Raw genomic sequence first — 52,679 nt, forward strand, 5'->3', positions numbered from 1 at the left:
ATATCTCTAAAGCTCCATAAGTTTCCTCATTTTGTCCATAGTTTTTAATATTATTGCCTAGGGATGTAACTATACATCTATATTTTTTATTAAATGTTAACAGAAAATCTCCATCCCTATTGTATAGCATTGCTGGAAGCTCAGTATAATAGTTAAAGGTGCTATCTAAAAGATCATTTCCCTTATCATCTACTATTTTAAAGTTTTGAAGAAGAAGATTTTTAAGTCCTTCTTTATTTCCCTTACCATTCAAAGTGTAGAAAACAAACAAATTCTTATCATCTGCTACTATGCTATTTATGGTAACCTTTATATTTTTATCTGTTTTAGATTCATTTATATTTTGCGCCAGCCCTTCTTTTACTATAGTTCCTACATTTTTATCATAGTGATACTGCAATTCTCTAGTTATGGATGGCCCCATAGTAACACTACTTAATACTTGAGCAAATACTGGCATAAATTTAATACTAGTAATAAATAAAATAAATATAGATGCCACAGCTATACTTATTTTATTGATCTTTGATTTTTTTATTAGTTTCTTTTTCTTGTCTTTTATTGCTCTATTAATTGCTTTTTCGACTACATCATCTAGTTTGTCCGAAACTTTTATCTGTTCAAATCCGTTCCCAGGTTTAAAATCCATTTATATAAACTCCTCCTTTAACTCAACTTTTAATTTCTTCAAAGCTCTATGTAAATATGCTTTTGTGGTTCCCTCTGGAATCTTCAGAACTTCTGATATTTCTGAAATAGTCATATCTTGAAAATACCTTAAAATAATTATACTTTTTGACTTTACATTTAACTTATCAATGGCATTATAAAGATCTATGCAGCTAGGTATATCAAATTCTATGTCTGAAATATTTAGATTAAAGCTTTCGACTTTTTCATATTCATCTATTAAAACTATTCTTTTATTCTTTTTTAATCTATTTATTGCGCTATTTATAAGTATTCTTGTAATCCAAGTATTAAAATACTGTGGATTTTTCAATTTATTTATATCCATATAAGCTTTGTATATAGTATCACTTACAATATCTAAAGCCTCTTCTTCGTTTTTCAAATAAGCAAAGGCTATCTTATAAAGCTTTTCTTTACAAGAGTTTATTAATTCACTAAAGGCAACATTATCTCCTTTTTGAGCCTTAGTTACTATACTAATATCATTCATCTTCCCACCTCTTTACCCAATGAAAAATGCCAACATTTTTCTCTTGTTACACAAATTAGACAAACTTATTATACAAAAGGTTACACTAAAAAATAAATTTTATAATAAAAAACAAAATAGATGCAGCGAGACCACTGCACCTATACCTTAAAAATCACATTTTTCTATTTTAGTGTCTTAAACTCATATCCTTGACTTTTTAAATATTCTATAATTTGCGGTAATGCCTTAGCAGTTTCTTCTTTGCCATAAGTATCGTGCATTAATATAATAACCTTTTCCTTGCCTGCAGTAGTTGCTTTTACCTCATCTAATAGCTGTGAAGCATTTTTCCATTTACCTTCTGCATCTGCATTAAAGGCATTCCAATCTACACTACACAAATTTTTTTCCTTTAGTTTAGCGTTAAAAGCAGGTAAATTAGGATCTTTGTAGTATTCCCTAGACATATATCCACCAGGCATCCTTATAATTCTTGTGTTAAAATCTTGTCCAAGAATACCTTTTAATGCATTATTAGTCTTGTCCACTTCTTGCATGAAATAATTTATATTAACTCTTTTATTAGGGTACAACTTTGATAAATTATGAGTATAACTATGATTCCCTATTGCATTACCCTCTTCAAAAATTCTCTTTATCATTTCTTTACTTCCTTCACCTTGTTCTATATTTGATCCAAGTACAAAGAAAGTCCCCTTAATATTATACTGTTTTAATACATCCAGCACTTTTGGTGTTACTGTAGTGGAAGGTCCGTCATCAAAAGTTAAATAAGCAATTTTTTTGCCATCATTAACAAGTGCTTGTTCAGCGTTGACACCTTCATTGCTACCTTCATTCTTTTCTTGCGCAACGGCTTGGCTACTATTGGAATTGTTTGCTTCAGTATCTGGACTTGTATTTTTCGCTGAAGTTGTTTCTTTTGCTGTGTTTTCTTTACTTTTAACTTGTTCATCTATCGTTTTATCACTACCTACGCTAACTTGATTCTGTTTAGCTTTGTTAACAGAAGTTACAACGTTATTTTTAGCATTATGCAATGCCTTAAATTTAGATACTATGGTAATAGAAGATATTATTAAAATTATAATAAAAATGCCTGCCCTTATTCTTTTTTTTCTAATTCTTCTTTTTCGTAATTTAATATTTCTTCTTCTGATTATATCTTGCATTTTTTTACTCTCCAGTTCTAAATTAACTTTTTATTATGGCAAATGTTTGTCCAAAATAATATTTATATTACATATATATTCTACCAAATTATAGAATACAAGAAGTTACAAAAACAATAAAAATTATTACAAATTAGTTACAAAAATCCTAAATATCAGATATTAAGTCTTAATAAACAAACTATTTCTACATAATTATAACACTGAAATATTTTAATAGCTTTCTTTTAAATTATAATTTAAAAGAAAGCTTAAGGCACCTTCAAAAAAATAACTAGTCAATCTGCTAGTCTATTTTGCGTCATACTGCGTCGGCAGAACCCTTAGATAGGGTCGGCTATCTGTGGAACCTGTCTCCTTGTCTGACACAAAATATCCGTCACATCTTTGACTTGTTATTTTCTTTCAGATGCCTAAGTTGTTACAATTTTTGCTTTTGTTTTTATAGGTACATTCTCCATCTCTTCTGCTCTATTACACTTAATATAAATTATTGAAACTATAAATGAAACGATATCTGCAATAGGATAAGCTATCCATGCTCCCACTACTCCAAGCTTAAATCCATAAACCATAATATGAAGGAGAGGAATGAGAACTAGTAGTTCTCTAAATATTGAAAGCAATAATGATGATCTTGCCATGCCCATTGCTTGATAGTAGTAGATTGCAACAAAATATGCCCCTACACAAGGAAATACTGCAATTACTATTCTAAAAGCACTAACAGTGTAGCCTATAATATTCTGATCATTGACAAATAATCCAATAATCTGTTTTGTAAATATCATTGTTACTAACCATAAGAAAATTGATGTTATGGTTGCCGATTTTATTGAAAGCCTTACTATTTTCTTCACTCTATCATAATTTTCTGCCCCATAATTATAGGCTGCTATTGGCTGCATAGCTGAGCTTATACCTATAACAGTAATAAATAGTATCATTGATACTCTGGTTACAAGACCTACTGCAACTATTGCTGTATCTCCCCCTATCTGAGCAAGTATCTTATTTAATACTACAGCCAGTATTGCATCTGATATTTCTACTATAAATGTAGAAAAACCAACGAATATTATTCCTTTAGCTATACCTTTATCTAATTTACTTTCAAAGGATAAGCCCATTTGCTTTTTATTTTGCATGAACTTAATAAGAGCATATATAAAAGCAACTATTTGTGAACTAACTGTAGCAATTGCTGCTCCTTCAACTCCAAAATTAAATTTAACTACCAAAATGTAATTCATTATAACATTGCATATTGCACCAATAGAAGTGCTTAATAAAACAATTTTTGTATTTCCAAAAGCAGTTAGAATATATGCCATTAAAAGCATTAGCCCTTGGAATAATGAACCTATTAGAATAATTAATATATATGTTTTTGCATATGGAAATATATTTTCGCTGCTTCCTAGTTTTATAATCAAGCTATCACTAAATATAAATATTGCAATTACTAAAAATAGAATTATTGAAGTTAATATAATAAATGCATTTGGAATTATTCTTTTAACTTTTGAATAGTCGTTCTCACCACAACTTCTTGAAACTGCACTAGAAGCTCCTATTGCAACAAGCATTGATACAGCAAGAAATAGTCTTTGCACTGGAAATGCAATTGTTAATGCTCCTATTCCTACTGCTCCTACAACTTGACCTAGGAATAATGAGTCAACCATATTATACATTTCAGATACTAATAATGAGAGTATAGCGGGAATGGAGAACTTTAATAGCAATTTTCCTATATCTTCTGTCAAGAATTTGTTCTTTTCATTTCTCCTATCTCCATCTACTAACATAACCTTTCACCTCAAAACTTTTTTATTATACTTCTATTATAAAGTTTTCCTAGAGTTCCAACATTCACTGAGTTGCTGAACAAAAAGTACAAAGTTGCACAAGTTAAAATATTTATGATTTGTGAAATAACAAAAAAACACCCTAAAATAGGTGTTTTTGTACTTTTTGAAGAGTAATTAGGACAGCTCCGTACCCTTCTATCTTTGATATTAAGTTATATACAGGTTTCTTTTTTGCAAAATTTAAAGATATCCTTGGCTGAGATATATTATACAAAACATCCATTTCCTCATAAGTAAGCCTTTTTGGTCTCCCCATAAGAGTCCAGTTATTAAAAGCAGATCCTATTTCTTCTCCAATTTCATATACAGTTACCTTATAATCATATTGAAGATTCTTAAGGGACAAGGATATTTCCCTTTCAGTAACTTGCTTTTTCCTTTTTTGTTTTATTAACTTTTCATTTTCTATAGTCTCATTTAGATCTTCACTAAAACTATAAATAAGAATTTGGTAATTATCTTCATAACTAGTTACAATATAGCCATCTTCCTTTTTAATTAAAAGATCCCCCAACTTTGATAAAAAATAATATGCATAATAAGATGATTTTCTTATACCATTAAGCGTTGTTATTCCTGGTGAACCAAAGAATAATTCATTGCTCATAACAGAGCTTTCTTCTACAGTATCATAAGCTTTCAAGAATAACATATTATTTTTTTCATTTATGAAGTTATGAATTATGTAAGGAATCATGTATGACGTATCAAAAATAGAGTTTACTGTGTTATCCTCTTCAAAAGCTTCCTCTATTATATCTCCCAATTCATACTTATCAAATATTTTCTGGGCAGCTTCAATGTAATCTTGTGGAAGATCCTTTGCTGTTCTAAACCTCCAGTTTTGAATTTCCCCTATACCATATAGATCTAGAAAATATAGAATAAAGCTTTCTAAAAGCCTTAAAAACAAGTCTATTTCATCAAATATTTTATCTAAGATTATCATAGGAATAAGTTTAATATCTACCATAAACTCCATAAGCTTTTCAACCTCATTCCAATTAAGAAAATCTAAGTTTTTATTAAAATAAATTCTCATATCCTTATGAAATAAATACTGAACTATACCATATTTAAAGCCTATATTTTTTTGAATATCCGCTGCAAAGCTTTGCTCTCTCTCTTTTAAAAGTTCTATTCCATCTCCTAAATTTATTACTTCCTTCCAATAATCATTTACTTCCCCCATTACCTCAGAAACATCTACATTTATCTTGATTATCTCTTTTTCATAATTAAATCTATCATAATCCTCAAGATATGTAGAAAGGTACTCAATTGCCTCTTCAATATTAAGCTCTTCATATTTTTTAATTTTTTCATATTTTTTTTCTGAGATATAATTCTTCTTTCTGTACTGGAGAGGGGTCATATTATAATACATCTTAAAATATTTATTGTAATAGCGAGTGTGTGAAAAGCCTACATCCTCGGAAATTTCTGATATAGTTTTTTCTGTGTCCAATAAAAGCTTCACCGATTCATGAACTCTGGTAGAATTTAAAAACTCTTTAAAATTAATGCCTGCCATATTTTTTATTTCATGGGATAGATAATAAGAGCTTAAAAATTCACGCTCAGCTATGTCTTGCAAGCTTATCTTATTCATGTAATTGTTATATATAAATTTAGATATTCTGTGATATCGCTCAAATTGTATATCATTTTCCTTTAAATCTTCTTCATCATATAGTAAATAATGAAAGTTATTTAATAAATGAAATAACAGCTTTACCATATATTTTTCTATTTCTTCATCGAAATCATCACTTTTTTGAATGACTTCACAAGTAAGTATAGATAAAAATCTTCTTAAAACTTGATACTTTTCTTCTTCCTGTGCCCACTCTACTGTTGAGTTAGTATAAAAGTATATATTTTTTACATCGTTATAGTATTTTTCAAAAAATTCTATATCCATTTTAAATACTAATATTTTGTTATATTCATCATTAGAATATATTCTGTGGGGCTCATCTGCATTAACTATTTCAATTTCTCTTTCAAGCACTTCATATGTCTCAGACTCTATCTGAACATATATGCTTCCTTTTAAAACAAATATTATTTCCACACAGTTATGCCAATGAAGTGGATACTCCTTAATTGTGTTTAAGCTAATATTGACAGGAAGATGTTCCGTGAAAGTTACATATTCCCTTCTCATAAACCTTTCTCCATTTCTTTATTTAGTAATATTATTATTTTAATTTTATCATATATAATTGATAACATTTGTTAACATATAGTTACACTTAATGAGAAATTCAAAAGTTATTTTATGTTAATTAATAAAAATATATTGTTTTTAAGTATACTTTTATTGAATAACGATAAACTTAGTGTTATTATATACCTAAGAAATATATGTTATCGGAGGAACAAAAATGAAAATGAACTTTATTGGAGAAAAATCTTTATCATCTTTTATCTATAAACTTTTAAAAATTTGTCTTATAGTTCTAGTTGTATGTATTCCTTTAGTAATTGTAGGAATAGCTGTTGATTATTCAAAAGGAGTAAAAGATTTTTATGATATAACATCATCGGGCTTGATGCTATCATTTATGCCACAAGTCAATAATGAATTTATTGCTAATTATAATATTAGATCTCTATTGTACAATATACCTGCAATAATTACATTTATATATATACTTTATTCTTTAATGAAATTATTTAAAGACTTTTCAAAAAATAAAATTTTTGAAATAGAAAATTTTAAAAGAACAAGAACTATTGGTGTATTAATAGTTTTGCTAGGAATATTTGAAAACATAGCAAACTACATTTCTGCACTAACAATAAACAACTTGACAATCAACGGTATAACTTTTCATACTGATCTTATATCAATAATAATAGATTCAAGATATGTGGGAGGTTTAATAATTATAATTATTGGAGAAATATTTAAAAGAGCTATTGAACTAAAAAAAGATCAAGATCTTACAATATAAATTATAACTAACTTTTGGATGGAGATGATATGATGTCAATAATCATAAGATTAGATAGAGTTATGGCTGATAGGAAGATATCTCTTGGAGATCTAGCTGATAAAGTTGGTATAACCTTATCAAATCTCTCAATTTTAAAAACTGGAAAAGCTAAAGCTATAAGATTTTCAACTCTTGAGGCAATATGCCGTGAGTTAAATTGTCAGCCTGGCGATATATTGGAGTATGATTCAAGTGTACAGGAAGATGAATTATAAAATGCAATGGTTTTTACTCGTAGTTAATTAGAAAAACCAAGACTATAATTTTGTGTAAATCGTGAAAAATATTATATAAATTTTAAGGGGATGACTCTATGAATTTAAGTTTGTTTAAGGAAATTAAAACAAGACACTTGTTTTTAAAAATGTTTTATATAACAATTTTATCTATAGTAATACTTATATTATATAAAAAAGTTTTTAACGGAACTTTAAGAGATGACCATATTGAGTTTTTTGCTGCTGTAATTACTTCATTATTCTTTATATTAGTACTTCAGTTTATGAAGCAAAATAAAATAACACTTAATCAACTTATAGGAAAGCCATCTAGCAAAAAATTTATATTGGAAGTTCCTCTAACTTGGATTATAACTACAATAGGCGGTATAGGAGCAATGTTATCAGTAATTTTTATGGTATATTCTGCAAATCCTAATTTATTAAATTCAGTAAACTCAAATTTTGCTTCAAAACCTGCCATTTATACTACACCTTTTACTGTTATCATAGGCTTCATATACGGAGTGATAATAGCTCCTATAACGGAAGAACTTACATTTAGAGGAATATTGTTAAATAGATTTCACAATAAATATGGAGTAACTAAAGCAGTCATATATTCTTCATTAATATTTATGATAGTACACACAAAAGTAAATCCATTATTGTTTTTTCTTGGAGTAAGTTGTTCTATTCTTGCTTTTAAATATAACTCCTTAATTCCTTCTATTTTACTACATGCTGTAAATAATTTTATTGTACATTTACGCGATTTAATGACACCCTCAAACAGTTCTTCTACAGGTACTTTTGATCCAAACTTGGGCATTTTCATATTAGGAGTTGTTTTGTTATCTATATATTTATTGTATATCTACAAAAATCGTCCTAAAAGAAAATTATTCAATACAAGTAACAACTGTATTAAAATTTAAACATAAATATGGTTTCAAATAAGAAAAGCACTCCTGAGTTTCTTTTTCTTATTTAACTTCTTATGTACTTTTGGTTGTTGTTCTTTTATTACTTGCTCTATTTTCATTGCCCATCACTTCCTTTTTTAAATTTTGTAACCTTATTCTGCATTCTGCATATTATATACTGTGTGTAAAAATTTTATGGAGGATTATTAATGTACAGAAATGAAAATCTAGATCCTAAACAAAATCTTAATCAGGACCCAAATGATACTTACCTTGACTATCGCGAGGACCTTGACGATGACCCTCACATGGGAATGTGCTGTCCTATGATGCACTGTTGTCCTATGATGTATGGACCTCATATGATGTCAAATCAAATGATGTTAAATCAAATGATGCCAAGTCAAATGATGCCAAGTCAAATGATGTCAAATCAAATGATGTCAAATCAAATGATGCCAAATCAAATGATGCCAACACAGGTTTCTCCTGCCCAAATGATGCCTAGTGATGGAGATGATGATCCTGATCCTCGTCGCCCATTTTTCCATGAGAGACCATTTTTCTTCCATCAAAGACCATTTTTCTTCCCTTTCGGACCATTCTTCCCTTTCAGACCATGGTGGATGTAGCATAGATAAAATTAATAATAACTCTATACCTAGATTAATTAAATATAACTGCGGCTTAGGCTGCAGTTTATTTTTTATTTAATTTTTTCAAAATAATAAGTACTGGCATCTCTGCCAGTACTACAAACGGAGGCTATATTAATGTACTTTACTGTAGTTAATTCCATTATATGATTAATTCATTATAGTGTTACTTAAATTTAAATAAGTATCAGTATTTCTACCAGTGCTCTTTGTACTAACCCAGCATTTTTTTTTAGTTGTAACCTTATTTTGAATCCTGCATATTATATATTGTGTGTAAAAATTTTATGGAGGATTATTAATGTATAGAAACGAAAATCAGAACATTGACCAGAACTTTGATCAGGATCTTAATGAAAATTCAAATTTAGATGATACTCGTTGTAAGAACAAAGGACATCACCAGGGGCATCACCAGGAACATCACCAGGGGCATCATTTGATTTGGCATCATCAGGGGCATCATCATGGACATCATCATTTTGGAATGTGCTGTCCTATGATGTACTGTTGTCCTATGATGTATGGACCTCAAATGATATCAAATCAAATGATGCTAAATCAGATGATGCCAAATCAAATGATGCCAAATCAAATGATGTCAAATCAAATGATGTCAAATCAAATGATGCCAAATCAAATGATGTCAAATCAAATGATGTCAAATCAAATGATGCCTAGTGATGGAGATGATGATCCTGATCCTCGCCGCCCATTTTTCCATGAGAGACCATTTTTCCATGAGAGACCATTTTTCTTCCATCAAAGACCATTTTTCTTCCCTTTCGGACCATTCTTCTTCCATCAAAGACCATTTTTCCCTGGAGGACCTTTTTTCCCTGGGAGATAGATGGAATATAAAACTTTAATTATAATTTAAAATATAACTGCAGTCTAGGCTGCAGTTATATCTATTTTGACTATTTTCAAAAAATCATAAGTACTGACATCTCTGCCAGTACTACAACTTGGAGGTAATTAATGTATTTCATTCTAATCAATTTCATTATATGATTGATTTATTGTAATGTTACAAAATTGAAACCATATAGTTTTACTCAACTAATCCACTTTCCTTAAATTGATGAACAAATTTTTTGCCTATCTTATTCACCTTTTCTTTTAAGAAAATTCCAATCAATATCGATGCAATAAAATATAAGGATAAAATGGTCATATTGTGAATTAGTACATTTCTTAAAATACCTCCAACTGCCTCTCTCATTCCTCCTATAGCATAGGTAAAAGGTAATAGAGGATTTATATATCGGAAAAAGGATGGTGTCAATTCTATTGGAAATGTTCCTCCTGAAGCTGAAACCTGCAGTACCAAACCTATCATCACTAAGGCCTTTCCTACATTTCCAAAAACAGATACTAAAGTGTATATAATCATACTAAATATAATACTTACATATATTCCGTACAGCACATATATAAAAGGAGCCGAAACATAAGTTTTTAAGAGAAATAAGTTACCCATTGTTACTACAAAAGCCTGCATAATTCCAATAGTTACAAAAGTAAGATATCTCCCAAAAAATTGATCTCCTGCCTTTATCTCCAATCCATCATCAAAGCTTTTAACTTCTACTGATAGCAATGAAAGTAGTATAAAAGCTCCTACCCAAAGAGCAAGTATAGTATAAAAAGGAGCCATAGCTGAACCATAGTTTGGGATTGGAAAAATTCTATCCTGCTTTATCTCCACTGGATCTGATAGAAAATCACTTTCTGCTTTTGCATCCCTTTTTAATATCCTTACAATCTCATCAAATTTTTTATCACCACTTAAACTTCTTAACTTATCAGCATTTGAATGTATATCATTTTGAACTGTAGGAAATTTATCCTTAACTTCCTTTAATCCTTTTACTCCTATATCAGTTCCAGTTTTGACTCCTTGGAGCAAACTATCAACTAACGGAATGTTCTGCTGAGCATTTTGTAAAAGCTGTAATGTATTATTTGAGATTCCTGCAAAATTTTTCATTGTACTTTCAATTGCTGGAGCTGTTACTGAATCAAAATTGTTAATCATATTACCTGTTAAATCTGAAACTTTATTAGCTCCGTCTATTGCAGCATCTATATTTTCAGGTAAAACTTGTTTCCCATAATCTATACTACTAATCATAGAATCAACGTAGGCTTTTTGGTTTGTCATCTGATTTTTAGTACTCTGGAGCTGACCAATAAAGTTTGCTATAACATTATTATTTAAAGTTTTATTAATGGATTGAAGCAAACTTATACCACGGCTAAGTCTTTCTATTCCATCGCTATACCTACTGCTAACTGTAGCCAAAACCTCTCTAATCTTACCACTGTCAGATGCTTCAAAGGACTTAGCGCCATTTAAAAGAGCCTTAGCTGTATCCGTTGAGCTTTTTATAAGTGCTAAATCTGCTTTTATAACTGGCGATATAGTCTGCAATGAATTAGTTGCTTTTCCTATTACTTCATTACTTGTTTTAGCAATATCTGTTGTTTTGTTCAGTGTGTCAGATATAACAGGTACATTTTTTTGTACATTTTGCACATATTGCTGAAGTACTAAAGATCCTGCATAGGCATTGTCTATATCTCTCCCAACTTCAGGCATCTTATTATCTATGTCAAGGATAATATCAATAATCCCCTGAAGCTGTGGCTTAATGTGTTCTAAGTCAACCCCAAATTGATTAATATAAGAAAGAACTGTATCACTACAGGTTTGAATAAATGATCTTGTTATCTCCTCTTGAAGGCTAGTTATTCCTTTTTGAGTAATTTTAGGAGCTATGGCATTTATCTTTTCATTAACAGCATAAATTAGCTCTGCTTTTTTTGGTGTATCTTTCTTTGCAATAGAAATAAGATTTTCCGAGAAATCCTTCGTTATTGTAATACTAGCATAGTATTTACCTGTCTTTACTCCATTTTGAGCCTCGCTTTGACTGACAAATTTCCAGCCTATGCTTTGATTATCCTTTAACTTTTTTATCATATCATTTCCTACATTAATTTTAACATTTCTAAATTCTGAGCCTTCATCTAAGTTAACTACTGCTACTGAAAGATTTTTAGTATTTCCATAAGGATCCCATGAAGCTTTGATGTTAAACCATGCGTAAAGTGATGGCAAAATAGTTAGGGCTAATATTATTATCAGCGCTACATAGTTTGTATATATGTTTCTTATATCTCTTTTATAAATTTTAAAAATACTTTTCATATCTTTTTTTAAATTCTGAAAGACATTTTTCATAAATCTCGCCCCCATTTCGCTGAACGTTGTAAAATATTCACTAATGTTATTTACTATTTTATCATAATTATGCTAAACCATCATCATAGCCAAGCAAGTTTATTCTTAAGTCAGCTATTAAATAATTATAGAATAAAAAAGCTTAGAATAGTAATATTCTAAGCTTTTTATGTTTTGTCTCATAGCTCTCTCACCTAACATTCCAGTCTTATATAAAACTATTCTTAAATAATCATTAAAGTGATAGATATTGTAGAAATATATTTATTGAAGCTTTTTTCTCTCATAAATAACTTCCCCATTTATAATTGTTATTACAACTTTTGTATTTATCATATCCAGTGGATCGCCATTTAATATAATTATATCTGCATCGTATCCTACTTCTAATTTTCCAATTCTATCATCACACTCAAGCATTTGTGCTGCATTGATTGTTATCGATTTTAACGCATCTAGAGGTTTTAAACCTTCCGAAACTGCAAGCAAAGCCACTGATCTTAGCTGATCTATAGAATTATATGGATGATCTGTTATAAGCGCTATTTTAACACCTGCCTCTACTAAATGAAGTGCAGAACTGTAGTTTCGTTTTCTAAGCTCCATCTTTATTCTCGGTGTTAATATCGGTCCAAAGGCTATAGGTATATTTTTCTCTATTAAATAATCACTGATGAGATGAGCTTCAGTGCCATGTTCAATAACAAGCTTTTTTATGTTAAATTCCTCTGCTATTCTTATAACTGAAACTATATCATCAGCACGGTGAGCGTGGGCTCTTAAAGTCAATTCCCCCTTTAGCAATGGAACAACAGCCTCAAGTCTAATGTCTCTTTCTCTAAGCTTACCCTGTTCCTTTTCAACCATGTAATCCTGCGCTCTCATAAACAACTCTCGTATTAAAGAGGTTACCCCCATTCTGGTTACAGGACACTTTCCACTATTGCCATAACACGACATAGGGTCTTCTCCTAAGGCTATTTTAAGTCCATATGGATTTTTAACTATCATTTTATCAATTATTCTTCCATATGTCTTTAATACTGTATTTAAACCTCCAACAGCATTGTTACTTCCTGGCCCACTCATAACACAAGTAACACCGGCTCTCACTGCATCTTTAAATGAAATGTCGAGAGGGTTTATACCGTCTATTGCTCTTAGGTGCGGAGTTACTGGGTTTGAGGTTTCATTGTTATCTATACCTAACTTCCCAGTAGCCTCCTCTATTATACCCATATGCGTATGACAGTCTATGAATCCAGGTAGTGCGTAATGTTCTTTAACATCAATAACTCTTAATTTATCTGATTCAAAATTTATATTAACAGCTATCTGTTCTATTTTCCCATTTCTCAACAAGATATCTTTTTTCGATTTGCTGTAGTTATCAAAATTTATTAATACACAATTTTTTAGCAATATAGGCTGCATGCTTTCACCTCATAATTTGCTGTAATGATTTCTTCGATCATATAGACTTCTAAAGTCTATTATTTACTTAAAATGTTTCATTATACATATAATATACTCGTAACTGAACTCTATTCTGAAAATAGCAAATGAGAGGCTACTTAAGAGGTGAAATCTATTTAAACTAAGATACTTTTACCTTCTTTTTCTCTAAATAATTTAAAAATAGTTTATCTATACAAATACCCAAAGTTACTAAAACAACACCCAAAAACTTAACACATGAAAACTTTCCACTAATTATTATATCTACTACAAATCCAGTAGCTAATTGACCGATTAAAATTAAAATTGTTGAGTACGTCACTGGAATCTTTGGCAGCGAAATAATTGTCAACACTAATGCTGCCAATCCAAAAACTCCACCTAAGTATACCCATGTCGGAACTGACTTCATAATGCTTAAGCTAAAGATATTATTACTCCTTATTATAAGGACAACTAGTATTGAAATAACTGATGCCACAACATAATTTACTAAAGTTCCATTAAGTAATCCTATTCTTTCTGATAACTTAAAGTTAATCATCTTAGAAATTACTGCTATAAATCCACTTACAAGTGCTAGCACTAATCCAACTACCATGTATCCACCTCTATTCTTATTAAAAGTTCATGTAATCTACTATTTATTTTATTATTAAATATAAACCTATAAAGATAATTATAAAAACCGGCAATCTCTGTACTTTGAATTTAACTTTTTTTACTCCAAAGAATCCAAAGTGATCTACTAATGCTGAAATTACTATTTGTCCTAATAATGATAGTGCTATCGTTAACGTAGCTCCTACTAGTTTAAAACTAAGGCTATTTGCTGAGACTAAAATAACCCCTAATATACCAGCGGAATATAGTAAAAAAGATTCTTTTCCAAATTCTATAGACTGTTTTTTAACTATTTTTATATATAAAACTAATAAAATTACTCCAATAATATGAACAAAAAAGCTAATTTCAAATACATTCAAATAATTACTTAATAATCCATTCAATGTTATCATTATAGATAAAAAAATTCCTGCTGTTATTGCTAAAATCACATTCATTGTAGTAACCTCACCTCCTGATTTTTTAGTTTTTCTAAATCAATAATTATAATTTTCCCATCTTGATATTCTAAAATATTTTCCCGCTTCAATTTATTAATTATCCTATTAATACTTCTGATCGATGCAGCTAAATCTTCTGATATTAATTCTTTTGATATAAGTATGCTATCAGATTTATTTTTACTATATAGATTTAAAACCAACCGTACAAATTTATACTCAAGATTATAAAATACATCATTAGATGACTTTTCTATTTTTGAATAAAGTTTACTACTAAGTTTATTTATAATAAACATTGAAAAGCTTGTATCTATTTCTACCCATTTTATATATGTTTTTCTAGGAACCATTAACACTTCACAATCTGATAGAGCCTCAACTGTACAGATATATGGCTTATTGTTTGATAGCTCGAGCTCTCCGTAAATCTCTTCCGGTCCAATAATAAGTTGTAAATAATTTGTTCCTAATATAGAGGTTCTATATATTTTATTAGTTCCTTTTAGCAATATATGAAAATGTCTAGCTTCAAAGCCTTGTTTCACCATTTTGTCTCCCTTTTTAAAGTTTTTAACAATAAACTTTTTCTTTATTTCACTTGGACAATTTTCAATTATATCTAAAATGTTTTTCCTCATCTTATCCCTCCTGTAATAGATACTACATTATAAGTTAAAGCAGTTAAAGGACATTTGTCCTAAGATAGTATTTTTGTATTTCAACGAATTATGCTTTCATATTAATCACAACTCTATAAAATACTCATATTATAATTAATGAATTAACTTTATTTCAATATTTTCTCAAAGCAAAAGTAAAGATTTAAAACTTAACTTCATCATAGTTAAGTATATAACCTTTACTTTTTTAATAGGAGGTATTTATGTTGTATTGTACCTTGATTTGTGACCTTAAATCTTCTAGAAAACTAAAAAACAGAGAAGAAATACAATATAAAATTATTGATATGTTAAAAAAATCTAATATAGAATTTGAAAATATCATTGCATCTCCATTCTTAATAACCACTGGCGATGAATGGCAAGGACTTTTAAAATATCCTTGTGATTATAAGAAACTGATAGATTTTTTCAAAAGTTTTATCCCAGGTATACAATTTTATACTGGAATAGGTATTGGAGATATATGCATCCATAATTTTGAGTTAACTGTAAATCAATTGGATGGACCTTCTTTTTACAGAGCAAGAGAGGCCTTAAAATATGCTAAAAGAAATAATTTACCCTTAGTTATTTTATTTGATAACTGGAATAACCTGTAATGTTTTTATTATTATACCTCCTGAAATTGCTAAAATAAAACTTATAAAAGTACCTATAATAAAATATTCAGCAAAGTTGCTGTCATCCATTTTTTTAAATCTTGCAATTGATTTTGCAGTAAGTACAAAACCTACCATAGAGGGTTGTCCAATAGCCATTACTAAAAGTATAAAAATTCGCTCTAATATTCCTATCGTAAATCCACCATTTGGACTTCCTATATCTGTTTCTTTAACACTTTTAACTATTACAAGTTTTTTATCTATAAGCTTTCTATATAGTTTTAAATTTATAGCTTGGATATACTTACGTATGAATACCCCAGTCCCCCAAGTACATGATAAAAAAATGATACCTACTATAAGCCATCTATCTAACATTCTAATATTGTAAGGATAATTGTTAATAATACTAATTAATAGATTTGAAATATTGCTGATATTTAAATCAGACGTAAGCATAACTATTATTGAAATATGTATTAACTGATCTGTTATGAATATAAAAATACTACTTTCAAAAGAAGGTTTTAATTTAACTATAAAAGTCTTTATTTCATCAATTATAGAGTGTAAGAAGGCTATACAAAACAAAATTTCAAAATAATATATATAATTAAGTTTTGAAGATTTATATATACTAATATATATAATTAAAATAAGAAGCATTGTACAAAAATGAGTAAGCCCATGTATTGCATTTCCGATTAGACTATCTTTAAAACTTTTACTAAATCTCATATTTAAGATATATTGACTTTGAAAGATGAAATCGCAAATTAAATGACTTATAATAAGTAATAGAAGAATACTTAAATTCATTTTATATATCCTTTCTTATTTTGCAATAGGAATCTATTAGACATTCTATAATAAAATTATTATTATTAATTACAAAATAATTAGAAGCATTTAGCTTTTGACTAATATCTGCTTTAGAAATACCTGGTACTTGTTTAATTATATTATTATATGATCCTAATTCTTCATATAATTCTATTATTTCTAATTGTTTATTCGTTATTTTATGTTTTAGAATCTCATTATTTTCAATTAGAGTATTGATAATTTTATTTATAGACAAATCGTATCCTTTTTCTTCACTAGTAGTAAGTGCTATCTCACTAAATATAAGGGCTTTCTTCATAAACTCATTTATAAAAGAAACTCCTTCAGCATTAAAATATATATTATTATTTTTGCTATTCAATTTTTTGTTATAATATCTATTTTTATTTTTTACTATATTTAATGCTTCTCTTGCTTTAATAAAGCATTCACCATCCATTGATGCTGTATCCTCATATATATTAGTACTAATCTCTCCTATACCAACTCCTGCATATATATTTATGTTTTTCTTTTTTAAAAATCTTTGAAATATATTTATAACATAATAACTTTTATTGGGATTCTTTAAAACAATTTGCCACTCATCTCCTAAAGTAATTGATATGGGGGCTGCCAATATGTCTTTGAATTCAATATTTAACTTTTGTATGTAAAACTTTAAATCCTCTTGTATAACTTGCCTATTTTTTAATTTTCTTGACCCAGCTATATCTATGTTTATAACGCTAAATAAATTCATTTTATCATCACCTTAAAATATTTTCATCTAAATTGATTTTTATAATTAAAATTATATCATAAACCAATTAATTTATATATTTACCATTTTTTATGCTTATTAAACCTTTAAGGTAAAATCTTATTAGTAACTATCATAACCTCTATTATGTATTTTAACATTTTAGCTTGACAATAACCCATGTTATAACTATTATGATTACATTAAGAGGTGAGAATAAATGAAAAAATTAAGCAGTCGTTTTTCAATTGCTGTACATATTTTAATTTTATCAGCAATTACAGATAAAAATTGTACATCAGAATTTATTGCTTCAAGTGTAAATACTAACCCTGTTTTAATTCGCAGAATTATAGGATTTTTAAAAAAATCAGACCTTGTCAATGTTCAAGCAGGCACCGGCGGAACATTCCTTCAGAAAGCCCCTTCTGAAATAACACTACTTGATGTATACAATGCAGTTGAAGTTACTGAAGATAACAGGCTTTTTAATTTCCACAAAGGTAACATAAAATGTAAGGTTGGTGCTAATATTGAATCTATATTAGGTGCTTCCTTTAGAAATGCTCAAAATGCAATGGAAAATGAGCTAAAAAAGGTAACTATACAAAATATAATAGATGGAATAAATGAAATTCCGTAAATTTTATCATGGGAAAACTGTGAAATTAAATAAATACAAAAGCATAACATAAAAGTAAGAATATCTAGTATATTTACTTTATATTATGCTTCTGTATTTGTATAATAATTTGCTGTTACTGACAACTTTTATATTAAAATCTGCAAAATATTAGAATTTTATTATTTCAAAAGGTTCAAATCCCTTACTAATCTTAATTTCTCCGCTTTCTATATAAAAAATTTCAAAAATCGGATTAGATGCACTTTTATACATACCCTGAACTACAGGTGAAAATTTAGCAAAAGCTTCTTCTTTTTGCTCATTATCAGTCACAAAAATTGCCTTACCTGAGATTCTAACGTTATATTCATTGCTGGCACACGCAAACGCTACTTGCGGATTAGCTTGCATTTGCTTATAAACATCTTTTGTATTTGCTGTACCAAAATAAAATCTGTTTCCTTTTGCAAACTGAAACTGCCATCCTCTAACCTCAAGCTGTTCTCCATTCGTTGTTGCAAAATATCCTGCTGTTCCATCAGCTAAAATCTCTTTAACTTGTTCAATAGTCATATTCTGTACCTCCAAAGCTTTATATTACCAAGAAAGTTTATTATATATTATTTTCATAAAAAATTTTTCAATTCAATTTCTTTCTTGTTGTAACCATTATAGTTTCAACAAAAATATTTGTCAAGTATTAGTTTCTCTATATCTAAAGAGTATTACCAAACTCTTGTACTATAACTAAGATTGACATTATTATTTAGCAATAGTAATATCTATATGTTATTTAATAATTAAAAACAACTTGGAGGATATATATGATTCATACATTAGCTATTACGAAGGATATGCAATTAAAAAAAGATTTGCCTCTCAATGAACTTGATGGAGCAAATATAAAGTGGTACTGGGTAGATTTCGATTCTTCTGACGAAAGTGAGTCTGTTTTACTAGATACTCATTTTCACTTTCATCATTTAGCAATAGAAGATTGTCTCCATTTTCTCCAAAGACCAAAACTTGATTTCTATGATAATTATAATTTTTTTGTTCTTCATGCATTAAATAATGATGGACTGACTCCTAGTGAAGTAGATCTATTCGTAGGAAACAATTTTATAGTATCCTATCATAAAACTCATCTTGAGGAAATTGAAGAAGTGCGATTAAAAATTAATACTACAGAGAACTCCTGGGGTGACGGCAGCATATATGTTTTTTATCAAATACTTGATAAACTAGTTGACCACTACTTCCCAGCTGTGTATAGACTTGAAGACCAAATAGATGTGATTGATGATAACGTAAAAAGAGCATCCTTGAGAAAACTTTTAGATAGAACTTTTGAGGTTCGTTCAGATCTTCTAAGGTTAAGAAGAATAATTACTCAAATGCGTGATTTAGCATACAGAATTTTAAGTTCTGATCACTTAAAAGATATCAAAGAAAAACATATATATTTTTCAGATGTATATGATCACCTTTTAAGACTTACAGAAATGATTGAATCAAGCTTAGCCCTAACATCCGAGCTTAGAGACAGCTATCTTTCGGTGAATTCTCATAAGATGAATAAAATAATGATGCTTCTAACTGTAGTTACTACAATATTCATTCCTCTTACATTCATAGTGGGTGTTTACGGAATGAACTTTAAATATATGCCTGAGTTAGATCTCAAATATGGCTATTTTATAGTGCTAGGGATTATGCTGCTTATTGGATTCTTCATGTTTACATGGTTTAAAAGAAAAGGCTGGTTTGATATTGATTAAATCAATATCAAACATTTTAAATTTATTTTACAATTCTTTATAGAATTTTTAAAATTACTTTAAATGATTTTTAATCTCTGTCTTTATAATGAACTCATAACAAATAAGGATACGTAATCAAACGTTTCTTATTAATATAAGGAGGTCATTCTAATGAACAAGATTAAACTTTTATATGATGTATTCAAAACTATGAAGGACAAAGAACTATTTAATGGAACAATTAGTGTAGACGCAGCTAAAGGTGATTCAAAGGTGTTATCATTCTCTAACAAATTTAACATTAATGTTGCTACTGGAGAAACAAAGACTGAAATAAGCAGTGAATTTGATTTAGAAGGCAAAAAAGCAAAACATCAAAGCAATACAGAGTTTAACATTAAGGACTGCAAACATCATAAATTTCATCAGCATATGCATATGAAGCACCAAGATATTGGTAATCATTGCTGTGAGCATGGCAGTATAAAAGCAAAACTTTCAAAAATCACTTTTATACTTAATATCCTAAATAATCTTAAAGCTGATGGAAAAGATGAAAAAACAGTATTATCTCTTGACTTAAAGGAAGTAATTAAGGAAATTAAAGAACAGCACAAGGATTTAAATAATGAACATCAAAATTCATGTAAGCACCATATAAATGATCAACATGAGCATTGTGCGTGCATAAAAGAATTCCTGTGCTCTGACCATGATGAAGCTATATTAAATATATACATTAATAAAAATAATGAAGTGGAAAAAATAGAGGTTGATGCTAAGGGTGAAAATAGTCTTAATGTTTTAGTAAACTTAGCTTGGTAAACAAATAACGGATGTAAACTAAAAATATTTACATCCGTTATTTGTTTTAAGTAAAAAGGTATTGTGGTAATATTAATATAATTAAATTTAAAAGGTGATGACTATGAGCGTTTGGAGAAACAATAAAAACAAATCTCACAAAGAGTGGCATGAATTTCATCGTAGAGCTCATGAATTACATGGCATGAAACATAAACATTACTATAATATTCATCAAAAACACCAAAAGCATAAAAATGAATTTTATCTGTGCCATAAATATTTAACATGGTTGCGCCCTGCTGCTTTGGTTATTAATATATTTATAATTTACCTAATCTTTAAGGTAGTAGGTCTCAAATTTATAACTATACTTTTCGCAACAATATTTACTGTTAAAGAAATTGCACATTTATACATATATGCAAGATTAGAAAAAAAAATAATGAAACCTATTGAAGAATTAAAAGCCGGGGTAGAAGAAATTGCTAAGGGAAACTACGAAGTAAGAATTGAAAAAAGTGTTTATAATGAAATTGGTATTTTAATAGATGAATTTAATGAAATGGCTGAGAAACTACAACAAGGTGAAAAGCTAAAAAAAGAATATGAAGAAAATAGGAAGACACTAATAGCAAACATATCTCATGATTTAAAGACCCCAATTACCTCGATAAACGGATATGTTGAAGCCATACTAGATGGAATAGCTGACTCTCCTAATACAACCAAAAGCTATCTTAGAACAATTCATAGTAATATTGACTATATAAACAGACTAATCGATGATTTGTTTTTATTTTCAAAGCTAGATATGCAAAAACTTAACTTTAAATTTGAAAAAGTAAGAATAAAGCCTTTCATGGAAGATATGATGGAAGAGTTTAGATTTGTTTTAGGAGAAAAAAATATCAATTTTAATTTTATTGATAAAATTGAAAAAGAATCTGAAGTTAATATAGATGGAAAAAGGATATATCAAGCTATAAGAAATATTATAGGTAATGCAATTAAATATGGTCAAAAAGAAAATTTAACTCTCTCTGTAGAATTAAGTAAAGAAAGAGAATATATAAAAATTGACATTAGCGACAATGGTCCTGGCATATCTGAAGATAAGCTTCCTTATGTATTTGATAGATTTTATCGTATAGATACAGAAAGAACAAAAGATTTGATGAGTACAGGACTTGGTCTAGCAATCTCCAAAGAATTGATAGAAGCTCATGGTGGAACGATTTATGTTTCAAGTGTTTTAACAAAAGGCAGCACTTTTACAATAGAACTTCCCCTAGTAGCTTCATAAATTGTATGAGATATCATGAAACAAGAAGGGAACGGTTTTGATGAAACAGGTTTTGATAATTGAAGATGACAACAATATTGCTGAATTAGAAAGAGATTACCTTCAACTAAATGGATATAAAGTTGATATAGAACAAGATGGATTGTCAGGCTTAAAAAAAGCTCTACTAGGTATTTACGATGTTATAGTAGTAGACTTAATGCTGCCTAGTAAGGATGGCTATGAAATAGTGAAGGAAGTCAGAGATAAGTTTGAAATTCCTATTATAATTGTGTCTGCCAAAAATGATGATATAGATAAAATAAGAGGTTTGGGCTTTGGTGCAGATGATTACTTGACTAAACCCTTCAGCCCTGCTGAATTAGTTGCAAGAATAAGATCCCACATAATAAGGTATGAACGTCTTTCTGGTAAAAAATCCGCTACAGGGATTATAAGTCACAAGGCTATAGAAATTAGAACGCATTCTCATAAAGTATTTGTAAATGGTAAAGAGGTTATACTTACAACAAAAGAGTACGAGTTGTTAGTCTTTCTAGCTTCAAATCCCAATATTGTTTTTAGTAAAGATCAACTTTTCAATACTATTTGGGCAGAGGATTATTGCGGAGATACAGCAACTGTAGCAGTCCATATACAAAAGATTAGAAAGAAGATAGAAAAAGATTCTGGAAGTCCTGAATACATTGAAACTATATGGGGTACAGGGTATAGATTTAATTCATAATTAAAGAGGATAATCTAAACGATTTATCCTCTAACACTATAGATCCTTTCTATAATGCTTTCTCCTCTAACTCATTTAAAATGTTTATACTAGCACTTTTATCATTTTTTAGTTTTTCAAAAAATTCACTGTCATTCATTTGCTTGTATAAATTCTTTATTATGTTTTTCATTTTAACTTTATCGCATTCACTTATACAAAGCATAAATACAAATTTCACATATTCCTTATGCCATTTTGTTGGATGTTCTAATACTGTTAAAGCAATACAAGATTCCTTAACATTTTCTGCTTCTCCATGAGGAATAGCTATTTCCATTCCAACTTCTGTGGCCATCAAGTTTTCTCTTGATATTACATCATTAACAAAATCTTCATTTATATATTGTTTTTCTAGCAAAACTCTGCACATATCATAAATAATTTCTTCCCTATTGTTAAATCTCTTACTTCTATAGAAAATCTCCTTCTTTATATACCTTCTTTTTTCCCCTTCTATCTCATTAAAGTTATGCTCAATATATTGTTCTATCTTCTTTATTTTTTGCTTTAATATCTAGCTCTACTAAATCAATTTCAATTAGTTTTTTCATAATTTGAACTCCTTCTTTAACTATATTTTTGATGTCTGTTTTCCCGTAATGCTATAAGGCTAATTTAAAATGTTAGTACCACAATAATGTGGTAAAATTTTTATTTGATAACTAACCGCTTCTAATACTTCCTTTACAAAAAAATGATTCAAAGCTATTTTAATAGCCTTGAATCATTTTTTATTGGATACTATATACTTGAAACAATAAAAGATATCTCTCCATTGATTTCAAAATCATTGTAACCAAATGGTATTACGAAGTTATCACCTTTTTTAATTTCTTCTCCATCTAAAGTTCCTTTTCCCTCTATGACAGTAACTAGTGAAAATAATGCTTTGTGATTAATGCGAGCTTTATCCTTCACATCAAATTTTACAGTGTTAAAATACTCAGAGTTAACATAATGAGTCTTTACATACCCATCTTTCTTTTCAATTATTGATTTTACATTATTCTCGTCTCCAAAAGGTACTTTGATTACATCTATAGCTTTTTCTACATGTAGTTCTCTTTTTTCACTAGTGTTTTCATCTACTCTATCATAATCATATACTCGATATGTTAAGTCTGAAGATTGTTGTATTTCATATATTAAAGTATTCTTGCATATGGCATGCACTGTTCCTGAAGGTATATAAAAGAAGTCTCCTTTTTTTATAGGCTTAAATGTTAATAATTCCTTCCACTTTCCTTCTTCAATGTAATTAACTAATTCTTCTTTTGTATTTGCATTATGACCATATTCTAAAACTGTATCTTCATTGCAATCTATAATATACCAAGCCTCTGTTTTCCCCAACTGGCCATTTTCCTTTGAATATGCATATTCATCATTTGGATGAACTTGTATTGATAAGTCATTAGATGCGTCTATCAATTTAACTAATAAAGGAAACTCTTTATTTTTTATGTTTCCAAAATGTTCTCTATGGTTTTCATATAGCCATGATAATGTTTTTCCTTTGAACTCTCCATTTTTTATTATACAGTCTCCATTTTTATGTGCTGAAATAGCCCAACATTCCCCTGTTTTATCTGTTGGTATATCATATCCAAAATATTCTTTTAGTTTTCTTCCTCCCCAGACTCTGTACTTAAAAACAGGTTCTAATCTAACAATTTCCTTCATATCTTGCTCCTCCTATAATCTAAAATATATTCAGTTACACTACTATTCTATTTTTCTATTCTTTATTAAATCATGTTTTTAAAGTGTTAGCAAATTATTTCATTATATTTACTCTTCCTCCTTTTTCAACTCAATTTTCATACCTTCAACGTGTTTTCTCTCCATAACATGTTTTTTCTTTCTATTCTCTTTGCTTTCAAATATGATATCAAAATCATAATCTTCAGGATACAATTCCTTTTTATCAATATACAACGAAAGCCTTTTATGGTTTATTTTAAGTTTTTTCTTCATCACCATAACTCCCACTTCGCCTTTGCTGTTTTCAAGTTCGCATACAATACCTTTACAATTCATAGTACTTATATAAACACAATCTCCTATTTTAAATCTTGACTCTTTCCTACTCTTTTCTAGGATTGCTTTCTTAGATGCTAAATCCCTAGTCTCCTTTATTTTGTTTTCATGAATTTCTTTTAACTCATCAACTTTATTTTTAAATTCTAAGTCTATAATGTCCTTAGAATTTACATAGCTAGAATAATTCTTTTGTTCTTTATAAGTAACCTTATGCGCTTTTTCTATAATTTCTTTTCTCATGCCAAGTCTTAAAGCTATTAAAAAAGCATTACTCTCTCCTGCTTTACCTATTTTTAATTTATATAAAGGTTTCAGAGTATTTATATCAAATTCCATACATCCATTTTTAAAACCTTCTTGATTTTCTGCATAATACTTTATTTCGCTATAATGGGTTGTAGCTAATATAGTTGCTCCCTTATCGTATATATCTTGAAGCACTGCTACTGCTATTCCCATACCTTCTCCTGGATCTGTTCCTGCCCCAACTTCATCTAATATAACAAGGGTATGAGGATCAGCACATTCTATTATAGATATAATGTTTCTTATATGGGACGAAAAAGTGCTAAGAGATTGTTCAATACTTTGACCATCACCTATATCCACTAAAATATCATAAAATGTAGCAAACTCGCTTCCTTCCTCTACAGGTACATGAAGCCCTGACTGAACCATCATGGTAAGAAGTCCTACTGTTTTTAGAGCTACTGTTTTTCCACCTGTATTAGGACCTGTAATTACAAGGCTTCTATAATCATTTCCAATAGTAAAGTTTAAAGGCACAGCGCTTCTTCCTATAAGAGGATGCTTTCCACCTTTTATATTTATATACTTGTTTTCATTTATCTTTACCGATCTTCCATCTATAGCTTTACTATACTTTGCTTTAGCCATAATAAAATCGTAATGAACCATAGTTTCAATATTTATTGATAGTTCTCTTTCATAGCCTTCTACCATAACAGTTAATGTTGAAAGTATTCTGTATACTTCATTTTCCTCTTGGATTCTTAATAAATTTAATTCGTCTTGTACCTTCTTAACCTCAGCAGGTTCCAGAAACACTGTAGATCCACTTCCAGAACTATCTAAAACATTTCCTTGTATTTCTTTTTTATATTCACTTTTTATAGGTATTACATATCTACCATTCCTCATACTTATAAGGTTATCCTGAAGAAATTTACGATAATTGGAGTTCTTTAGGACATTTTCAAGTTTAGTTTTAACTCTATCTTCAGCTATGGCTATCTTCTTTCTAATTCTCGATAGTTCTGTACTTGCTTTATCAATAACATTATTTCTATATATACATCTTTCTATTTCTTCTTCTAGCTCTTTAAGTTCATATATTGATTGTGCATAGCTGCTAACAACAGGTGCAACTACAACTTTATCTTCCATGAATCTTTTAAGCCTGACTCCCTCCTTTAAAAGTTCATATATTGCCGTAAATTCTTCCGGATTAAGTACCGCCCCTTTACCTAGTTTAGACATGATCTTTTCAATATTAGTTAAGCTATGAATTGGTACACTGGAACTTCTATTTACAATAGCTCTGGATTCTGTTGTTTCTCTCATCCAGTTTTCTATTTCTCTAATGTTTGCCGAAGGTTCTAGTTTTCTTATAATTTCCTTAGCAGGCTCTGAAATAGCATATTCACAAATTATCTCCTTTATTTTGTTATATTCTAATATTTCAATAGTATTATTATTCAATTTTTATTCCTCCTAATTTTATTAATTTTTTCTATGTCTAATTGATATTAATATCCTGGAATGCAGACAAATCTTATATTATTTACTCTTCATTTTATTAAAATAAGATTCCTACACTTGACATAAACATCACTCCTTACTAAAGTTAAACGCAAAAAGGCTGCAAATGAACATGGGTTCACCTGCAGCCTAAAAATGTATCATCAAAAAGGTAAAGATATCCTGTAAAGGGCATAAAAATACCGTGCTGAAAGCACGGTATACCACTTCCAAGTATATCCTATTGATTTTATCTGCTTCCCTGTTCTTAACTAATCATCCAAAAGAATTGCAATGCAAACAAACCTGATTAAATCAGATTATTTAACAACTTCTTCTAGACGAACTATTCAATTAGTTAGTTAAGAACAACCTCTATCATAAAACATACTCCTTTTTTGATACATTTAAATATCTAATCACATTATACAGTTAATATCTAAACTCTTAATGCTATTTTAGTTTAACAACCTTATTAGGTTATCTACATTATATTTTAAATTTATGGCCTTTGCAATAGCTTTTATCGAACTTTTGTAACATTTTTACTAAATTACAATATTATCCATTAACCTTACTTCATTCCCATAATATCAACTCTTTTTACTCTATTATGAAGATCAGAAGATTTAACACCTCTTTGAGAAACTTCCTCTTCTTTTATGTTTAAAGTTTTTGCAATTAAAGCTCTTACTCTTGGACCACAGAAAGCTCCTTGACACATTCCCATTCCAGCTCTTGTACGTCTTTTAATAGCATCAATAGATTTTATTTTAATGCCTCTTTCTAATGCATCTACAATCTCCTCTTCGGTAACTTTTTCACATCTACATATCATATGCTTATCTGGTTCCTTTGAATTAACATCTCCATCAAAATTTTCATTTTTTTTAATTATAATAGGTTTTCTATAAGACTTAAAATCTTTCTTTTCTTCCAAATTTAATTCTGAATTTTTAAGTATATCTAATACCTTTTTAGCAATAGCAGGTGAAGATGTCAACCCCGGAGAATCGCCTGTTACATTTAGGAATCCTTTTACTTTTGTTTCTTCTACTATAAAGTCTTTTCTTGTATTAGTGGGTCTAACTCCAGCAAAGGAAGTTAAAGCTTTTTTCATATCAAAACTACTTACAGATTTTCTTGCTGTTTCAACAATAGCTTTAAGAGAATCTTCGTCTGTAGATACGTCTTCCCTATGTGTCACCTGCTGGGCATCCGGCCCTATCATAAGGTTACCGTGATAGGTGGTAGTTACTAATATTCCTTTACCTTTTTCTGTTGGCACCTGAAAGATTACTCTTTTCACCAAATAAGATTGGTCTTTATTGAATATAACATATTCTCCTTTTCTCGGAATAATGTTAAAATCATCTACTCCTATCATTCTTGAAATCCTATCACTGTGAACACCTGATGCATTTATAATATATTTACTTTCAAATGCTCCTTTATTAGTTGTAACCTTAAAGGTACTTTCTAGCTTTTCTATAGCTGTAACTTCATGATTTAATTTTAATTCCACACCATTTTCCAAAGCATTTTCAACTAAAGCTATAGTAAACTCATAGGGAGAACATATTCCTGAATCTTTGCAGTATAGGGCCCATTTTACTTCTTTGCTTAAATATGGTTCCATTTTTCTCACTTCAGTACCATCTATTATTTCCAATCCGCCTACACCATTGACAGTGCCATCTCTATAAAGATTCTCCAAGTGCTCCTTCTCATCATCAGAAAAAGCGATTACTAAAGAGCCAGTTTCTCTGTAGCCAAAATTTAATTCTTTTTCAAGCTGTTCAAACATTCTGTTTCCTTTTACACAAAGTTCAGCTTTTAAAGTACCAGGCTCGTCTGAATATCCACCATGTACTATACCACTATTGGCTTTAGATGAGCCACAGCTCACATCTTCCTCCTTTTCAAGAATACAAATATCAAGATTGTACTTTGAAAGTTCTCTGGCAATGTTAGCACCTATTACTCCAGCACCAACTATTATTACATCATACATCGAAATCCCTCCATTCTTGTAATTAAGTTTTTACAAAATTATAGGGTTACACCTCTTAAACTTATAATGCCATTAAATATTATGTATAAATAACGTGATATTGTTAGTTGATAATTTGTATTATTTAATAACATTATACTTATTATAGCATATAATCTAAATATTTTGTAAATTATAATTACTAAATAGAGGTAAATTAAAATATAAGTGAAATTAGAACTTTTATTTTAATATCTCTTCCCTTTCCTTTTTCTTAAGCCCTTTGAATACTAAATCGTAGGAAATATCAATAAGCATTTTTATAGTTTTATCATCTATTGAACCATTTATTTTTACAGTATTCCAATGTGTCTTATTCATATGATATCCAGGCTTTATTGCATTATATTCTCTTCTTAGGTCTTGAGACATAATAGGATCACATTTTAAATTTACCTTTAAATCTTTTTCATTAATATTTGTAAGTGCAAACATTTTACTGCCAACTTTAAGTACTAATGTTTCATCATCAAAAGGAAAGTCTTCATAAACCCCTTTCTTATTTAAACAATAATTTTTTAACTCCTGTAAATCCATTATCTATACCACTCCTATATTATAATCCTTATTCAAAGAATATTTTACCATATGTTTAACTGTTACTAGCCCTCAACCTTCTACAATTAAGCAGACATACAAAATCTGTGATTTTAATATTGTCGCTTACTCATTCGACGATAGGAGAAGGAGTTTCATATATTAATAGTAATTCAGAATCTTATAACTATCTTTAGCTAGACTAATCTCATGAATTAGTCTAGCTAAAAGTAAAACTGACACCGTATAAAAAACGACGTCAGCTTTTATATCTTCAGCAATATTTATTACTTTTATCTATCCTATTTGTAGATATTTGCTTCTTATTTTTTAGAATGTTAACATAAGTGTTACTTAATTTAATTATAGTCGTTTCTTCCTTTAAACCTAATAAATCCAGGAAATTCCTCAGAAGTTAATTCTTTAAGTTTATCCTCATCTTCTAGTAATTCATTTAATCCATCTATATCGTCAATATATTCTATATTATCATTCCAAACATCTTCGTCCTCTTTTTCTTTAATAACCTCATAATCATCTATATATTCATCATACAACTCTTCCCTTTGTTCAAACTCCTCTTCAACTTCTTTCATATCATTCTCAGACGTCGTTGGAGCAACAAATTCCTTATTATTTTCTAACTCAATCTTAGCTTCTTTTGAGTCTAAATCATCCTCAATAATTTCATCAATTTTTATGGCTTTCATATCGTACCCTTCCATCTCTAGGCACTTACCGCAGTTATTACACTTTTTATTTGCATTTAAATCGCATTTTTCACATTCTCCACAATCATTGCAACTCTTTTTATTACTAAATATACAAACTTCTCTCTTCATAGTTACTTCCTTTCTAAATGAACAATATGTAAAAATAGTCTACATACTATTATACATTATCTAATTAAAAATCCAAGCTTTAGATTTGTAAATAATCTTGTATACATAAGTGTATAGGATTACAATTTCTAAGCTCAGCCTCTAAGTTAATTATTTCCAAAATTCATATTTATAATACAGAACATAAGTTTGATATTTAGCATTCTATATGATATAATTCAAGATAACTAAATTAAAGAGGTGCATTTTATGGCGGAACACAAAAGCAATAAACAACTTGAAATTTATGAATATATAAAAAATCAAATCAAAGAAAAAGGATATCCACCATCAGTCAGAGAAATTGGTGCCGCTGTTGGATTGAAATCTACATCTACAGTTCACGGTCACCTTGAAAGACTTGAAAAGAAAGGTCTTATTAAAAGAGATGCTACCAAACCGAGAACTATTGAAGTTATAGAAAACTCTGCGAATAGAAAAGAAATAATAAACATTCCTATAATAGGAACTATAACTGCTGGTTCTCCTATTTTAGCTATTGAAAATATAGAAGACATATTTCCACTTCCTATAGATTATGTAAAAAGCAACAAAGAGCTTTTTATGTTAAAGGTAAGTGGTGAAAGTATGATTGAAGCTGGTATACTGGATGGCGACTTGTCTATAATTGAAAAGGCAAACTCTGCGCAAAATGGCGACATAGTTGTTGCTCTAATAGAAAACGAAGCAACACTAAAAAGGTTCTTTAAAGAAAAAGATCATATAAGACTTCAGCCTGAAAACAAAAATATGGATCCAATTATTGTACCAGACTGTCAAGTTATTGGGAAGCTTGTTGGTATATATAGACAATATTAAAATAATGCGTCGAATAACTTATGAATTAAAGTTATTCGACGCATTATTTTTCACAAGGCAGTTGACAGTGGACAATTGGCAGTGAAGGTGAGTTTTCTTCCTTACGTCAGAAAACTAATATATTTACCCTATAACCTTAGATAAAGCAATAAGTATACCTATTTTAGCATGGTCAAAGGTAAGTCCACCTTGAAGATATGCTATATAAGGTTCTCTTATCGGAGCATCCGCCGAAAGTTCTATAGAAGAACCTTGTATAAATGCACCTGCAGCCATTATTACTTGATCTGTATATCCTGGCATATCCCATGGTTCACATTGAACAAAGGAGTCAATAGGAGATCCAAGTTGTATACCCTTACAGAAATTTATAAGCTTTTCTTTATCATTAAACTTAATTGCTTGAATTATATCACTTCTCTTATCCGTATATTTAGGAAGAACTTCAAACCCAGCAAGCTCCATTATTCTCGCACAGAAAAGAGCTCCCTTTACAGCTTCAATTGCAACCTGCGGCGCAAGAAATAATCCTTGGTATAAAAGCCTCATAACTCCAAAAGTTGAGCCGCACTCTCCTCCAATGCCAGGAACAGTTAATCTATATGAAGCTTGAGTAACATACTCTTCTTTTCCTGCTATGTATCCCCCTGTTGGCGCTATTCCTCCACCTATATTTTTGATTAGAGATCCAGCTACTAAGTCTGCTCCTACATCTGTAGGTTCTTGAGTATCTAAAAACTCTCCATAACAGTTGTCTACAAAACATATTACCTCTGGTCTTATATTTTTAACAAAATTAATGATTTCTTTTATATCTGAAATTAATAAAGCCTTTCTCCAGCCATAACCAGTTGATCTCTGTATATGAACTAGCTTGATGCTTTTATCACTTTCAAGCTCAACCTTAATTTTATCGAAATTAAAACCGCCATCTGATGTTAAATCTATTTGCTTGTAATTTACACCGTACTCTCTTAATGAACCAATATTTTTTTTATCACTGATACCTATGACATTGTGTAGTGTGTCATATGGAGTGCCACAAATTGATATCATTGTATCTCCAGGTCTTAGATTACCAAATAGCGCTGCCCCTAATGCATGAGTTCCATTTACAAAATGAGGTCTTACTAAAGCACTTTCACAATTAAAAACTCTTGCATAAACTTTATCTAAGGAGTCTCTTCCTATATCACCATACCCATAACCTGATGAATTGGTAAAATGTGAATCGCTTATTCTTTCAGCTTGAAGTGCGCTTAAAACCTTTAATTGGTTATATTCTCTTATTTCATCATAGATTGCAAACTGCTCTTTTATATCATCTATAGCTTGTTCATAAAGTTCAATTGTTCTATCACTTATACTATAAGTTTTACTAAGTTGTTTTTTCGTTAAATCTATCATTTTAAATAAAAACCTCCTGAATTTTATCCTGACCTGCCATTGCATATGATACCTCAAGTCTCATCATGTGCGAATAACACATTGTTTATATTAACATATAAAAAAAGAATAGGCAATTATAAGCCTATTCTTAAGTATCACTTTCTGAAACATTGTTATTAAATAAAACTGGCTTTGAAGGTGTAATAGTAGAAATTGCATGTTTATATACCATCATTTGTTTACCATCACAATCTAATATCACTGTAAAGCTATCAAAACCTTTTACATTTCCTTTGATTTGAAATCCATTTGCTAAGTGTATTGTAACAAAGGTTCTATTCTTTCTTGCTCCATTTAAAAATATATCTTGTAGATTGTTTGCTGTTTTACTCATATTCTTCACCCTCCACAACTTTTAATTATATTAATTCTATAAATATTATAAAATTCCTTTTATATTTTACGAATTCTTTAATGAAAGAAATTTTCCTGTTATATATTCCACTATCTCATTCTCATCATTAAATTCATCTTTATCTATCCATATAACTCTGTCATCTTTCCTAAACCATGTAAGCTGTCTTTTAGCATAGTTTCTACTTCCTTTTTTGATGAGATAAATAGCTTCATCAAGAGATATATTGCCATCTAAGTAATGCAGTATTTCCTTATAGCCAATTCCCTTCATCGACTGCATATCTGCAGTACATCCCATGTCTTTTAGTTTCTTAACCTCATCTATAAGTCCATTTTCAATCATAATATCCACTCTTCTATTTATTCTGTCATATAATTTATCTCTATCCATATTTAGAACAAAGTAATAAACATTGTATGGTATATCATAAATGTCATTTTCTAAATTAAACTGACTTATAGTTTTTCCTGTAAGTTTAAATACTTCCAAAGCTCTTATAACCCTCTTTAAGTCATTTGGAAATAATCTATTATAAGACTCTAAATCAACATCTTTTAGTAAGTTGTGTACATATTCTTTTCCATTGATTTCAGCCATACTTTGCAAGTACTCTCTATATTCTTCATCTACAGAGGCCTCTGTAAAATCATAATTATAAATTAAAGAATTTATATAGAGGCCGGTTCCTCCAACTAGCATCGGAAGTCTTTGTATTTCATCTATCTTATCAATTGCTTGCTTTGCCATTTTTTTAAATTCAGAGACGTTAAAACTTTCTTCAGGCTCTACGATATCTATAAGATAATGTGGTGTCCCCTGCATTTCTTCTTTGGTAATTTTAGCTGAACCTATATCCATATGTTTATATATCTGCATAGAATCAGCTGATATTATTTCTCCATTAAGCCTCTTAGCTAATTTTATAGAGATATCTGTTTTTCCAACAGCTGTAGGGCCTGCAAGTATAAATAAGTCTTTCATAAAATCCCCCTTTATCACTGTATTCTCTTAAATCTTTTTTCTAATTCATTTAATGTAAATTTCATTATGGTCGGTCTTCCATGGGGGCAAGTAAAAGGATCCTCAATAAATCTTAAATCCTCGGTAAGGGTTTTCATCTCTATACTTGACAAACTATCATTAGCTTTTACTGCAGATTTACATGCAAGTTTAGCTATAGAATTATACTTAATTTCCCAGGTCTGCCCAGATCCCATATTTTTTAAATTATCTAGCATATCCATAAATAAATTTTTAATATCCGGTTTACCTAATATAAGAGGTACTTCTCTTATACTTATGGTATTTTCTCCAAAGACTTCGATATTAAAACCAGACTTTTTAAATATATCACTATTTTCTAAATAATAATCGTAATCTTCTGGTGTAAGCTCAATAACTGCTGGAGTTATAAGAACCTGTGACATAACTTTGTTTTCTTGTATACTTTTTTTATATTTTTCAAACAGTATCTTTTCATGTGCTGCATGCTGATCTATTAAATATAAGTTGTCTGAAGCTTCTGCAAGAATATATGTGCTTCGGAATTGCCCAATTATAGTAAGAGCTGGGAACTTTGCGATCTTTTCTTCCTTTAATTCTTCCCCTGTTCCTATATTCTCTTTCAAATTGCTTTGCTCACTTAATCCTTCATTACTATTAATATCAAGTGACGTATTTTGCTTTGATACTTCACTTTCCTTTATACTATCAGCTGCATTATAACTTAATTCTTTTAAATCATTTTTTCCATTACTTAAAGAGTTATTTTCTTGATTGCACTCATAGTTTTTATTATTGCCATAATTTTCAACTTTATAATTACTTTCATTAAAAGTATTTAAGTCTATTGGCAATTGGATGGTGCTGATTTCTTTCTTTATATAATTTGATTCCTCATCCTTTTCTCTAATCTCATCGTCAAAAGGTATATCAAAAGAATTTCTTAAGCTATTTCTTAGAGCTTCATGAACCGCATCAAAAGTTAACTTAAAAATTCCTCTATCATCCCTAAATTTTATTTCTGATTTTGTGGGGTGCACATTTACATCAATAAACTCTGGGAATATATCTAAAAAAACCACAAAAAAGGGATATTTATTAACAGTCAAAAAGGATTTAAATGCATTTTCTACTGCCGCAGTAATAAGCTTACTCTTAATATATCTCTTGTTTACAAATATACTTTGATTATTTCTGCTTCCTCTACTTATCTCTGCATTACCAATAAATCCATGAATGGAAGATATATCTGAATGTTTCTCAAAAGCTATAATATTATCAGATATTGATTTACCATATACCGCTCTTATAGCATCCGTTAATTTGCCTGTTCCATATGTATTTAAAACCTTTTTCCCATTATTAAAAAGCTTAAAAGAAACGTCAGGATTAGCCAATGCAAGTCTGTTAAGTATATCCGATATATAAGCCGCTTCTCTACTGGATGACTTCAAAAACTTCTTTCTTGCAGGAACATTAAAGAATAAATCTTTTATTTCTATAGTTGTGCCTACATTACAGCCTGCATCTTTAATATAATCTAAAACACCGCCATTTATGGAAGTTTCCTTTCCATAATCATACTCTTCAGTTCGACTTTTTAAAACAGTATTTGAAACTGCAGCAATACTGGCTAAAGCCTCTCCTCTAAATCCCATAGTATTTATAGAGTATATATCGTTGATGGAATTTATTTTGCTTGTTGCATGAGGCATAAAAGCCTTTTCTATATCTTCTGGATGAATACCATGGCCATCATCTAAGACTTTAATACTTTTCTGACCGCCATCTTCTATTTCTACAGTTATATTTTTAGCTTCTGAGTCTATACTGTTTTCAATTAGTTCTTTTACAACAGAAGAAGGACGTTCCACCACTTCACCAGCAGCTATTTTATTAGAAGTTTCTATATCTAATATATTAATTCTCTTCAAATAATCACCTTCTAACTATAAACTAATCTATAATGTCTTTGTTCTTTTTATTATATCATAAAGCTTATTGAAACCTTCCATAGGTGTCATATTTAATATATCGATAGAAGCTATTTCCTTAAGTATATTTTCTCTTTCTATATAAGAAAAATCAATTTGCTCTGAAGCATTCTTATCTAAAGCTACTTCTTTTAGAACTTCTAAATTTTTATTTTCTTTTATTATCTCATTTTTATTGTTTACTTTATCAGTCACATCCATTTTATCTTGAATATCATTCTTTGATGTATCAGTAATTTCTTCTATATTTACATCACTTGATTTATCATTTTCTATTCTACTCAATATTTCCTTAGCTCTATCTATAACATCAATAGGAAGTCCTGCAAGCTTAGCCACTTCTATACCATAAGATTGGTCTGCTCCCCCTCTTATGATTTTGTGTAAAAATACTATATCACTTCCCACCTCTTTAACAGATACTGAATAGTTCTTAACACCCTCTAGAAGCCCTTCAAGTTTTGTAAGCTCATGATAATGTGTAGCAAAAAGAGTTTTACATTTAAGTTTTTTGTTTTTGCAAATATATTCTATTACAGCCCATGCAATACTTAAACCATCATATGTACTAGTTCCTCTGCCAACCTCATCAAGCAATATAAGACTTTTATTTGTAGCGTTTCTTAATATATTAGAAACCTCCCACATTTCTACCATAAAAGTACTTTTGCCTGCAGCTAAATCATCTGATGCTCCTATTCTAGTAAATATTTTGTCACAAATAGATATCACAGCCTTTTTAGCAGGAACAAAGCTTCCTATCTGAGCCATAATTACCGTTAAAGCAACTTGCCTCATGTAGGTTGATTTTCCAGCCATATTAGGACCAGTTATTAGTAAAAGCTGTTCATCCGTCCTATTAATATGAATATCATTGGATATGAAACTTCCTGATGATATCATTTTTTCTACAACTGGATGTCTTCCTTCTTCAATATATATCTCTTCGCTGTTGTTTATTTCTGGCTTGCAGAAATTGTTTTCTAGTGCTATTATCGCTAAAGAACTTAAGCAGTCAAGTTCAGATACAATTCTTGCTGTTTGCTGCATTCTATCGACTTGAGCCTCTATCTTTTCCCTGATTTCAATAAATATGTCATACTCTAAATTTATGAGCTTTTCTTCCGCACCTAATATTTTGTCTTCCATTTCTTTTAGTTCTGGAGTTATATACCTTTCAGCATTTGCTAAAGTCTGCTTTCTTATGTATCTACCCTCTGGAATTAGATTAAAATTGCTTTTTGTTATCTCTATATAATACCCAAATACTTTGTTGTATCCAACTTTAAGAGATTTAATCCCTGTTACTTCTCTCTCATTATTTTCTAAAGATGCTATCCATTCTTTTCCGTGCACCTTAGCCTTTCGTAATTCATCAACTTCTTCATTAAAGCCTTCTTTTATTATATTTCCTTCTTTTACCGAAATCGATGGATTTTCCAGTATTGCTTCATCTAATATTTTATAAACATCCTCTAGCTCATCTAAGTTTTTATACATCTCTAAATGCAGTTTACTTGTGAAATTTGAAAGTATGTTCTTTATACCTGGTATTTTTTCAATAGATGCTTTTAATGATATTAACTCCTTTGCATTAACACTCTTAGAAGATATTTTGCCAACTAATCTTTCAATATCGTATATCTCTTTTAATGCATCTTTTAAATCTTCATGTAAAGGCAGATTGTTTAAAAGCTCTTCTACTGCATCCAATCTGTTTTGTACAGCAGTTTTATCTACTAAAGGCTGCTCAATCCATCTTCTTAGCTGTCTTCCTCCCATTGCGGTATTAGTTCTATCCATTACCCAAAGTAGAGAACCTTTTTTGCTCTTTTCTCTTAAATTTTCAGTTAACTCAAGATTTCTTCTTGAATTTGAATCTATGCTTAAATAATCTACAATACTGTAATACTGAAAATTATTAATATGTGATAAGGAAGTTTTCTGTGTCTCTATTACATATTTTAAAAGGGAACCGCAGCACCTTACTAAATCACTGCTGTATTCTTTTTCATTAAAGTTAGGAAATTGGCCTTTTAATATATCCACTATATTAGATAGAAAAAATTCTTCTGGAAGCTTTGTAAAGGATGCGGTGCACCTTTCTTTAATTTCAGAACATATTTTTTCATCTAATCCTTCTTGTATTAATATTTCTTTAGGCATATACTTTGCTATTTCATCTAAAACAACAGAGATGTCTAGTGATGCATCTGTACAATTAAAATCTCCAGTAGAAATGTCTGCAAAACTCAAAGCGAAAGAGTTTTTTTCATTATCTATGTATAAACTCATTATATAGTTATTCTTGTTGTCCTCTAAGAATGAGGAGTCGGTGTACGTCCCTGGAGTAATTACTTTTATAATCCCCCTTTTAACTATTCCTTTAGCAGCGGAAGGGTCCTCAAGCTGTTCACAAATGGCTATTTTATAGCCCTTGTTTACTAATCTGCTTATATATGTATTAGCAGCATGAAATGGTATTCCGCACATAGGTGCTCTTTTTTCCAACCCACAATCTCTACCTGTAAGCACAAGTTCTAATTCTTTTGATGCTGTTTCAGCATCTTCAAAAAACATTTCATAAAAATCGCCTAATCTAAAAAATAATATACAATCTTTGCAGCCTTCTTTTACTTGCAAATACTGCTGCATCATTGGAGTTAAACCCACTTTGCTACCTCCCTTTAAGTGAATATTTTTTAGTTAAGAGTTGAGGGGGAAGAATTAAGAGTTATAGATGATTTTCTTACGTTAACACTGTAGAAAATCTAAAGTATATAAAAGATTTTTCAGCGAAAAATCATCCTTCACTCTTCGCTCTTCACTCTAAATTTTTAACTCTTAACTAAAATTACTAATACTTCTTTTGTTATAAATTAGCTTTCTAGTTTGAGCCTTATAAACAGAATTCTTGGCTTCAGGTGGAGTTTGTCTGCGACCACTGGGCAATTATGCCCGTTAAATGCCATTTAGGCATTTAACCTCCATCTGAAGCTTAGAAGTTGTTATCCAGGGACATAGCCACCCTTTGCTCCCACTTGAAGAAAAGCAGAGAGCCCAAATCTTCGATTTGGTGCGAATCGCTTTCACAGAGTGCGATGGGAGTATTAGAGCGGGTAAGTCATCAGATAAAATTAAAAAGCTCTTCATATTTAAGAGCTTTTTATCCGGCGGCTACCCCCTCTGGATAACTTATTCTAAGCTTTAGGTAATGCATAATCAAATAAATAATAGACCAGTATTCTCCCATATTTGGTCTATTATTTATTTTCATATGCCTAATGCTTAAAATCCTGATTATCTTATAGTACAAGATATTAAATCTGTTCTCCAACTAATGAAAATGAATTGGCTTTTGTTATCTTAACATTAACTAATTTCCCTATACTGTCTTTTTCACCAGCAAAGTTTACTAGTTTTCCTGTTCTTGTTCTTCCCATCAATTTTTCCTCATCATTTTTACTTAAGCCTTCAACAAGAACTTCAACTATTCTGCCTTGATATTCCTTGTTCTTATTCGCAGATGATTCATTTATTACTTCAATCAATCTATTAAATCTATCATGCTTAATATCATCAGGTATTTGGTCTTCCATCTCGTCTGCTGGAGTTCCTTTTCTTTTTGAGTATATAAATGTAAAGGCTGAATCATATTGCACTTTTCTTGCAAGATCTAGAGTTTCTTCAAAATCTTCTTCTGTCTCGCCAGGAAAACCTACAATAATATCAGTACTTATAGCTACATCCGGTATGGTCTTTTTTATTCTATCCATTAATTCTAAATATTGTTCCTTTGTATAACTTCTGTTCATCTTCTTTAATATTCTACTAGAGCCTGATTGCACAGGAAGATGTATATATTCGCATAATTTATCACATTCAGCTATAGCATCTATTACATCTTGAGTTAAATCTTTAGGATGAGATGTCATGAACCTAACTCTTTCCAAACCTTCTATATTATTTATTCTTCTTAAAAGTTCAGCAAAAGTAAGTCTTGGCTCTAAATCCTTGCCATATGAATTTACATTTTGTCCTAGCAAAGTAATTTCTTTATATCCTGATGCAACTAACTCACTAATTTCTTTTTCTATATCTTCTGGTTTTCTGCTTCTCTCTCTACCTCTTACATAAGGTACTATACAATAAGTACAGAAATTGTTACATCCATACATTATTGTAACAAAAGCTTTAACGTCACTTTCTCTGTCTACTGGAATCCCTTCTACAATTCCTTCCTCTTTATCCTGTATCTCTATTACTGATTTACCCTCTTGTTTTACTCTGTTTAGATATTCTGGAAATTTGTAAGCATTATGTGTTCCAAATATAATATCTACAAAGGGAAACTTCTTCAATATGCTTTCTGCCATATCCTTTTGCTGCATCATACAACCACATACTGCTATTACTAGTTCTGAGTTATTTTCCTTCAATTTTTTTAATGCACCAAGATTTCCGTATACCTTAAGTTCTGCATTTTCTCTTACACAGCAGGTATTAAATATTATTAAATCTGCATTATGTTTGTTGTTTGTTCTTGAATACCCTAATTTTTTAAGCATTCCCGAAAGCTTTTCTGAGTCCTCTTCATTCATCTGACATCCCCAAGTTTCAAGATAAAAGTGTTTTTTACCTTCTATACTTTTATTTATTTTAAAATCAATTTTCTTATAATTATTCATTATTTTTCACCTCATAGTAACCTTTAATTTATATGCAATATATTATTAATATTGTGCTATTAACATTACAATTAATATATTATACTGTATTTTATATAAAATTAAAAGAGAAAGAATCGTTCCTTCAAATCATTTCTATATACTTATTCTTTGCAAGTATATATTAATAAATTTAACTATTTATCCCCTTTTTAATCTCAAATCATTATAAATTGTCATTGAAAACTTACAAAAAAAATTGTATGATTGATAGTGGAGAGAATATTAAATATTAATTTAATGAAATTTGAAAAGGTTTACAGATTTTTCTTAATTTTGAGACAACCATTTCTTTATACTGCAATTTATGCATTTTTCCATTCTCAAAGAAGGGTTTTTTCGATTTTTGTAGAATAATATACTAAGTAGACCTTAAAAAATTAATTTCGGAGGGATATTTTATGGAAGTACGTTTTTCAGAAAGAGCTATGGGATTAAAGGCATCAGAGATTAGAGAATTACTAAAGTTAGCTGAAATGCCAGAAATTATTTCTTTTGCTGGTGGATTACCTGCACCAGAGTTGTTCCCTGTAAAGGAAATGGAGGAAGTTGCACAAAAAGTTTTAGAGAAAAATGGCAGATTAGCGTTACAGTATAGCTCAACTGAAGGTTTTGCACCTTTAAGAGAAATAATTGCAAAAGAAAGAATGTCTCCAGCAGGAGTAAACGTTTCAGCAAACGATATTGCTGTAACATCTGGTTCACAACAAGGACTTGAGTTCTCAGCAAGAATATTCGTTAATGAGGGCGACACTATAATATGCGAAAGCCCAAGTTATCTAGGTGCAATCAATGCATTTAAAGCTTATAGACCAAATTTTGTTGAAATACCAATGGATGACAATGGTATGATAGTTGATGAATTAGAAAAAGCATTAAAAGCTAATCCAAATACTAAAATGATATATACTATACCAGATTTCCAAAACCCAACTGGAAGAACAATGTCAGATGATAGAAGAAAACGTGTAGCAGAGCTAGCTGCTGAATATAAAGTTCCAGTAATTGAAGACAACCCATATGGAGATCTTATTTTTGAAGGTAAAAGACATCCTTCAATAAAAAGTTTTGATAAAGAAGGTTGGGTTGTTTATCTTGGAACATACTCAAAAACTTTCTGTCCTGGATTAAGAATTGGTTGGATATGCGCATCACCACAAATATTAGAAAAATATATAATAGTAAAACAAGGTGCTGACTTACAATGTAGCTCATTCGACCAAAGACTAACTGCTTTATTCATGGAAACTCATAATTTAAATGAACACATTGAAAAAATAAAAGTAGTTTATAAGAATCGTAGAGATCTTATGATTGATAGCATAAAGAAATATTTCCCAGAAGGAATAAAGTACACATTCCCAACTGGTGGATTATTTACATGGGTAGAATTAAAAGAAGGCCTTGATGCTGCTGACGTATTAAAGGAAGCATTAAAAGAAAATGTTGCTTACGTTCCAGGTGGATCATTCTTCCCTAACGGAGGACATCCTAACTTCTTTAGAATGAATTATTCATGTATGGATGAAGAGAAAATAGTTGAAGGAATAAAAAGATTAGGAAAAGTCCTTGCAAAATTTTACTAATATTGTATGTAATTTAGCTGTATAAAACTCCCCTTTTAGGTAAAACTACTCCTAAAAGGAGGAGTTTATATGTATGATGCTAAAGTTTTAAACAATATTGATGAATTGAACAACATTAGGGAAACTAACGACTGTATAAGATGTGACTGTATTGGAGACAGAGCATATTTTAGGCAAATTCAATATGAATCCATGTTTGAATTTAAAACAGTTCATATTCCTATGGAAAATGTAATAAAATAATTACTGTCAGTTTAAATTGTGAAGCATTAAGAGATGCTATTAATTTATTAAAAATGGCAGTAGAACAATATAAACAAACTCATAAATAGAAATTATAAACACCCCATAACTTAACTATGGGGTGTTTTTTTATAAATTATCTATTTAATTCCCACGTACACACTTCATTTTTAATCTTAAAGCCTAACTTTTCATATAAATTTACCGCAGGAATGTTAGTATTCTTTACTTTTATTTTTACATCTTTAAATCCAGTATCCTTTATTATTTTTAAAAGATGGCTTAAAAAAGATTTACTGTAACCATTACCTCTATATTCCTTTAATATCCCAAAATTAACTATAACCGGAATGTTATCTTCAATTATTATTTGACCATATCCAATATATTCTCCATCTTTTTTTAAGAATACGGCACCTTTATCAAAATAATAACTTTGTACCTGATCAAAGTAGATATCTTCTATACTTAATGGCACTCTGTTATCATCTCTAAAAACCTCATTCTGAATTTCACATCTTTTTTGCTCATCTCTTTCTCTTTTTAAAATCTCAAATTCCAAATTCTCATCTGGATACAAAGGAATATTTTCTGAAACATTAGAATAGAGAACTAGGGTACCCTCTTTTTTTCTAAACCCTACATCCTTTAAAATATCATAATTATAATTGTTACTTTCACATAGATAGGTTATTGAACAATTTCTTTTTATAGTGTCTATCAGAGTTTTATATAGCATATTAGTCTTTATATTACCCACAGCCTTTAAAACGCTTATAGCGTTTATACAGCATGAATTTTTATCATTCATATCCGACCATATATATCCTATATATTTTGAATCATCTTTTAGTAATTTAACTTTTCTTCTTAAAAGAATTTGTTGAGCAAAATTGCATTTATTGTAGATTTCGAAAAAGTCCTCATTTAAGGTGTTAAATTCATATCTAGCTTTATTTAACTCTTCAAAACAAATAAGGTTTCTTTTATTTAAGCCTACACATTCATACATAAAATTTATCCCCATGTCGTATTTTATTATTAATTCTAGTTCAATATTAGTATAAAACTTAATTATATCTAAGTCAAAACCTTTACTGGTAATCCTTAAGATAATTCAAATAATCTTCCAAGAACTTATCCTGGTTACCGTTATATCTTACTAATCTATTTAGCTTATGCATATATTTGAACTCATCCCATCCTTTATGCTTTATATATCGTTTTTTACCAAGCTTCCAAAACTTATGAGGGAATATAATTAAAGCTAACATTATTTCTAACTCACTTTTGTCAAGCTTGCTAATAGAATTATATTCTTCTATTAATATCTTAGCTTTTTCAAAATCCCATTTATAGCTTCTCTTAAACATCAGGCGTCTTATAAGCTTTCCTAGGTCATTTACATGGAGATCTACTATTATGCTATCTAAGTCTATTATATAGTACTCTCCATCCTTTTTAATGATGTTTTGATAGTAAAAGCTATCATGACATATAGTTTTATTTTGACTAGCTTCTCTTGACAACTTATAATACTCAGAAGTATTTAGAAAATTGAGAGCAACCATCCCTCTATGATATATACTCTCTATATAATTGCCAAAGGCAATGTCAAACTCGCTTTTAATCTTTTTTCTATTTATAATTCTCTCAAATTTTTCTAAGTCCTGAAGGTTATCTTTAAAAATCACAGGCCAGTTTTTTAAATTATTTTTAACTTTAAGTCTTTTAATATCTATATTACTTGAAGCTATATGATAATGTGCTAATAATTTTACACAATTTTTTGCTTCTTCTATATTATCTAAATCGCACTCTTCTCCATCAATCCATTCAGTAGCATAAAAAAATGAGTTTCTATTTTTTACATATATTCTATCATCTTTTGTTTTGTAATATTTTGCTATATTATAGAATCCTTTGTCAACAAGCTCTTGGACCAATATACTTCCATTAAGAGGTTTGTGTTCACCATGTTTCATTCTTTTTAAGCATATATTTCCAAAAGAAGTTTCCAATTTATAGGCACTTCTTACTTTAACGAACTTAATAACATCAAAACTGTAATTTTCTAAAACTCTATTTACCATTCTTATTTCTTTTTCTGAAAGTTTATCAATGGAATTAATGTTCCTGTCTTCCATTTTTCTACCTCCCATAAGCTCTCTAGTAAATTATATTATGGAAAGCAGAAATTATTACATTTATTAAAAAATAAAAGACCATCGGTGTCGATGGTCTTCTATATATTTGACGCCTTAACTGATACTGGCTGTTCAAAGATTCCTCTCTTTACTTCAGTAGCAGTCATGTTCTTTGCTTCAAATTTTTCTGTCATGTAATTACATGCGTCCCATGGATTTATCTTATCACCACAAGTAAATACGTCTACAGCGGCGTAACCAAGCTCTGGCCAAGTGTGAATAGTTAAATGAGATTCTGATATAATAACAACCCCACTTACACCTTGTGGACTAAACTTATGAAAGGCTACTTCTCTAACTTCGGCACCTGCCTTCAAAGCAGAGTCAACCATTATCTTTTCTATAAATTCTTTATTGTTTAAAATCTCAGAATTACATCCATAAATTTCTGCTAAAATATGACGTCCTAATTCATGCATTCTACGTATTTACCCCCTTACATAAAAATATAACAATTAAATTTTATCAAAAATAACAAAAAAGTCAATATATATAGCTATTTTTTTAATAATACATCTATAAAACTCTGATTTTTTAAACTTTTCTCTTTTTTTCTATGCATCTTATTGAAAAATAATAAAAAAATGCGTGCATATAAACATTTTATTACACGCATTTTTAAATAAGTTTTATAGATATTTTTATTCAAAAATATATAAGTTCACTATAAATATTTTTTAAATTTCATCTACTTCTTTAATGCTTAATCCTATTTTTTTGTTTTCTTTATTAACTTCTAGTATTTTTGCTTTAATTTCTTCACCAATATTTAAAACATCTTCCGGTTTGTTTATTCTCTTATGACTTATTTGTGATATATGAACTAATGCATCAACCCCTGGCTCTAATTCTACAAAAGCTCCAAAATTTGCAAAACGAACAACTTTTCCTAAAACTATATTGCCTATAGGGTACTTAATATCTACATTAGTCCAAGGATTTTCCATGGCCTTTTTCATAGATAGAGATAATTTTTTATTTTCTTTATCTAAACCTAATATATAAACTTTTACTTTGTCCCCTATGTTAAGCACATCTCCTGGCTTTTCTACTCTGCCCCATGATACTTCAGATACATGAAGTAGTCCATCAACTCCTTGTACATCAACGAAAGCACCAAAGTCTGTAAGCCTTTTTACTTCGCCATCTACAATAGTATCTTTTTCAAGTAAGCTCCATGTTTCCTTTTCTTTATTTTCTTTTTCTAATTTTAATGATTCTCTTCTTGAGCCTACTATTCTAGTTCCTTTTCTCTCTTCTTTAAATTCAATTAATTTAACCTCTAATTCTTTATTTATGTATTGATTAAGGTTATCTACATGAAAAAGTTCTAAGTGTGATGCTGGTATAAATACTCTAATCCCTTTAAAACTTGCTACTAGTCCTCCATTTACCGCATCTTTAACTAATACTTTGATTAATTTATTTTGCTCACTAGCTTCTTTTAGTTCTTTATAAGTCTCTTCTCTTTCAAGTTCTATTCTTGATAGTACTACATATCCGTCCTCATTTTTTCTTCTTATAATTTTTACTTCTAACTCATCACCTTCATGAATCATATCACTAAGGTTTGTGGAATCATCTTTTACTACTTCATTTTTCGGAAGTATTCCGTCAGCCTTATATCCTATATTTAGAAAAGCTTCCTTTTCACCTACAGAAATTATTTTCCCTTTAATAATTTTTCCTACTATTATCGGCTTGTCATTCTGCTCCATATAAGCTAGCTGCTCATTCATTTCTAAGTTTTTATCATCACCCATTTTTGAAATTGCCTCCTTTATTACCCAATCCGGTGTTGAAGCCCCCGCTGTAACACCTATAGTTTTTATTTTATTAGAATTAATTATATCATCAGGTATTTCTCCTGAATTTTCAACATGGATAGTATTAGAACAATTATCTTTACAGATCTCATATAGCTTAGTGGTATTGGAGCTATTACGCCCTCCTAAAATTATCATCATGTCTACCTTCTTAGAGATTTCTCCTGCCGCCTTTTGTCTTAATTCTGTAGCACTACATATAGTGTTAAAGGCAATAAATTCTTTACAACTCTTAACAACTATATTTAAAACCTTTTCCCAGTTTGATTGTTTTTCTGTAGTTTGTGATACAACACATAACCTGTTAGGAAGTTTCTCAAGATTTGATCCATCCTTCGTTATAATTGCATCGTCATTACACCAACCATTTATTCCAATTACTTCAGGATGGGTACTATCACCAACTATAAGTACAGAGTATCCTAAATCATAATATTTTTTCACCTTTTTATGTATATTAGAAACATAAGGGCAAGTTGCATCCGCTACATTGATTCCCTTACTCTCAAGAAGGTCATAAATTTTTTTAGGCACCCCATGAGAGCGTATGATTACAACATCACCTTTTTCTAATTTATCTATATCCTCTATATCAATAGGATATATATATCTTTCTTTTAAATAATTTACTACATCAGTATTATGAATTAATGGTCCTAAAGTATATATTTTCTTATCATACTTATTTTGAATATTTACCGCTTCGTCTACAGCTCTTTTTACTCCAAAACAAAAGCCTGCCTTGTCAGCTAATATAACTTGCATATAAACTCACCTTCAACTATTAATTGTTTTTTTCAATGTATTCTTTTACGTAACCAGAAATAACTTCTACAACTTCACCTATGCAGAGCTTTGAAGAATCTATTTCAATGGCATCTTGCGCTTTACACAAGGGATTACTTTTTCTGTTAGAGTCTATATAATCCCTCTTTAGTATATCATTAAGCACATTATTATATTCTGTATCTATTCCCTTCTCCTTAAACTCCTTGCACCTTCTTTTAGCCCTCTCTTCAGCACTTGCTGTAAGGAAAAACTTAAGTGGAGCATCCTTAAGAACGACAGTTCCTATATCCCTGCCGTCCATAATAACATTATATTTATGTGCCATATTTTGTTGAAGTTTAACTAATATTTCCCTAACTTCAGGAATGGCCGCATAATTAGACACATTATTACTTACTTCTGGAAGCCTAATTTCCTCAGAAACATCCTCTTCATTAACAATAAGTTTATCATTCTCAAAATGCATATCAAGTGAATTTGTAAGTTTACATATACCTTCTATATCAGAAAAGCTAATATTATTCCTCATCGCCATAAGTGTAACTGCTCTGTACATTGAGCCAGTATTTATATACATTAATTTAAATCTTTCAGCTATAATATTTGCAATAGTGCTTTTTCCTGATCCAGCAGGTCCGTCAATTGCTACAGATATATTCAAAGTTTCATTCCGCCTTTCCAAAGGTAACACATTTTAAACTATCTTTAATATATTCTATAAAAGTGTTTGAAATCCTTTAATTTTTACTATTATTCGCTAAATAAATCTTTCCTTAAATTTCTAGCATTATTTAAATATACAAACTCTCTACTTTCTTGATTTGTGTCTGCGAGTATTAAAATTCTAATACATAAGGGCATAGATGCCTCTACATTGTCTTCAACGTACATCTCGTTAAAATGCATTATAGCTGCATGTTTAACATCGAAATTCTCCCTTATAAACTTGCCTGGGTAAGACTTTGTAATATCTCTAGTACAAGAGAATTCAATTGTAAGAATTTTATCGAGTTCTAAATTGTTTCTTTTAATTAATTCATCAAATAATTCCACTGAACACTTTTTTATCTCTTCCTCACAATTACATAAAATAGTAGTAGCACCTCTAAGAGCTATCATTGCTTTTCACCAACCTTAATTCCAGCTAAATATCCCGTAGATAAAGCAATTTGAATATTATATCCTCCAGTATAGGCATCTACGTCTATTACTTCGCCTGCAAAGTATAAGTTATGTGTAATCTTAGATTGCATTGTAGAAGGGTCTATTTCTTTAACACTAACTCCTCCTGCAGTAACTATGGCTTCCGCTATAGGTCTTAATCCCTTTATTTCTAATGTAAAGTTTTGCAAAAGATGTACCAATTTCTTTCTTTCTTCTCTAGTTATCAAATTAACCTTTTTATCGGGATCAATTTCAGAAAACCTAATAACTATGTCAATTAATTTTTTAGGAAGTAAGTCATCTAAAGAGTTTTTAAAATCCTTATTTATATATTTTGCAAAATCCTTTTGTATTCTTTTATCAAGCTCCTCTTGAGATAATGCTGGCTTTAAATTTATAACAGCTTTTAAACTTTTTCCTTCAGTTACTACCCTACTTCCACTTAATACTATAGGTCCTGAAATCCCAAAATGAGTAAAGAGCATTTCACCGAACTCCTTAAAAAGAGACTTATTTTTATTGTCTAGTATTGTTAACTGTACATTTTTAAGAGAAAGTCCCTGAAGCTCTTTTATCCATGGTTCCTTTACTTCTATAGGAACTAAAGAGGGAGCAATTTTTGTTATACTGTGACCTAAATCTTTAGCATATTTATGTCCTTCTCCACTGGACCCAGTTTGAGGATAGGACATTCCACCTGTGCATAATATAAAATAATCACCTTTTATAACTGTATTATCTTCAAGTTGAACAGCTTCTATATTATTATCATTATTTATGATTTTTTTAACTCTACTGCTTAATCTAACATCTACTTTTTTTCTATGTAGTTCTTTTTGAAAGGCTCCTATTATGTCAGAGGATTTATCAGATTCAGGGAATACTCTTTCTCCTCTTTCTATTTTTAATTTAACACCAGCATTTTCAAAAAACTTCATAGTATCTTCGTTGGTAAAGGTATAGAGTGAACTGTATAAAAAGTGCGGATTACCAGGTATATAATCAAAAAATTCGCTTATATCTTTTCCGTTAGTAATATTACATCTACCTTTGCCTGTTATAAATAATTTTTTACCCAATTTTTCATTTTTCTCTATTAATATTACAGTATGCTTATCTGCAGCAGCTAAAGCTGCCATCATACCTGCTGGACCTCCTCCGATTACTAAGACCTTTGCCATTACATCACCATCCTTTTATTTTATGCTATTTAAACCGCTGATTCTATAACCTATCAATTTATATAATATTAATTATCTATATTATAGTAATATAATATAATTATTTATTCAATAACTATATTAATATGTAAAGCTATTGATACACTTAAGTTTGAAGCTGTTAACAGTATCAGGAAAATCAATTAAAACTGCTTTTGTAAACAATTTTACAAACATAAAAATTAACTTTTACAATGATTTATTATAAAGCACTAATATCTATTATGCAAAGCTTATTATTTTTAAGTTTAGAATCAACTGTTGCACCACTGTTTAATTTCTTTTTATAAAACCTTATATTTATATTTTATCTGCACAATATAAAGAATGGAGGTGTTATTAATGGATGCCAATAAAAACATTTTAAGTAAGAGTGATCAAGATAAAAGATTAAAGAATTACTCGGAAGTTGATAGTTTTAATAGATTATCTGATAAAGATTCCGAAACTACTTCTTCACTAACTGCTGGTGGCGATGAATCATTTATAAGTAGAGAATTAAACGGTTCATTTCATCAGAATTCATAGTTCATTAAAATATTGTTTGAGAATAGAGTGTTGCAACTCTATCCTCATCATCTTCTTTTTATATTAAAATTTCTTATATATTTATCACTATCATTCTTCTTTCATAGTTCATTACTTAATCTTTCATGTCTTTTTCAAATCACACATATTTAAAAAATTCTTTCTCATAATATTACTGGAGGTGATATTATGACTGATAAATTAAATGATAGGGACAAAGATTCAATCGCTGACTTCGCCAGCGCATTTGTTTCCAACCCTAAAATTGTTGAAAACCCAGCTGACTATGTAGATTATGATAAGGTTCATTTAGCACCACTTAACGATTTACTTAATGATAATAATCAAATCAATCATAAAAAATAGTACTTGCTTTTTAGCTATTGCACTGAGGCATATAGCCCCTTTTTACTTTTCTAATCTCTTTCTCTATAAAATATGCTTTATCAAACAACTTAAATATTTTTTTCTTCAGCTCATACTTGTATTTAAAATACAATAGGAAGAGGAGAGACCTCCTTTGTCTCTCCTCCTTTCTTAGGCTTCTTGACTACTTTCTTTTTTTACTTTCCAAAAGCTTGTGATAGGAATTAAGAACTTCATCAAGATTTTGACTGGCTTGCACTACTTTTTGATCCATTAAGCCTGTCTGCTGATCAATTAAGTCACACATAGTTTTTCGCATTTCGTCAATTTTAATTATCAATTCTTCAACTTTATCCATAATATCCCTCCTTTCTACCTTAAGTGTAGCATTTGAAGGAATTTATGTAATAACGTCACAACTTTTACAATTTATTAATATGTAATTTTCACTTCCATTTAGTTTTACTAATAATTTTCTAAAAAATAAGCACCAGTATTTCACCAATGCCTCTGTCAAACATATGTTTGATAAATTATTAAAGTCTACACTCTTAATCAAAAGAATGTAGACTTTTTATTTATTCATTATTTATTATTTTAAGCCTTGTTCATAAGCTTCTACCATTTTTTTAACCATGTTTCCGCCTACTGATCCAGCCTCTCTTGAAGTAAGATCTCCATTGTAACCTTCTTTTAAGTTTACGCCTACTTCTCTTGCTGACTCCATCTTAAACTGATCTAATCCTTGCTTAGCTTGTGGAACTAATACTCTATTATTTCTATTTGCCATAATTTTGTTCCTCCTTTTTTAAAATTTGTACTATGCTTTGTATTTACAGTTTGTACAGTTTAAACTTAATTATCCTATAAAGTTTAAGGCAAAATTCCTAAATAATGTAAAATAAACCTAAACATTTAACACTAAAGAAATTAAATGCATGAATTTTTTTAGTTGTTAAATGCATAAGCTTTTTAAAAAACTTTTACATTATCTGTTTAACTTATTTTTATGTGGTTATAATCTAATACATATCCCCATTATGATACTTCCTTTATAAAATTCTAAAGCTGGTATTTATATTACCAGCTTAGATTGTTTATAAATCCCATACTTCAAAAAAAGTATGGGATTTATCTTTATTTAAAATATCCGCAGCGTTTCTTTATTCGAAATGATCTGTCCGCAATGTAATTGCTTAAATCTTTTTTTCCTTTTTTCTTTTCTTCTTGATATTTAAGTGCTAGCAATTTAAACTGCTCTACATTTAAACGAACTTCCAATATTATCACCTCAAATTTAGTGTATCATTTCTATTTTTATTTTGTGTTATGAAATTGTAAATTTTTATTATATTCTAAATTTTTTCATCAATATACTTTCTACTTATATAAATAGCAATAATAAAGTTTATAGCATAAGACTACTGAATCTAAAATATATCTATATAAAACATATTTTTACGCAATTAACAAGATTATAATGAAGGGTGGTATTATGAATTTAAAGGAGATTCTAGAATCTATTAATGATGTTAACTTAAGAATAGAAAATGAGTACAATAAATGGAATGAAACAGATGACCTACATCTTATAGAGGAATGCATATGGTCTATAAAAAGTCTAGAAATTCGACTTAATAATTTATATATCAAAGCTAAAACATTAAGTTTTTCAAATGAAGAACTAATGTGAAATTTTCTTTAAATTACTACATAATACTAATACATTTAAAATAAGCACCAACTTTGTGTCAGTGCTTATTTTAAATGTATATCATCTTCTGTTAAGTTAAGCTCATTCAAACTCATAAATCTGTATTTTTGTATGGATATAAAATATTAGTCCTCCTTTAACTTAGATGCACTTACCATAAACTCTTCATTTGTTTTTATATTTTTAACCCTTACTTCGTTACTCTCCTTGCTAATACCCTCTATCCAAACTGGGTTTCCGTTATAAGTTACATTAATTACACCTCGTGATTCAACAATTTCAACAATCTTTTCTATATCCATGGTTAGCTCTCCTTTTCAAATAATTCTATTATTTATTTTGTCCTTTAAGATTTAAATTAATGTAGCTCTAACTCTATATGCTGATATGGAATTATTTTAAGTATTCACAATCATATTGATTAACTTATGCAAATAAAAAGAGAGAATCTATTTAA

Annotated in this window: 53 protein-coding genes (1 of these 53 running past the window's edge); 17 read left to right on the forward strand and 36 right to left on the reverse strand. The window is 29.5% G+C overall.

What is annotated here, in order from left to right; genetic code table 11:
- From I6U51_RS06955 to I6U51_RS06975, 5 genes are all read right to left on the reverse strand, one after another.
- Positions 1–649, reverse strand: the 5' portion of a protein-coding gene (locus I6U51_RS06955) for a DUF4179 domain-containing protein (RefSeq protein WP_211141949.1). 590 nt of this gene lie to the left of the window's left edge; only the first 649 of its 1,239 coding nucleotides appear in the window; it begins with the start codon at positions 647–649; its stop codon lies off the left edge, out of view.
- A complete protein-coding gene (locus tag I6U51_RS06960) occupies positions 650–1,183 on the reverse strand; it encodes a sigma-70 family RNA polymerase sigma factor (RefSeq protein ID WP_178906641.1) in 534 nt (177 codons plus the stop codon).
- Positions 1,184–1,347: 164 nt separating this feature from the next.
- On the reverse strand, positions 1,348–2,358 hold the full coding sequence (locus I6U51_RS06965; protein WP_211141950.1) for a polysaccharide deacetylase family protein: 1,011 nt from the start codon (positions 2,356–2,358) through the stop codon (positions 1,348–1,350).
- 413 nt (positions 2,359–2,771) lie between these two features.
- The gene (locus tag I6U51_RS06970) at positions 2,772–4,169 is read right to left on the reverse strand and encodes an MATE family efflux transporter (protein WP_211141951.1); all 1,398 of its coding nucleotides are present in this window, start codon (positions 4,167–4,169) and stop codon (positions 2,772–2,774) included.
- A 142-nt stretch (positions 4,170–4,311) separates the two neighbouring features.
- On the reverse strand, positions 4,312–6,402 hold the full coding sequence (locus I6U51_RS06975; protein ID WP_211141952.1) for a helix-turn-helix domain-containing protein: 2,091 nt from the start codon (positions 6,400–6,402) through the stop codon (positions 4,312–4,314).
- A gap of 220 nt (positions 6,403–6,622) precedes the next feature.
- Between I6U51_RS06975 and I6U51_RS06980 the strand changes: the two genes are divergently transcribed.
- The 5 genes from I6U51_RS06980 to I6U51_RS07000 all read left to right on the forward strand — a co-directional run bounded on the left by I6U51_RS06980 (position 6,623) and on the right by I6U51_RS07000 (position 9,887).
- Positions 6,623–7,195, forward strand: a complete 573-nt coding sequence (locus I6U51_RS06980; protein ID WP_211141953.1) for a DUF2975 domain-containing protein — start codon at positions 6,623–6,625, stop codon at positions 7,193–7,195.
- 32 nt (positions 7,196–7,227) lie between these two features.
- On the forward strand, positions 7,228–7,452 hold the full coding sequence (locus I6U51_RS06985) for a helix-turn-helix domain-containing protein (protein WP_211142005.1): 225 nt from the start codon (positions 7,228–7,230) through the stop codon (positions 7,450–7,452).
- A gap of 98 nt (positions 7,453–7,550) precedes the next feature.
- Positions 7,551–8,393, forward strand: a complete 843-nt coding sequence (locus I6U51_RS06990) for a CPBP family intramembrane glutamic endopeptidase (RefSeq protein WP_211141954.1) — start codon at positions 7,551–7,553, stop codon at positions 8,391–8,393.
- 197 nt (positions 8,394–8,590) lie between these two features.
- Complete coding sequence (locus tag I6U51_RS06995) at positions 8,591–9,013, forward strand: hypothetical protein (protein WP_211141955.1); 423 nt, start codon at positions 8,591–8,593, stop codon at positions 9,011–9,013.
- 325 nt (positions 9,014–9,338) lie between these two features.
- The gene (locus I6U51_RS07000) at positions 9,339–9,887 is read left to right on the forward strand and encodes a hypothetical protein (RefSeq protein WP_211141956.1); all 549 of its coding nucleotides are present in this window, start codon (positions 9,339–9,341) and stop codon (positions 9,885–9,887) included.
- Positions 9,888–10,091: 204 nt separating this feature from the next.
- Here I6U51_RS07000 and I6U51_RS07005 read toward each other — a convergent pair whose 3' ends face one another.
- From I6U51_RS07005 to I6U51_RS07025, 5 genes are all read right to left on the reverse strand, one after another.
- On the reverse strand, positions 10,092–12,287 hold the full coding sequence (locus tag I6U51_RS07005; protein WP_246517138.1) for a YhgE/Pip domain-containing protein: 2,196 nt from the start codon (positions 12,285–12,287) through the stop codon (positions 10,092–10,094).
- 264 nt (positions 12,288–12,551) lie between these two features.
- Positions 12,552–13,721, reverse strand: a complete 1,170-nt coding sequence (locus tag I6U51_RS07010) for an amidohydrolase (protein ID WP_211141957.1) — start codon at positions 13,719–13,721, stop codon at positions 12,552–12,554.
- A 163-nt stretch (positions 13,722–13,884) separates the two neighbouring features.
- Entirely contained in the window at positions 13,885–14,346 is a 462-nt protein-coding gene (locus I6U51_RS07015; protein WP_211141958.1) for a DMT family transporter, read from the reverse strand.
- A gap of 43 nt (positions 14,347–14,389) precedes the next feature.
- Positions 14,390–14,809, reverse strand: coding sequence for a DMT family transporter (locus I6U51_RS07020; RefSeq protein ID WP_211141959.1), 420 nt, complete (start codon positions 14,807–14,809; stop codon positions 14,390–14,392).
- Entirely contained in the window at positions 14,806–15,453 is a 648-nt protein-coding gene (locus I6U51_RS07025; protein ID WP_211141960.1) for a Crp/Fnr family transcriptional regulator, read from the reverse strand. The genes I6U51_RS07020 and I6U51_RS07025 overlap by 4 nt, the downstream gene beginning before the upstream one ends.
- A gap of 245 nt (positions 15,454–15,698) precedes the next feature.
- Between I6U51_RS07025 and I6U51_RS07030 the strand changes: the two genes are divergently transcribed.
- Positions 15,699–16,097 carry a SatD family protein gene (locus tag I6U51_RS07030; RefSeq protein WP_211141961.1) on the forward strand — a complete coding sequence of 133 codons (399 nt, stop codon included), beginning with the start codon at positions 15,699–15,701 and terminating at the stop codon, positions 16,095–16,097.
- On the opposite strand, the gene I6U51_RS07035 is transcribed toward I6U51_RS07030, so the two are convergent.
- Both I6U51_RS07035 and I6U51_RS07040 read right to left on the reverse strand, forming a co-directional pair.
- Positions 16,071–16,919 carry a DUF3307 domain-containing protein gene (locus I6U51_RS07035; RefSeq protein ID WP_211141962.1) on the reverse strand — a complete coding sequence of 283 codons (849 nt, stop codon included), beginning with the start codon at positions 16,917–16,919 and terminating at the stop codon, positions 16,071–16,073. The two genes, I6U51_RS07030 and I6U51_RS07035, sit on opposite strands and share 27 nt — an antisense overlap.
- A 1-nt stretch (position 16,920) precedes the next feature.
- The gene (locus tag I6U51_RS07040) at positions 16,921–17,688 is read right to left on the reverse strand and encodes a SatD family protein (protein WP_211141963.1); all 768 of its coding nucleotides are present in this window, start codon (positions 17,686–17,688) and stop codon (positions 16,921–16,923) included.
- A gap of 220 nt (positions 17,689–17,908) precedes the next feature.
- Here I6U51_RS07040 and I6U51_RS07045 point away from each other — a divergent pair, with 220 nt between their 5' ends.
- The gene (locus tag I6U51_RS07045) at positions 17,909–18,331 is read left to right on the forward strand and encodes an Rrf2 family transcriptional regulator (RefSeq protein ID WP_211141964.1); all 423 of its coding nucleotides are present in this window, start codon (positions 17,909–17,911) and stop codon (positions 18,329–18,331) included.
- Positions 18,332–18,481: 150 nt separating this feature from the next.
- On the opposite strand, the gene I6U51_RS07050 is transcribed toward I6U51_RS07045, so the two are convergent.
- Entirely contained in the window at positions 18,482–18,886 is a 405-nt protein-coding gene (locus I6U51_RS07050) for a pyridoxamine 5'-phosphate oxidase family protein (RefSeq protein ID WP_211141965.1), read from the reverse strand.
- A gap of 251 nt (positions 18,887–19,137) precedes the next feature.
- Between I6U51_RS07050 and corA the strand changes: the two genes are divergently transcribed.
- From corA to I6U51_RS07070, 4 genes are all read left to right on the forward strand, one after another.
- Positions 19,138–20,094, forward strand: coding sequence for a magnesium/cobalt transporter CorA (gene corA / locus I6U51_RS07055; RefSeq protein ID WP_211141966.1), 957 nt, complete (start codon positions 19,138–19,140; stop codon positions 20,092–20,094).
- 153 nt (positions 20,095–20,247) lie between these two features.
- Positions 20,248–20,901, forward strand: a complete 654-nt coding sequence (locus I6U51_RS07060; protein ID WP_211141967.1) for a hypothetical protein — start codon at positions 20,248–20,250, stop codon at positions 20,899–20,901.
- Between the two features lie 103 nt (positions 20,902–21,004).
- Entirely contained in the window at positions 21,005–22,186 is a 1,182-nt protein-coding gene (locus I6U51_RS07065) for a sensor histidine kinase (protein ID WP_211141968.1), read from the forward strand.
- 40 nt (positions 22,187–22,226) lie between these two features.
- Positions 22,227–22,913: a response regulator transcription factor gene (locus I6U51_RS07070; RefSeq protein WP_211142007.1), complete on the forward strand. Its 687-nt coding sequence runs from the start codon at positions 22,227–22,229 to the stop codon at positions 22,911–22,913.
- Positions 22,914–22,962: 49 nt separating this feature from the next.
- On the opposite strand, the gene I6U51_RS07075 is transcribed toward I6U51_RS07070, so the two are convergent.
- From I6U51_RS07075 to I6U51_RS07100, 6 genes are all read right to left on the reverse strand, one after another.
- Positions 22,963–23,469 carry a PTS sugar transporter subunit IIA gene (locus tag I6U51_RS07075; protein WP_211142008.1) on the reverse strand — a complete coding sequence of 169 codons (507 nt, stop codon included), beginning with the start codon at positions 23,467–23,469 and terminating at the stop codon, positions 22,963–22,965.
- A 227-nt stretch (positions 23,470–23,696) separates the two neighbouring features.
- Entirely contained in the window at positions 23,697–24,638 is a 942-nt protein-coding gene (gene manA, locus I6U51_RS07080) for a mannose-6-phosphate isomerase, class I (RefSeq protein WP_211141969.1), read from the reverse strand.
- Between the two features lie 108 nt (positions 24,639–24,746).
- Positions 24,747–26,720 (reverse strand): endonuclease MutS2, encoded by a 1,974-nt coding sequence (locus I6U51_RS07085; RefSeq protein ID WP_211141970.1) that lies wholly within the window; start codon positions 26,718–26,720, stop codon positions 24,747–24,749.
- Positions 26,721–27,333: 613 nt separating this feature from the next.
- Positions 27,334–28,773 (reverse strand): NAD(P)/FAD-dependent oxidoreductase, encoded by a 1,440-nt coding sequence (locus I6U51_RS07090; RefSeq protein WP_211141971.1) that lies wholly within the window; start codon positions 28,771–28,773, stop codon positions 27,334–27,336.
- 222 nt (positions 28,774–28,995) lie between these two features.
- Positions 28,996–29,349, reverse strand: coding sequence for an MmcQ/YjbR family DNA-binding protein (locus tag I6U51_RS07095; protein WP_211141972.1), 354 nt, complete (start codon positions 29,347–29,349; stop codon positions 28,996–28,998).
- A gap of 359 nt (positions 29,350–29,708) precedes the next feature.
- The gene (locus tag I6U51_RS07100; protein ID WP_211141973.1) at positions 29,709–30,191 is read right to left on the reverse strand and encodes a hypothetical protein; all 483 of its coding nucleotides are present in this window, start codon (positions 30,189–30,191) and stop codon (positions 29,709–29,711) included.
- A 249-nt stretch (positions 30,192–30,440) separates the two neighbouring features.
- Here I6U51_RS07100 and lexA point away from each other — a divergent pair, with 249 nt between their 5' ends.
- Positions 30,441–31,049, forward strand: a complete 609-nt coding sequence (lexA, locus tag I6U51_RS07105) for a transcriptional repressor LexA (protein WP_178909703.1) — start codon at positions 30,441–30,443, stop codon at positions 31,047–31,049.
- A gap of 123 nt (positions 31,050–31,172) precedes the next feature.
- Here lexA and I6U51_RS07110 read toward each other — a convergent pair whose 3' ends face one another.
- The 6 genes from I6U51_RS07110 to miaB all read right to left on the reverse strand — a co-directional run bounded on the left by I6U51_RS07110 (position 31,173) and on the right by miaB (position 40,540).
- Positions 31,173–32,456: a methionine gamma-lyase family protein gene (locus I6U51_RS07110; protein WP_211141974.1), complete on the reverse strand. Its 1,284-nt coding sequence runs from the start codon at positions 32,454–32,456 to the stop codon at positions 31,173–31,175.
- 130 nt (positions 32,457–32,586) lie between these two features.
- Positions 32,587–32,832, reverse strand: coding sequence for an RNA chaperone Hfq (gene hfq / locus I6U51_RS07115; protein WP_178909705.1), 246 nt, complete (start codon positions 32,830–32,832; stop codon positions 32,587–32,589).
- A 66-nt stretch (positions 32,833–32,898) separates the two neighbouring features.
- Positions 32,899–33,837 carry a tRNA (adenosine(37)-N6)-dimethylallyltransferase MiaA gene (gene miaA / locus I6U51_RS07120; RefSeq protein WP_211141975.1) on the reverse strand — a complete coding sequence of 313 codons (939 nt, stop codon included), beginning with the start codon at positions 33,835–33,837 and terminating at the stop codon, positions 32,899–32,901.
- Between the two features lie 14 nt (positions 33,838–33,851).
- Entirely contained in the window at positions 33,852–35,792 is a 1,941-nt protein-coding gene (gene mutL / locus I6U51_RS07125; protein WP_211141976.1) for a DNA mismatch repair endonuclease MutL, read from the reverse strand.
- A gap of 27 nt (positions 35,793–35,819) precedes the next feature.
- Positions 35,820–38,525 (reverse strand): DNA mismatch repair protein MutS, encoded by a 2,706-nt coding sequence (gene mutS / locus I6U51_RS07130; protein ID WP_211141977.1) that lies wholly within the window; start codon positions 38,523–38,525, stop codon positions 35,820–35,822.
- 647 nt (positions 38,526–39,172) lie between these two features.
- Complete coding sequence (miaB, locus tag I6U51_RS07135; protein ID WP_211141978.1) at positions 39,173–40,540, reverse strand: tRNA (N6-isopentenyl adenosine(37)-C2)-methylthiotransferase MiaB; 1,368 nt, start codon at positions 40,538–40,540, stop codon at positions 39,173–39,175.
- Between the two features lie 440 nt (positions 40,541–40,980).
- Between miaB and I6U51_RS07140 the strand changes: the two genes are divergently transcribed.
- Both I6U51_RS07140 and I6U51_RS07145 read left to right on the forward strand, forming a co-directional pair.
- The gene (locus I6U51_RS07140; protein WP_211141979.1) at positions 40,981–42,165 is read left to right on the forward strand and encodes an aminotransferase-like domain-containing protein; all 1,185 of its coding nucleotides are present in this window, start codon (positions 40,981–40,983) and stop codon (positions 42,163–42,165) included.
- Between the two features lie 69 nt (positions 42,166–42,234).
- On the forward strand, positions 42,235–42,408 hold the full coding sequence (locus tag I6U51_RS07145; RefSeq protein ID WP_211141980.1) for a hypothetical protein: 174 nt from the start codon (positions 42,235–42,237) through the stop codon (positions 42,406–42,408).
- A gap of 136 nt (positions 42,409–42,544) precedes the next feature.
- Here the strand turns inward: I6U51_RS07145 and I6U51_RS07150 are convergent, their stop codons facing one another.
- The 7 genes from I6U51_RS07150 to I6U51_RS07180 form a co-directional block, all read right to left on the reverse strand.
- Positions 42,545–43,420 carry a GNAT family N-acetyltransferase gene (locus tag I6U51_RS07150; protein ID WP_211141981.1) on the reverse strand — a complete coding sequence of 292 codons (876 nt, stop codon included), beginning with the start codon at positions 43,418–43,420 and terminating at the stop codon, positions 42,545–42,547.
- Positions 43,421–43,502: 82 nt separating this feature from the next.
- Positions 43,503–44,555 (reverse strand): CotS family spore coat protein, encoded by a 1,053-nt coding sequence (locus I6U51_RS07155; protein ID WP_246517141.1) that lies wholly within the window; start codon positions 44,553–44,555, stop codon positions 43,503–43,505.
- 98 nt (positions 44,556–44,653) lie between these two features.
- Entirely contained in the window at positions 44,654–45,034 is a 381-nt protein-coding gene (speD, locus tag I6U51_RS07160; protein ID WP_178909716.1) for an adenosylmethionine decarboxylase, read from the reverse strand.
- Positions 45,035–45,292: 258 nt separating this feature from the next.
- Positions 45,293–47,206, reverse strand: coding sequence for a bifunctional 4-hydroxy-3-methylbut-2-enyl diphosphate reductase/30S ribosomal protein S1 (locus I6U51_RS07165; protein ID WP_211141983.1), 1,914 nt, complete (start codon positions 47,204–47,206; stop codon positions 45,293–45,295).
- A gap of 19 nt (positions 47,207–47,225) precedes the next feature.
- Positions 47,226–47,891, reverse strand: coding sequence for a (d)CMP kinase (cmk, locus tag I6U51_RS07170; RefSeq protein ID WP_211141984.1), 666 nt, complete (start codon positions 47,889–47,891; stop codon positions 47,226–47,228).
- Positions 47,892–47,980: 89 nt separating this feature from the next.
- Complete coding sequence (aroH, locus tag I6U51_RS07175) at positions 47,981–48,349, reverse strand: chorismate mutase (protein WP_211141985.1); 369 nt, start codon at positions 48,347–48,349, stop codon at positions 47,981–47,983.
- Positions 48,346–49,575 carry a BaiN/RdsA family NAD(P)/FAD-dependent oxidoreductase gene (locus I6U51_RS07180; protein WP_211141986.1) on the reverse strand — a complete coding sequence of 410 codons (1,230 nt, stop codon included), beginning with the start codon at positions 49,573–49,575 and terminating at the stop codon, positions 48,346–48,348. Before I6U51_RS07180 ends, aroH begins: the two co-directional genes overlap by 4 nt.
- Positions 49,576–49,956: 381 nt before the next feature.
- Here I6U51_RS07180 and I6U51_RS07185 point away from each other — a divergent pair, with 381 nt between their 5' ends.
- Both I6U51_RS07185 and I6U51_RS07190 read left to right on the forward strand, forming a co-directional pair.
- On the forward strand, positions 49,957–50,142 hold the full coding sequence (locus tag I6U51_RS07185) for a hypothetical protein (RefSeq protein ID WP_211141987.1): 186 nt from the start codon (positions 49,957–49,959) through the stop codon (positions 50,140–50,142).
- A 189-nt stretch (positions 50,143–50,331) separates the two neighbouring features.
- Positions 50,332–50,508: a hypothetical protein gene (locus tag I6U51_RS07190; protein ID WP_211141988.1), complete on the forward strand. Its 177-nt coding sequence runs from the start codon at positions 50,332–50,334 to the stop codon at positions 50,506–50,508.
- Positions 50,509–50,692: 184 nt separating this feature from the next.
- On the opposite strand, the gene I6U51_RS07195 is transcribed toward I6U51_RS07190, so the two are convergent.
- The 3 genes from I6U51_RS07195 to I6U51_RS07205 all read right to left on the reverse strand — a co-directional run bounded on the left by I6U51_RS07195 (position 50,693) and on the right by I6U51_RS07205 (position 51,789).
- Positions 50,693–50,866: an aspartyl-phosphate phosphatase Spo0E family protein gene (locus I6U51_RS07195; RefSeq protein ID WP_211141989.1), complete on the reverse strand. Its 174-nt coding sequence runs from the start codon at positions 50,864–50,866 to the stop codon at positions 50,693–50,695.
- A 234-nt stretch (positions 50,867–51,100) separates the two neighbouring features.
- Positions 51,101–51,298, reverse strand: coding sequence for an alpha/beta-type small acid-soluble spore protein (locus I6U51_RS07200; RefSeq protein ID WP_178909723.1), 198 nt, complete (start codon positions 51,296–51,298; stop codon positions 51,101–51,103).
- Positions 51,299–51,645: 347 nt separating this feature from the next.
- Complete coding sequence (locus I6U51_RS07205) at positions 51,646–51,789, reverse strand: hypothetical protein (RefSeq protein ID WP_178909724.1); 144 nt, start codon at positions 51,787–51,789, stop codon at positions 51,646–51,648.
- A 214-nt stretch (positions 51,790–52,003) separates the two neighbouring features.
- On the opposite strand from I6U51_RS07205, the gene I6U51_RS07210 reads away from it, so the two are divergent.
- The gene (locus I6U51_RS07210) at positions 52,004–52,201 is read left to right on the forward strand and encodes a hypothetical protein (RefSeq protein ID WP_211141990.1); all 198 of its coding nucleotides are present in this window, start codon (positions 52,004–52,006) and stop codon (positions 52,199–52,201) included.
- 146 nt (positions 52,202–52,347) lie between these two features.
- Here I6U51_RS07210 and I6U51_RS07215 read toward each other — a convergent pair whose 3' ends face one another.
- Complete coding sequence (locus I6U51_RS07215; RefSeq protein WP_211141991.1) at positions 52,348–52,524, reverse strand: H-type small acid-soluble spore protein; 177 nt, start codon at positions 52,522–52,524, stop codon at positions 52,348–52,350.
- Between the last annotated feature and the right edge of the window lie 155 nt (positions 52,525–52,679).

The organism is Clostridium aciditolerans (genome assembly GCF_016316925.1).
Classification (GTDB): domain Bacteria; phylum Bacillota; class Clostridia; order Clostridiales; family Clostridiaceae; genus Clostridium_AM; species Clostridium_AM aciditolerans.

What these genes read in the sequence shown, in the direction of transcription:
- I6U51_RS06960 (WP_178906641.1), bottom strand. Translation starts at nt 1,183, where the DNA reads ATGAATGATATTAGTATAGTAACTAAGGCTCAAAAAGGAGATAATGTT.
- I6U51_RS06965 (WP_211141950.1), bottom strand. Translation starts at nt 2,358, where the DNA reads ATGCAAGATATAATCAGAAGAAGAAATATTAAATTACGAAAAAGAAGA.
- I6U51_RS06970 (WP_211141951.1), bottom strand. Translation starts at nt 4,169, where the DNA reads ATGTTAGTAGATGGAGATAGGAGAAATGAAAAGAACAAATTCTTGACA.
- I6U51_RS06975 (WP_211141952.1), bottom strand. Translation starts at nt 6,402, where the DNA reads ATGAGAAGGGAATATGTAACTTTCACGGAACATCTTCCTGTCAATATT.
- I6U51_RS06980 (WP_211141953.1), top strand. Translation starts at nt 6,623, where the DNA reads ATGAAAATGAACTTTATTGGAGAAAAATCTTTATCATCTTTTATCTAT.
- I6U51_RS06985 (WP_211142005.1), top strand. Translation starts at nt 7,228, where the DNA reads ATGTCAATAATCATAAGATTAGATAGAGTTATGGCTGATAGGAAGATA.
- I6U51_RS06990 (WP_211141954.1), top strand. Translation starts at nt 7,551, where the DNA reads ATGAATTTAAGTTTGTTTAAGGAAATTAAAACAAGACACTTGTTTTTA.
- I6U51_RS06995 (WP_211141955.1), top strand. Translation starts at nt 8,591, where the DNA reads ATGTACAGAAATGAAAATCTAGATCCTAAACAAAATCTTAATCAGGAC.
- I6U51_RS07000 (WP_211141956.1), top strand. Translation starts at nt 9,339, where the DNA reads ATGTATAGAAACGAAAATCAGAACATTGACCAGAACTTTGATCAGGAT.
- I6U51_RS07005 (WP_246517138.1), bottom strand. Translation starts at nt 12,287, where the DNA reads ATGAAAAATGTCTTTCAGAATTTAAAAAAAGATATGAAAAGTATTTTT.
- I6U51_RS07010 (WP_211141957.1), bottom strand. Translation starts at nt 13,721, where the DNA reads ATGCAGCCTATATTGCTAAAAAATTGTGTATTAATAAATTTTGATAAC.
- I6U51_RS07015 (WP_211141958.1), bottom strand. Translation starts at nt 14,346, where the DNA reads ATGGTAGTTGGATTAGTGCTAGCACTTGTAAGTGGATTTATAGCAGTA.
- I6U51_RS07020 (WP_211141959.1), bottom strand. Translation starts at nt 14,809, where the DNA reads ATGAATGTGATTTTAGCAATAACAGCAGGAATTTTTTTATCTATAATG.
- I6U51_RS07025 (WP_211141960.1), bottom strand. Translation starts at nt 15,453, where the DNA reads ATGAGGAAAAACATTTTAGATATAATTGAAAATTGTCCAAGTGAAATA.
- I6U51_RS07030 (WP_211141961.1), top strand. Translation starts at nt 15,699, where the DNA reads ATGTTGTATTGTACCTTGATTTGTGACCTTAAATCTTCTAGAAAACTA.
- I6U51_RS07035 (WP_211141962.1), bottom strand. Translation starts at nt 16,919, where the DNA reads ATGAATTTAAGTATTCTTCTATTACTTATTATAAGTCATTTAATTTGC.
- I6U51_RS07040 (WP_211141963.1), bottom strand. Translation starts at nt 17,688, where the DNA reads ATGAATTTATTTAGCGTTATAAACATAGATATAGCTGGGTCAAGAAAA.
- I6U51_RS07045 (WP_211141964.1), top strand. Translation starts at nt 17,909, where the DNA reads ATGAAAAAATTAAGCAGTCGTTTTTCAATTGCTGTACATATTTTAATT.
- I6U51_RS07050 (WP_211141965.1), bottom strand. Translation starts at nt 18,886, where the DNA reads ATGACTATTGAACAAGTTAAAGAGATTTTAGCTGATGGAACAGCAGGA.
- corA (WP_211141966.1), top strand. Translation starts at nt 19,138, where the DNA reads ATGATTCATACATTAGCTATTACGAAGGATATGCAATTAAAAAAAGAT.
- I6U51_RS07060 (WP_211141967.1), top strand. Translation starts at nt 20,248, where the DNA reads ATGAACAAGATTAAACTTTTATATGATGTATTCAAAACTATGAAGGAC.
- I6U51_RS07065 (WP_211141968.1), top strand. Translation starts at nt 21,005, where the DNA reads ATGAGCGTTTGGAGAAACAATAAAAACAAATCTCACAAAGAGTGGCAT.
- I6U51_RS07070 (WP_211142007.1), top strand. Translation starts at nt 22,227, where the DNA reads ATGAAACAGGTTTTGATAATTGAAGATGACAACAATATTGCTGAATTA.
- manA (WP_211141969.1), bottom strand. Translation starts at nt 24,638, where the DNA reads ATGAAGGAAATTGTTAGATTAGAACCTGTTTTTAAGTACAGAGTCTGG.
- I6U51_RS07090 (WP_211141971.1), bottom strand. Translation starts at nt 28,773, where the DNA reads ATGTATGATGTAATAATAGTTGGTGCTGGAGTAATAGGTGCTAACATT.
- I6U51_RS07095 (WP_211141972.1), bottom strand. Translation starts at nt 29,349, where the DNA reads ATGGATTTACAGGAGTTAAAAAATTATTGTTTAAATAAGAAAGGGGTT.
- I6U51_RS07100 (WP_211141973.1), bottom strand. Translation starts at nt 30,191, where the DNA reads ATGAAGAGAGAAGTTTGTATATTTAGTAATAAAAAGAGTTGCAATGAT.
- lexA (WP_178909703.1), top strand. Translation starts at nt 30,441, where the DNA reads ATGGCGGAACACAAAAGCAATAAACAACTTGAAATTTATGAATATATA.
- I6U51_RS07110 (WP_211141974.1), bottom strand. Translation starts at nt 32,456, where the DNA reads ATGATAGATTTAACGAAAAAACAACTTAGTAAAACTTATAGTATAAGT.
- hfq (WP_178909705.1), bottom strand. Translation starts at nt 32,832, where the DNA reads ATGAGTAAAACAGCAAACAATCTACAAGATATATTTTTAAATGGAGCA.
- miaA (WP_211141975.1), bottom strand. Translation starts at nt 33,837, where the DNA reads ATGAAAGACTTATTTATACTTGCAGGCCCTACAGCTGTTGGAAAAACA.
- miaB (WP_211141978.1), bottom strand. Translation starts at nt 40,540, where the DNA reads ATGAATAATTATAAGAAAATTGATTTTAAAATAAATAAAAGTATAGAA.
- I6U51_RS07140 (WP_211141979.1), top strand. Translation starts at nt 40,981, where the DNA reads ATGGAAGTACGTTTTTCAGAAAGAGCTATGGGATTAAAGGCATCAGAG.
- I6U51_RS07145 (WP_211141980.1), top strand. Translation starts at nt 42,235, where the DNA reads ATGTATGATGCTAAAGTTTTAAACAATATTGATGAATTGAACAACATT.
- I6U51_RS07150 (WP_211141981.1), bottom strand. Translation starts at nt 43,420, where the DNA reads ATGTATGAATGTGTAGGCTTAAATAAAAGAAACCTTATTTGTTTTGAA.
- I6U51_RS07155 (WP_246517141.1), bottom strand. Translation starts at nt 44,555, where the DNA reads ATGGAAGACAGGAACATTAATTCCATTGATAAACTTTCAGAAAAAGAA.
- speD (WP_178909716.1), bottom strand. Translation starts at nt 45,034, where the DNA reads ATGCATGAATTAGGACGTCATATTTTAGCAGAAATTTATGGATGTAAT.
- I6U51_RS07165 (WP_211141983.1), bottom strand. Translation starts at nt 47,206, where the DNA reads ATGCAAGTTATATTAGCTGACAAGGCAGGCTTTTGTTTTGGAGTAAAA.
- aroH (WP_211141985.1), bottom strand. Translation starts at nt 48,349, where the DNA reads ATGATAGCTCTTAGAGGTGCTACTACTATTTTATGTAATTGTGAGGAA.
- I6U51_RS07180 (WP_211141986.1), bottom strand. Translation starts at nt 49,575, where the DNA reads ATGGCAAAGGTCTTAGTAATCGGAGGAGGTCCAGCAGGTATGATGGCA.
- I6U51_RS07185 (WP_211141987.1), top strand. Translation starts at nt 49,957, where the DNA reads ATGGATGCCAATAAAAACATTTTAAGTAAGAGTGATCAAGATAAAAGA.
- I6U51_RS07190 (WP_211141988.1), top strand. Translation starts at nt 50,332, where the DNA reads ATGACTGATAAATTAAATGATAGGGACAAAGATTCAATCGCTGACTTC.
- I6U51_RS07195 (WP_211141989.1), bottom strand. Translation starts at nt 50,866, where the DNA reads ATGGATAAAGTTGAAGAATTGATAATTAAAATTGACGAAATGCGAAAA.
- I6U51_RS07200 (WP_178909723.1), bottom strand. Translation starts at nt 51,298, where the DNA reads ATGGCAAATAGAAATAATAGAGTATTAGTTCCACAAGCTAAGCAAGGA.
- I6U51_RS07210 (WP_211141990.1), top strand. Translation starts at nt 52,004, where the DNA reads ATGAATTTAAAGGAGATTCTAGAATCTATTAATGATGTTAACTTAAGA.
- I6U51_RS07215 (WP_211141991.1), bottom strand. Translation starts at nt 52,524, where the DNA reads ATGGATATAGAAAAGATTGTTGAAATTGTTGAATCACGAGGTGTAATT.